This window comes from Streptomyces sp. NPDC014676 (assembly GCF_043084105.1).
In the GTDB taxonomy this organism is placed as follows: Bacteria; Actinomycetota; Actinomycetes; order Streptomycetales; family Streptomycetaceae; genus Streptomyces.
Window position 1 is genome coordinate 1 of record NZ_JBIBZI010000017.1, and the last position, 55,879, is coordinate 55,879.

At 72.3% G+C, this 55,879-nt stretch carries 51 protein-coding genes and 2 pseudogenes (1 of these 53 cut by a window edge); 23 read left to right on the forward strand and 30 right to left on the reverse strand.

Annotated elements, in window-relative coordinates; translation table 11 throughout:
• The 6 genes and pseudogenes from ACF1DX_RS33220 to ACF1DX_RS33245 all read right to left on the reverse strand — a co-directional run.
• Positions 1-224, reverse strand: a pseudogene (locus ACF1DX_RS33220) (ABC transporter permease); the annotation flags it as partial.
• A gap of 100 nt (positions 225-324) precedes the next feature.
• A complete protein-coding gene (locus ACF1DX_RS33225; protein ID WP_391795017.1) occupies positions 325-1,197 on the reverse strand; it encodes a glycosyltransferase family 2 protein in 873 nt (290 codons plus the stop codon).
• Positions 1,198-1,205: 8 nt separating this feature from the next.
• Positions 1,206-1,985 carry a CDP-alcohol phosphatidyltransferase family protein gene (locus ACF1DX_RS33230; RefSeq protein ID WP_391794878.1) on the reverse strand — a complete coding sequence of 260 codons (780 nt, stop codon included), beginning with the start codon at positions 1,983-1,985 and terminating at the stop codon, positions 1,206-1,208.
• Positions 1,963-3,024 carry an iron-containing alcohol dehydrogenase family protein gene (locus ACF1DX_RS33235; RefSeq protein WP_391794879.1) on the reverse strand — a complete coding sequence of 354 codons (1,062 nt, stop codon included), beginning with the start codon at positions 3,022-3,024 and terminating at the stop codon, positions 1,963-1,965. The genes ACF1DX_RS33230 and ACF1DX_RS33235 overlap by 23 nt, the downstream gene beginning before the upstream one ends.
• Complete coding sequence (locus tag ACF1DX_RS33240) at positions 3,012-3,764, reverse strand: sugar phosphate nucleotidyltransferase (protein WP_391794880.1); 753 nt, start codon at positions 3,762-3,764, stop codon at positions 3,012-3,014. Before ACF1DX_RS33240 ends, ACF1DX_RS33235 begins: the two co-directional genes overlap by 13 nt.
• Positions 3,761-5,545 carry a DUF5941 domain-containing protein gene (locus ACF1DX_RS33245; protein WP_391794881.1) on the reverse strand — a complete coding sequence of 595 codons (1,785 nt, stop codon included), beginning with the start codon at positions 5,543-5,545 and terminating at the stop codon, positions 3,761-3,763. Before ACF1DX_RS33245 ends, ACF1DX_RS33240 begins: the two co-directional genes overlap by 4 nt.
• 285 nt (positions 5,546-5,830) lie before the next feature.
• On the opposite strand from ACF1DX_RS33245, the gene galE reads away from it, so the two are divergent.
• From galE to idi, 3 genes are all read left to right on the forward strand, one after another.
• The gene (gene galE / locus ACF1DX_RS33250) at positions 5,831-6,802 is read left to right on the forward strand and encodes a UDP-glucose 4-epimerase GalE (protein WP_391794882.1); all 972 of its coding nucleotides are present in this window, start codon (positions 5,831-5,833) and stop codon (positions 6,800-6,802) included.
• A 147-nt stretch (positions 6,803-6,949) separates the two neighbouring features.
• Positions 6,950-7,888 carry a cation diffusion facilitator family transporter gene (locus ACF1DX_RS33255; RefSeq protein ID WP_391794883.1) on the forward strand — a complete coding sequence of 313 codons (939 nt, stop codon included), beginning with the start codon at positions 6,950-6,952 and terminating at the stop codon, positions 7,886-7,888.
• Between the two features lie 157 nt (positions 7,889-8,045).
• Positions 8,046-8,639, forward strand: coding sequence for an isopentenyl-diphosphate Delta-isomerase (gene idi, locus ACF1DX_RS33260; RefSeq protein WP_391794884.1), 594 nt, complete (start codon positions 8,046-8,048; stop codon positions 8,637-8,639).
• A 10-nt stretch (positions 8,640-8,649) separates the two neighbouring features.
• Here the strand turns inward: idi and ACF1DX_RS33265 are convergent, their stop codons facing one another.
• Both ACF1DX_RS33265 and ACF1DX_RS33270 read right to left on the reverse strand, forming a co-directional pair.
• Positions 8,650-9,111 carry an ATP-binding protein gene (locus tag ACF1DX_RS33265; RefSeq protein WP_391794885.1) on the reverse strand — a complete coding sequence of 154 codons (462 nt, stop codon included), beginning with the start codon at positions 9,109-9,111 and terminating at the stop codon, positions 8,650-8,652.
• A gap of 137 nt (positions 9,112-9,248) precedes the next feature.
• Positions 9,249-9,911, reverse strand: a complete 663-nt coding sequence (locus ACF1DX_RS33270) for an HdeD family acid-resistance protein (protein WP_391794886.1) — start codon at positions 9,909-9,911, stop codon at positions 9,249-9,251.
• 102 nt (positions 9,912-10,013) lie between these two features.
• Here ACF1DX_RS33270 and ACF1DX_RS33275 point away from each other — a divergent pair, with 102 nt between their 5' ends.
• Positions 10,014-10,769 (forward strand): enoyl-CoA hydratase/isomerase family protein, encoded by a 756-nt coding sequence (locus tag ACF1DX_RS33275; RefSeq protein WP_391794887.1) that lies wholly within the window; start codon positions 10,014-10,016, stop codon positions 10,767-10,769.
• Here the strand turns inward: ACF1DX_RS33275 and ACF1DX_RS33280 are convergent.
• Together ACF1DX_RS33280 and ACF1DX_RS33285 are read right to left on the reverse strand one after the other, a co-directional pair.
• On the reverse strand, positions 10,756-11,391 hold the full coding sequence (locus ACF1DX_RS33280) for a DJ-1/PfpI family protein (RefSeq protein ID WP_391794888.1): 636 nt from the start codon (positions 11,389-11,391) through the stop codon (positions 10,756-10,758). The two genes, ACF1DX_RS33275 and ACF1DX_RS33280, sit on opposite strands and share 14 nt — an antisense overlap.
• A gap of 10 nt (positions 11,392-11,401) precedes the next feature.
• Positions 11,402-12,376 carry a GlxA family transcriptional regulator gene (locus tag ACF1DX_RS33285; protein WP_391794889.1) on the reverse strand — a complete coding sequence of 325 codons (975 nt, stop codon included), beginning with the start codon at positions 12,374-12,376 and terminating at the stop codon, positions 11,402-11,404.
• A gap of 155 nt (positions 12,377-12,531) precedes the next feature.
• Here ACF1DX_RS33285 and ACF1DX_RS33290 point away from each other — a divergent pair, with 155 nt between their 5' ends.
• Both ACF1DX_RS33290 and ACF1DX_RS33295 read left to right on the forward strand, forming a co-directional pair.
• Complete coding sequence (locus tag ACF1DX_RS33290) at positions 12,532-12,663, forward strand: LPFR motif small protein (RefSeq protein WP_267883264.1); 132 nt, start codon at positions 12,532-12,534, stop codon at positions 12,661-12,663.
• A gap of 105 nt (positions 12,664-12,768) precedes the next feature.
• The gene (locus tag ACF1DX_RS33295; RefSeq protein WP_391794890.1) at positions 12,769-15,105 is read left to right on the forward strand and encodes a Tex family protein; all 2,337 of its coding nucleotides are present in this window, start codon (positions 12,769-12,771) and stop codon (positions 15,103-15,105) included.
• 177 nt (positions 15,106-15,282) lie between these two features.
• On the opposite strand, the gene ACF1DX_RS33300 is transcribed toward ACF1DX_RS33295, so the two are convergent.
• From ACF1DX_RS33300 to ACF1DX_RS33325, 6 genes are all read right to left on the reverse strand, one after another.
• The gene (locus ACF1DX_RS33300) at positions 15,283-16,929 is read right to left on the reverse strand and encodes an ABC-F family ATP-binding cassette domain-containing protein (RefSeq protein ID WP_391794891.1); all 1,647 of its coding nucleotides are present in this window, start codon (positions 16,927-16,929) and stop codon (positions 15,283-15,285) included.
• A gap of 48 nt (positions 16,930-16,977) precedes the next feature.
• Positions 16,978-18,000 carry an oxidoreductase gene (locus tag ACF1DX_RS33305; protein WP_391794892.1) on the reverse strand — a complete coding sequence of 341 codons (1,023 nt, stop codon included), beginning with the start codon at positions 17,998-18,000 and terminating at the stop codon, positions 16,978-16,980.
• Between the two features lie 260 nt (positions 18,001-18,260).
• Entirely contained in the window at positions 18,261-19,982 is a 1,722-nt protein-coding gene (locus tag ACF1DX_RS33310) for a BCCT family transporter (RefSeq protein WP_391794893.1), read from the reverse strand.
• Between the two features lie 84 nt (positions 19,983-20,066).
• On the reverse strand, positions 20,067-22,034 hold the full coding sequence (locus ACF1DX_RS33315) for a Xaa-Pro dipeptidyl-peptidase (RefSeq protein WP_391794894.1): 1,968 nt from the start codon (positions 22,032-22,034) through the stop codon (positions 20,067-20,069).
• Positions 22,035-22,162: 128 nt separating this feature from the next.
• Complete coding sequence (locus ACF1DX_RS33320) at positions 22,163-22,642, reverse strand: macro domain-containing protein (protein ID WP_391794895.1); 480 nt, start codon at positions 22,640-22,642, stop codon at positions 22,163-22,165.
• Positions 22,643-22,684: 42 nt separating this feature from the next.
• Positions 22,685-24,151 carry an amino acid permease gene (locus tag ACF1DX_RS33325; RefSeq protein WP_391794896.1) on the reverse strand — a complete coding sequence of 489 codons (1,467 nt, stop codon included), beginning with the start codon at positions 24,149-24,151 and terminating at the stop codon, positions 22,685-22,687.
• Positions 24,152-24,371: 220 nt separating this feature from the next.
• On the opposite strand from ACF1DX_RS33325, the gene ACF1DX_RS33330 reads away from it, so the two are divergent.
• Entirely contained in the window at positions 24,372-25,067 is a 696-nt protein-coding gene (locus ACF1DX_RS33330) for a MerR family transcriptional regulator (RefSeq protein WP_391794897.1), read from the forward strand.
• Between the two features lie 30 nt (positions 25,068-25,097).
• Here the strand turns inward: ACF1DX_RS33330 and ACF1DX_RS33335 are convergent, their stop codons facing one another.
• From ACF1DX_RS33335 to ACF1DX_RS33350, 4 genes are all read right to left on the reverse strand, one after another.
• Positions 25,098-27,275, reverse strand: coding sequence for a 3-hydroxyacyl-CoA dehydrogenase NAD-binding domain-containing protein (locus ACF1DX_RS33335; protein ID WP_391794898.1), 2,178 nt, complete (start codon positions 27,273-27,275; stop codon positions 25,098-25,100).
• Between the two features lie 40 nt (positions 27,276-27,315).
• Entirely contained in the window at positions 27,316-28,530 is a 1,215-nt protein-coding gene (locus tag ACF1DX_RS33340) for an acetyl-CoA C-acetyltransferase (protein WP_391794899.1), read from the reverse strand.
• 11 nt (positions 28,531-28,541) lie between these two features.
• Positions 28,542-29,708: a CaiB/BaiF CoA transferase family protein gene (locus ACF1DX_RS33345; protein WP_391794900.1), complete on the reverse strand. Its 1,167-nt coding sequence runs from the start codon at positions 29,706-29,708 to the stop codon at positions 28,542-28,544.
• Positions 29,709-30,060: 352 nt separating this feature from the next.
• Positions 30,061-30,228, reverse strand: a complete 168-nt coding sequence (locus ACF1DX_RS33350; protein ID WP_391794901.1) for a hypothetical protein — start codon at positions 30,226-30,228, stop codon at positions 30,061-30,063.
• A gap of 91 nt (positions 30,229-30,319) precedes the next feature.
• Between ACF1DX_RS33350 and ACF1DX_RS33355 the strand changes: the two genes are divergently transcribed.
• Positions 30,320-31,498 carry a saccharopine dehydrogenase family protein gene (locus ACF1DX_RS33355; RefSeq protein WP_391794902.1) on the forward strand — a complete coding sequence of 393 codons (1,179 nt, stop codon included), beginning with the start codon at positions 30,320-30,322 and terminating at the stop codon, positions 31,496-31,498.
• Positions 31,499-31,513: 15 nt separating this feature from the next.
• Here the strand turns inward: ACF1DX_RS33355 and mmpA are convergent, their stop codons facing one another.
• Positions 31,514-31,660, reverse strand: coding sequence for a morphogenic membrane protein MmpA (gene mmpA, locus ACF1DX_RS33360; protein ID WP_199822024.1), 147 nt, complete (start codon positions 31,658-31,660; stop codon positions 31,514-31,516).
• A 199-nt stretch (positions 31,661-31,859) separates the two neighbouring features.
• On the opposite strand from mmpA, the gene ACF1DX_RS33365 reads away from it, so the two are divergent.
• The gene (locus tag ACF1DX_RS33365) at positions 31,860-32,051 is read left to right on the forward strand and encodes a hypothetical protein (RefSeq protein ID WP_391794903.1); all 192 of its coding nucleotides are present in this window, start codon (positions 31,860-31,862) and stop codon (positions 32,049-32,051) included.
• Here ACF1DX_RS33365 and ACF1DX_RS33370 read toward each other — a convergent pair.
• Together ACF1DX_RS33370 and ACF1DX_RS33375 are read right to left on the reverse strand one after the other, a co-directional pair.
• On the reverse strand, positions 31,997-32,740 hold the full coding sequence (locus tag ACF1DX_RS33370; protein WP_391794904.1) for an endonuclease V: 744 nt from the start codon (positions 32,738-32,740) through the stop codon (positions 31,997-31,999). The genes ACF1DX_RS33365 and ACF1DX_RS33370 overlap by 55 nt on opposite strands.
• A 68-nt stretch (positions 32,741-32,808) precedes the next feature.
• Positions 32,809-33,132 carry a hypothetical protein gene (locus ACF1DX_RS33375; RefSeq protein WP_030855865.1) on the reverse strand — a complete coding sequence of 108 codons (324 nt, stop codon included), beginning with the start codon at positions 33,130-33,132 and terminating at the stop codon, positions 32,809-32,811.
• 256 nt (positions 33,133-33,388) lie between these two features.
• Here ACF1DX_RS33375 and ACF1DX_RS33380 point away from each other — a divergent pair, with 256 nt between their 5' ends.
• On the forward strand, positions 33,389-33,802 hold the full coding sequence (locus ACF1DX_RS33380) for an SsgA family sporulation/cell division regulator (RefSeq protein WP_391794905.1): 414 nt from the start codon (positions 33,389-33,391) through the stop codon (positions 33,800-33,802).
• Positions 33,803-34,122: 320 nt separating this feature from the next.
• On the opposite strand, the gene ACF1DX_RS33385 is transcribed toward ACF1DX_RS33380, so the two are convergent.
• Positions 34,123-34,764, reverse strand: a complete 642-nt coding sequence (locus ACF1DX_RS33385; protein ID WP_391794906.1) for a GPP34 family phosphoprotein — start codon at positions 34,762-34,764, stop codon at positions 34,123-34,125.
• Between the two features lie 314 nt (positions 34,765-35,078).
• Here ACF1DX_RS33385 and ACF1DX_RS33390 point away from each other — a divergent pair, with 314 nt between their 5' ends.
• The 4 genes and pseudogenes from ACF1DX_RS33390 to ACF1DX_RS33405 all read left to right on the forward strand — a co-directional run bounded on the left by ACF1DX_RS33390 (position 35,079) and on the right by ACF1DX_RS33405 (position 41,118).
• The gene (locus ACF1DX_RS33390; RefSeq protein WP_391794907.1) at positions 35,079-36,704 is read left to right on the forward strand and encodes an ABC-F family ATP-binding cassette domain-containing protein; all 1,626 of its coding nucleotides are present in this window, start codon (positions 35,079-35,081) and stop codon (positions 36,702-36,704) included.
• A 10-nt stretch (positions 36,705-36,714) separates the two neighbouring features.
• The gene (locus ACF1DX_RS33395) at positions 36,715-38,976 is read left to right on the forward strand and encodes an ATP-binding cassette domain-containing protein (RefSeq protein WP_391794908.1); all 2,262 of its coding nucleotides are present in this window, start codon (positions 36,715-36,717) and stop codon (positions 38,974-38,976) included.
• Between the two features lie 155 nt (positions 38,977-39,131).
• Positions 39,132-39,940: pseudogene (gene ddaH / locus ACF1DX_RS33400) on the forward strand (dimethylargininase).
• A gap of 200 nt (positions 39,941-40,140) precedes the next feature.
• Positions 40,141-41,118: an acyl-ACP desaturase gene (locus ACF1DX_RS33405; RefSeq protein ID WP_391794909.1), complete on the forward strand. Its 978-nt coding sequence runs from the start codon at positions 40,141-40,143 to the stop codon at positions 41,116-41,118.
• A 53-nt stretch (positions 41,119-41,171) separates the two neighbouring features.
• Here ACF1DX_RS33405 and ACF1DX_RS33410 read toward each other — a convergent pair whose 3' ends face one another.
• From ACF1DX_RS33410 to ACF1DX_RS33425, 4 genes are all read right to left on the reverse strand, one after another.
• On the reverse strand, positions 41,172-41,417 hold the full coding sequence (locus tag ACF1DX_RS33410) for a WhiB family transcriptional regulator (RefSeq protein WP_391794910.1): 246 nt from the start codon (positions 41,415-41,417) through the stop codon (positions 41,172-41,174).
• A 129-nt stretch (positions 41,418-41,546) separates the two neighbouring features.
• Positions 41,547-42,341, reverse strand: a complete 795-nt coding sequence (locus ACF1DX_RS33415) for a VOC family protein (protein ID WP_391794911.1) — start codon at positions 42,339-42,341, stop codon at positions 41,547-41,549.
• 289 nt (positions 42,342-42,630) lie between these two features.
• A complete protein-coding gene (locus tag ACF1DX_RS33420) occupies positions 42,631-43,662 on the reverse strand; it encodes a LacI family DNA-binding transcriptional regulator (RefSeq protein WP_391794912.1) in 1,032 nt (343 codons plus the stop codon).
• Between the two features lie 86 nt (positions 43,663-43,748).
• On the reverse strand, positions 43,749-44,741 hold the full coding sequence (locus tag ACF1DX_RS33425; RefSeq protein WP_391794913.1) for a multicopper oxidase domain-containing protein: 993 nt from the start codon (positions 44,739-44,741) through the stop codon (positions 43,749-43,751).
• Positions 44,742-44,963: 222 nt separating this feature from the next.
• Here ACF1DX_RS33425 and ACF1DX_RS33430 point away from each other — a divergent pair, with 222 nt between their 5' ends.
• Positions 44,964-47,453, forward strand: a complete 2,490-nt coding sequence (locus ACF1DX_RS33430) for a ThuA domain-containing protein (protein WP_391794914.1) — start codon at positions 44,964-44,966, stop codon at positions 47,451-47,453.
• A 23-nt stretch (positions 47,454-47,476) separates the two neighbouring features.
• Complete coding sequence (locus ACF1DX_RS33435; protein ID WP_391795018.1) at positions 47,477-49,669, forward strand: OmpL47-type beta-barrel domain-containing protein; 2,193 nt, start codon at positions 47,477-47,479, stop codon at positions 49,667-49,669.
• Between the two features lie 70 nt (positions 49,670-49,739).
• Here the strand turns inward: ACF1DX_RS33435 and ACF1DX_RS33440 are convergent, their stop codons facing one another.
• Positions 49,740-50,930, reverse strand: coding sequence for a zinc-dependent alcohol dehydrogenase (locus ACF1DX_RS33440; protein ID WP_391794915.1), 1,191 nt, complete (start codon positions 50,928-50,930; stop codon positions 49,740-49,742).
• A 29-nt stretch (positions 50,931-50,959) separates the two neighbouring features.
• Between ACF1DX_RS33440 and ACF1DX_RS33445 the strand changes: the two genes are divergently transcribed.
• Positions 50,960-51,133: a hypothetical protein gene (locus ACF1DX_RS33445; RefSeq protein WP_391794916.1), complete on the forward strand. Its 174-nt coding sequence runs from the start codon at positions 50,960-50,962 to the stop codon at positions 51,131-51,133.
• A gap of 3 nt (positions 51,134-51,136) precedes the next feature.
• On the opposite strand, the gene ACF1DX_RS33450 is transcribed toward ACF1DX_RS33445, so the two are convergent.
• Positions 51,137-51,601, reverse strand: coding sequence for a MarR family winged helix-turn-helix transcriptional regulator (locus ACF1DX_RS33450; RefSeq protein ID WP_030855894.1), 465 nt, complete (start codon positions 51,599-51,601; stop codon positions 51,137-51,139).
• A gap of 142 nt (positions 51,602-51,743) precedes the next feature.
• Here ACF1DX_RS33450 and ACF1DX_RS33455 point away from each other — a divergent pair, with 142 nt between their 5' ends.
• The 6 genes in view from ACF1DX_RS33455 to pcaD are tightly spaced (at most 6 nt apart) and all read left to right on the forward strand, a layout consistent with a single transcriptional unit that may run on beyond the window.
• Positions 51,744-52,499: a CoA transferase subunit A gene (locus ACF1DX_RS33455; protein WP_391794917.1), complete on the forward strand. Its 756-nt coding sequence runs from the start codon at positions 51,744-51,746 to the stop codon at positions 52,497-52,499.
• A complete protein-coding gene (locus ACF1DX_RS33460; protein WP_391794918.1) occupies positions 52,499-53,143 on the forward strand; it encodes a CoA transferase subunit B in 645 nt (214 codons plus the stop codon). The genes ACF1DX_RS33455 and ACF1DX_RS33460 overlap by 1 nt, the downstream gene beginning before the upstream one ends.
• Positions 53,140-53,919 carry a protocatechuate 3,4-dioxygenase subunit beta gene (pcaH, locus tag ACF1DX_RS33465; protein WP_391794919.1) on the forward strand — a complete coding sequence of 260 codons (780 nt, stop codon included), beginning with the start codon at positions 53,140-53,142 and terminating at the stop codon, positions 53,917-53,919. Before ACF1DX_RS33460 ends, pcaH begins: the two co-directional genes overlap by 4 nt.
• Positions 53,920-53,925: 6 nt before the next feature.
• Complete coding sequence (pcaG, locus tag ACF1DX_RS33470; RefSeq protein WP_391794920.1) at positions 53,926-54,531, forward strand: protocatechuate 3,4-dioxygenase subunit alpha; 606 nt, start codon at positions 53,926-53,928, stop codon at positions 54,529-54,531.
• Complete coding sequence (gene pcaB / locus ACF1DX_RS33475) at positions 54,528-55,859, forward strand: 3-carboxy-cis,cis-muconate cycloisomerase (RefSeq protein ID WP_391794921.1); 1,332 nt, start codon at positions 54,528-54,530, stop codon at positions 55,857-55,859. Before pcaG ends, pcaB begins: the two co-directional genes overlap by 4 nt.
• Positions 55,856-55,879 carry the 5' portion of a 3-oxoadipate enol-lactonase gene (gene pcaD, locus ACF1DX_RS33480; RefSeq protein WP_391794922.1) on the forward strand. Its footprint extends 1,092 nt past the window's final position, so 24 of the gene's 1,116 nt are visible here — the first part of the coding sequence; it begins with the start codon at positions 55,856-55,858; its stop codon lies beyond the right edge, outside the window. Before pcaB ends, pcaD begins: the two co-directional genes overlap by 4 nt.

Sequence of the window (55,879 nt, forward strand, 5' to 3'; positions counted from 1 at the left end):
TGGCCGAGCTTGGCCTGGCTGTACTGGGCGGTCAGCTTCGCCCGGGAGAAGGCGAGGATGAAGTGCCGCCGGTCCCAGAGCTGACGGACGTACTCGCGCAGGGACGGCCGGGCGCCGCTGACGGACAGCCCGTACTTGGCGGCGAGCCGGTCCGCCGTCAGGCCTTCGTCGGGCGGCACGGGCGCGGTGACCGCGACCCTGCCGTCGTGCGTGGTCTCACTCACTGGTGGAAAACTTTCGTCCTCGAGATGCGCGGCCCGCGGGCGGGCCTGGCATGAGCCGGAGAGCCTGGGTACGGCCCCGATGTTCCCGGATACGAGCTTGTCAGATGACGGGGGGCCGGCCCAGTCGGGTCAGCCGCCACACCGTACGCCACTTCATGGGCCGGCGGGGTCCGCAGGGGGTGGCCCAGCCCTCCCGGAAACCGCCGAACCACGCCTTCAGCGCGGGGCGCGAGGGCCGGCGCAGCAGGGTGAGGAGCATCCAGACGCCCAGGTAGACCGGGACCAGGGGCGCGGGAAGGTTGCGGCGGGCCAGCCAGACCCGGTTGCGGGCGACCATGCGGTGGTAGACCGCGTGCCGCGAGGGGGCGGTGGCCGGGTGGTACAGCACCATGTCGGACCGGTAGTCGATCATCCAGCCGGCGTCGAGGGCCCGCCAGGCCAGGTCGGTCTCCTCATGGGCGTAGAAGAACTCGTCCGGCAGCCCGCCGACCTCGGCGAGGACCTTGGTGCGTACGGCGTTGGCGCCGCCGAGGAAGGTGGTGACGCGGGAGGAGCGCATCGGGTCGGAGGCGCGCAGCCGGGGCACGTGGCGGCGCTGGGTGACCCCGGTCTCCGGGTCGGCGATGCGGAAGCTGATGATGCCGAGCGCCGGATCGGCCGCGAAGGCCTCGCGGCACAGCTCGGCGGTGTCGTGGCCGGCGAGCAGGCCGTCGTCGTCGAGGAAGAGCAGGATGTCGACGTCGGTGCCGCCGGGACCGAAGGCCTCGATGCCGACGTTGCGGCCGCCGGGGATGCCGAGGTTCTCCGGGAGTTCGACGGTGCGCACGCCCTCGGGGACCTCGGGGACGGGCGAACCGTTGCCGACGACGACCACCTGGACCGGGTCGCCGTCCTGCTTGGCGACCGAGTCCAGCAGGGCGCGCAGCTCGTCGGGGCGGTTGCCCATGGTGATGATCACCGCGCCGACCTTCATGCCGGCGCTCACTTCAGCCTGCTGGAGGCGAGGACGGACACCAGGTGCAGCAGGGTCTGCAGCAGGGCGATGCCGGCCAGGACGGCGGTGCCCAGGCGGGTGAAGAACAGGTCGCCCTGGACCGCGTCCGCGATCGCGAGGACCAGGATCAGCAGGGACGCCTCGATGCCGAGGATGAGGCGGTGGAACTTGAACGCGGCGGCGGCCCGGCGGGCCAGCGCCATGCCGGAGGAGCGCATCTCGGCGGCGGCCTCCTTCACCGGCGGCAGCCCGTTCTGGTGGCGGGCGACGCCGACGAGGTCGGTCTCGGCCTTGATCAGGATCGCGCCGAGGGCGGCCAGGGTGCCGAGGAAGGCCCAGAGCCAGTCGATCCGTCCGCCGCCGAACGGGTCGGCGGCGCGCAGGCCGAGGCCGACCAGGACGGCCGCGTCGGTGAGGTAGGCGCCGACCCGGTCGAGGTAGACGCCGCCGAGCGAGTACTGCTTCCGCCAGCGCGCTATCTCGCCGTCGACGCAGTCCAGCAGCAGGTAGAGCTGGACGGCGACCACGCCGAGGACGGCCCCCGTGATCCCCGGCACCAGCAGCGCCGGGGCCGCGAGGACACCGCAGACGGTCATCAGGTACGTGAGCTGGTTGGGCGTGACCCTGGTGTTCACCAGGTAGCGGTCCACCCGCAGGGACACCTCGCGCATGTAGAGGCGCCCCATCCAGTGCTCACCGCTGCGCCGGTCCTTGACCCCCGGGGGGTGGACGACCGGACGGAGTTCAGCTACCGATGGCCTTGACATAGTCGGCGTAGACGTCCTTGATCTGTTCGGTCTTCAGGTCGAGATGTTCGAGGATGGTGAAGCGGCCGGGGCGGGTCTCCGGGGCGAACTCGACGACCCGGACGAATTCGTCCACGGTGAATCCGATCTCCTCCGGCAGCACCGGAAGCCCGTGCCGGCGGAGCACCTCGGCCATGGCGGCCGATTCCTCGTGGGCACCGCGCAGGTACATCGCGAAGGCGGCGCCCAGTCCGCACTGCTCGCCGTGGGCGGCGGCCCGCTTGGGGTGGAGCAGGTCGAAGGCGTGGTTGATCTCGTGGCAGGCGCCGGAGGAGGGGCGGGAGTCGCCCGACACGGACATGGCGATGCCGGTGAGGACCAGTGCCTCGGCCAGCACCTGGAGGAAGCCGTCGTCGCCGACTCCGCCCGGGTGCCGCAGCACCGCCTCGCCGGCCTGCCGGGCCATGGCGGCGGCCAGGCCGTCGATCTTCTCCCCGTTGACGCGGTGGGCGAGTTCCCAGTCGGCGACCGCGGAGATGTTGGAGACGGCGTCGCCGATGCCGGACCGTACGAAGCGGACCGGGGCCTCACGGATGACGTTGAGGTCGATGACGACCGCGATCGGGTTCGGTACGCCGTAGGAGCCGCGGCCCGCGTCGTTGTCGAGGGTGGCGACCGGCGAGCAGAGGCCGTCGTGCGCGAGGTTGGTGGCGACGGCGACCAGGGGCAGGCCGACGCGCGCCGCCGCGAACTTGGCGCAGTCGATGATCTTCCCGCCGCCGAGGCCGACGACCGCGTCGTAGCGGCCGCCCTTTATGCCGCTCGCCAGCCGGACCGCGTCGTCGATGGTGCCGCCGTCGACCTCGTACCAGTCGGCGCCGGGCAGCGAGGGCGCGATCCGCTCGCGCAGCCGGGCGCCCGAGCCGCCGCTGACGGCGATGGCGAGCCGGCCGGACTGCGAGATGCGCTCGTCGGCGAGGACGCAGGCCAGGTCGTCGAGGGCACCCGGGCGGATGTCCACGACGACCGGCGAGGGGATCAGCCGGGTCAGTACTGGCACGCGATCTCCCGTCCGCGGGCGAGGTCGTCGTGGTTGTCGATCTCCACCCACGCGACGTCGCCGATCGGCGCCACATCGATCCGGAAGCCGCGGTTCACCAGTTCCTGGTAGCCGTGCTCGTAGAACTGCTGCGGGTCGGTCTCCCAGACGGTCTTCAGCGCGTCGGCGAGCTCGCCGGCGGCGTCGCCCTCGATGAGGGTGACGCCGATGTACTCGCCGGTGGCCTCGGCGGGGTCCATCAGCTTGGTGATCCTCGTCATGCCCTGGGCGGGGTCGACGACGACCTTCATCTCCTCGTCGGCGAGCCGCTTGACCGTGTCGAGGGCGAGGATGATTTTCCTGCCCTCGCCGCGGGCGGCGAGCAGGGTCTTCTCCACGGAGACCGGGTGCACGGTGTCGCCGTTGGCGAGGATCACGCCGTCCTTGAGGGCGTCACGGCCGCACCACAGGGAGTAGGCGTTGTTCCACTCCTCGGCCTTGTCGTTGTCGATGAGGGTGAGCTCGAGGCCGTACTTCGCCTCCAGGGCGGCCTTGCGCTCGTAGACGGCCTCCTTGCGGTAACCGACGATGACCGCGACCTCGGTCAGGCCGATCTCGGCGAAGTTGCCGAGGGTGAGGTCCAGGACCGTCGGCTCGCCCTCTATACCCGCGGGCCCCACCGGCACCAGCGCCTTGGGAAGGCTGTCGGTGTAGGGGCGCAGACGCCGTCCGGCGCCGGCCGCCAGCACGAGGCCGATCATGCGGGTTCTCCTTCATCGTGTACGGCGGGCGCCCCGGAGGACGCCCAGAAGCGGATGCTCTCGACGAGCACCACCAGGGCCACGGCCACGGCGAGGACCGTGAGCGCGACCGTGAACTGTGAGGCGGTGAGCAGTGCCGCCAGGACGGCGACCACCAGGGTGCGGCCCTCGTGTCCCCCGATCGCCCGCACCAGCCAGCGCGGGGACGCGCCCGCGTTGCCGCGGATGCGGTAGACCGTGTCGTAGTGATGGTAGGCGACCGCGGCCACCAGGCCGTAGGCCGCGGGAAGGGCTCCGTTCACGTCCGCTTTCGCCGCCAGTGCGAGGACGGTGCCGTACTCGGCGGCGCGGAAGACAGGGGGGACGAGCCAGTCGAGGGCGCCCTTGAGGGGGCGGCCGACGGCGCCGGCGGAGAAGAGTACGTAGACGACGGCGCCGACGACGGTCTGCCAGCCGGCGCCCCAGAGGACGGCGGAGCCCGCCACCACGACAGCACCGATGGCCGCGGCGAGGACGTTGACACGGGCCCACGAGCGGCCCAGCAGCTCGACCAGCGGTCCGCTGTCCGCCAGGTCCGCCAGCGCCTGTGCCGCCCGGTCGGTCCGCTTCGCCTTGCGGGTCAGCGAGCGCAGGACCCGGCCGGCGGTGGTGTACGTCGCGGCGAAGGCGCAGCCGACGAGCAGGGCGTAGAAGGTGATCCGGGGGGTGGTGACGGCCGTGAGGACGGCGATCATCGCCCAGCGTTCGCCGATCGGCAGGACGATCATGCGGCGCAGCCAGACCGTCCAGCCGACGCTGTCGAGTCTGTCGGAGAGGGCGGCGGTGGGGCTCGTGTTGGCGGTGGCGTCGTGGTTGGCCTCGTTGAAGGAGAAGTCCACGACGTGCCGGCAGGTCTGCAGGACCATCGCGCCGAGGGCGAGGGCCCATACGTCGTCGCCGCCGCGGGCGGCCCCGAGGGCGAGGCCCGCGTAGTAGGCGTACTCCTTGGCGCGGTCGAAGGTGGCGTCGAGCCAGGCGCCGAGGGTGGAGTACTGCAGGGAGTAGCGGGCGAGCTGGCCGTCGGTGCAGTCCAGCACGAAGGAGGCGAGGAGCAGCACGCCGGCGGCGACGAAGCCGCCGCGGGTGCCGGTCGCGGCGCATCCGGCGGCTATGAGCGCGGTGATCAGGGACGCGGTGGTGACCTGGTTGGGGGTCAGTCCGCGGCGGGCGCACCAGCGGGCGATGTAGCGCGAGTACGGGCTGATGAAGTAGGTGGTGAAGAAGCCGTCGCGGGCCTTGACGGCCGACTTCAGGCGTACGGCCTCGTCGTCGACGGCGGCGACGGCCTGCCGGGCCTCGTTGCGGGTCTGGGGGTCGCCGGGGACGGTGGCGACGAGGCTGCCGAGCTCGGGACGGTGCACGTCGGCGCCCTCGGCGTCGAGGGCCGCGACGACGCGGTCGGCGAGGCTGTCGACCAGGGTGGTGCCGCCGGCCGGCTCCGCGGAGTCCTCGCGGGTCATCGCGCGGATCAGGGCCTGGCGGCCGGCCGGCTGGGCGGTGACGGCGCCGGGGATCGCGGAGAGCGGGAAGCGGGGGTCGGTGAGGCCGAGGCGCAGCGCGTGCGCGTGGCCCACGAAGCGGGCGTCGACCACGGCGACCCGCTGTCCCGCGGGCACCCCGGCGAGCAGGGCCGCGGCCTCGGTGATACCGGACGCGGTCCGCACGTCGAAGCCGAGGGAGCGCAGGTCGCCCTCGAGTGACGAACCGGGGACCGGCTGGCCGGTGAGGATGGCGGTCGACAACCGAATCTCACTCCCTGGGTGCCGACGCGTCGACGCCGGTCATGTACACGATGAGGCGCCCGTGCGGTACCTCCGGGCGGCATGTCGGCAGAGGTTATCGGATGCCCGGAAGCCCGTGTTCACCGCCTGTTCGACGGGCGGATCTGCAGGGTTCGTCCGCACCTCGGCCGCGATCATCATCGGTGATGCGGGGCCCGGCCCACAAACCGCCGTACCAGAACGGGCATTCGACCCGATTCAGCACATCGGGGACCGCCGGGTCCGTTCGGCATAGGGTGGACGACCATGACATGGCTGATCACCGGCGGAGCCGGTTACATCGGGGCACATGTGGCGCGGGCCATGACCGGTGCCGGGGAGCGGGTCGTGGCGCTGGACGACCTCTCGGCCGGGGTACCGGCGCGGCTCCCCGCCGACGTCCCGCTGGTCAGGGGATCGTCGCTGGACGGCGAGCTGCTGAAGCGGGTGTGCGCGGAACACGGGGTGACGGGAGTGGTCCACCTCGCCGCGCGCAAGCAGCCCGCCGAGTCCGTGGCGCACCCGACCACGTACTACCGGGAGAACCTGGGAGGCCTCGGGACGCTCCTGGACGCCGTCGCCGACGCCGGGATCGGGCGCTTCGTCTTCTCCTCGTCCGCGGCCGTGTACGGCGATCCCGGTGTGGACCTCATCACGGAGGACGCCCCCTGCGCCCCGGCGAACCCCTACGGCGAGACCAAGCTCGCCGGCGAGTGGCTGGTCCGGGCGGCGGGCCGGGCGCACGGCATCGACACGGTGTGCCTGCGCTACTTCAACGTGGCGGGGGCCGCGGTGCCGGAGCTGGCCGACACCGGTGTCTTCAACATCGTGCCGATGGTCTTCGACCGGCTCACCCGCGACGAGGCCCCGCGCATCTTCGGCGACGACTACCCGACGCCGGACGGCACGTGCGTCCGTGACTACATCCACGTGGCCGATCTGGCTCAGGCGCACCTGGCGGCGGCCCGGAGGCTGTCCGAGGGGGACCTCTCGGGGGACCTGACGGTGAACATCGGCCGCGGCGAGGGCGTCTCGGTGCGCGAGCTGATCACGGTCATCGGCGAGGTCACCGGCGACACCCGGGCCCCGCTCGTCGAGGGCCGCCGCCCCGGCGACGCGCCCCGCGCGGTGGCGTCGGCCGCCCGTGCGGCCGAGCGGCTCGGCTGGACCGCCCGGCACTCGGTGCGGGAGATGATCGAGTCGGCGTGGCGGGGATGGCTGCTGCACCGGGGCCGCTGAGCGGCGGGCGACCTCGGCCCGCCGCCTGACCTGCGGATCGTTTGTGCAGGTCAGAGCAGATGACAACGGTGTTCAGTGCCGCGTTGCGGATACCCCCTCCCCGTAGTTCACTGTGACCCGGACGGGGTCACGGGAAGGGGTCGTTTCATGGGGGCTGGGCACGACCACGGGCATGCGCACGGCGCGCCCGCCGGCGGTACCGCGAGTGCGGCGTACCGCGGCAGGCTGCGGGTGGCGCTGGCGATCACGCTCGGTGTCATGGTGGTCCAGGTCGTCGGCGGTGTGCTGGCCGACTCGCTCGCGCTGGTCACGGACGCGGCCCACATGGCGACGGACGGCCTGGGCCTGGGCATGGCGTTGCTCGCGATCCACTTCGCGAGCCACCCGCCGAGCGAGCACCGCACCTTCGGCCTCGCCCGCGCGGAGATCCTCGCCGCCCTGGCCAACTGTGTGCTGCTGCTCGGTGTCGGCGGCTACGTGCTGTACGAGGCGATCGAGCGGTTCGTCACCCCGGCCGACACCAGGGGCGGCCTGGCGCTGGTGTTCGGCGCGATCGGCCTGGTCGCGAACCTGGTGTCGCTGTCCCTGCTGATGCGCGGGCGGAAGGAGAGCCTGAACGTGCGCGGCGCCTTCCTGGAGGTGGCGGCGGACGCGCTCGGCTCGGTCGCGGTGATGCTGTCCGCGCTGGTGATCCTGACCACCGGCTGGACGGCCGCCGACCCGATCGCCTCGCTGCTGATCGCGCTGATGATCGTGCCCCGCGCCGTGAAGCTGCTGCGCGAGACCCTGGACGTCCTGCTGGAGGCGGCGCCCAAGGGCGTGGACATGGTTCAGGTGCGGGAGCACATCCTCGCCACCGACGGTGTGGAGGACGTGCACGACCTGCACGCCTGGACGATCACCTCGGGGATGCCGGTGCTCTCCGCGCACGTCGTCGTCAGCTCCGACGTCCTGAACAGCATCGGGCACGAGAAGATGCTGCACGAGCTGCAGAACTGCCTGGGCGTCCACTTCGACGTGGAGCACTGCACCTTCCAGCTGGAGCCCGGCGGGCACGCGGAGCACGAGGCGCGTCTGTGCCATTAGGGCCGGTCCGTGCGCGCCGCCGCGCGCCGACGCGCCGGAGTGCGCGGTCTTCCGCCCCCGTGCGGGCGCCCCGGGGACATGCGGGTGCGTCCGGGAGTGCCGGGAGTGCCGGATTCGTGCGGCAGACTGGGGCGCGAAGACCGAGTGAAGGATGGGTATGCCGATCACACCTGCCACCGCGACGAACAGCCCGTCGAACGGCGCCGCCGAGCCGATTTTGCTGGAACTGGTCGACGAGGACGGCGTGACGACCGGCACGGCGGAGAAGCTCGCCGCCCACCAGCCGCCGGGGCGGCTCCACCGGGCGTTCTCGGTGTTCCTGTTCGACGAGCGCGGGCGGCTGCTGCTCCAGCAGCGGGCGCTGGGCAAGTACCACTCCCCCGGTGTGTGGTCCAACACCTGCTGCGGTCACCCCTACCCCGGTGAGGCGCCGTTCGCGGCGGCGGCCCGGCGGACCTTCGAGGAGCTGGGCGTCTCGCCGTCGCTGCTCGCCGAGGCCGGCACGGTCCGCTACAACCACCCGGACCCGGCCTCGGGCCTGGTGGAGCAGGAGTACAACCACCTCTTCGTCGGCATGGTGCAGTCGCCGCCGCGGCCGGACCCGCGGGAGGTGGCGACCACCGCGTTCGTGACCCCGGCGGAGCTGGCGGAGCGGCACGCGGAGGACACCTTCTCGGCCTGGTTCCCGACCGTCCTGGACGCGGCCCGCCCGGCGGTCCGCGAACTGACGGGGCCGTCGGCGGGCTGGTGAACCGGGAGATCTAAGAGATCCCCGCGGGCTTGAGCGGCAGGGCGGCCCAGATCACCTTGCCGCCGGTGGCGGTGTGCTCGACGTCGCACATCCCCCCCGCCTCGCGGGTGATCTCCCGCACCAGGAGCAGGCCGCGGCCGCCGGTGCGGCCGTGGTCGGTCTCCAGGGCGGTGGGCCGGTAGGGGTGGTTGTCCTCCACGGACACCCGGACCCACTCGGCGCCGACGGCGACCTCGACGGCGAGCGTCGGGGACAGCAGCGCCGCGTGCCGTACGGCGTTGGTGACCAGCTCGGAGACGATCAGCAGCAGTCCCTGCACGATGTCGTCCGCGGCCGGGACTCCCTGGCGCAGCAGCAGGTCCCGCACGGCGTGACGGGCCTGCGGGACCGAGGCGTCGACGGCCGGGGCGGTGAATCGCCAGACACCTTCGTACGGCAGCGGATCGCCGCTCTCACGCTCGATTGTCACCACACGTCGAGTGTTGGGCCCCTCGGCCCCGCTCCCCGCCCCTGAACAGAAGTCAGCGGATATCGAGCGTTTCCGACCGTCCGCGTATGCCCCGGTCGCTCGCGGGACCGTTCCGGTCCGTCCTGTGCCGGGTCGGCGAACTATTCGGGTTGTACGGGTTTGGCGGCCCGGTGATCACCGCCGTGCGGCTCCTCCCCCGGTGCCCGCGTCGTGGCCTCCTTCTCGCCGGCCAGCCGGTCGGAGACCATGCCGACGATCCGGCGTCCGCCGTAGCCGGTGGCGATCAGGCCGAGCCCGTCGAAGAGCAGGGAGAGGGAGAAGAACGTACCGATGACGTACTGGCTGCTGCTGGGCCAGGTGGCCAGCACCAGGATGCCCAGGAGCAGCCCGAAGGCGCCCTGCACCAGCGTCCAGCCGAACTGCGGCCCGCGCACCACCAGGCTGCCGACGAGGCGGAACACCCCGCCGGTGAGGAACAGCAGCGCGGCGAACATGGTGAGCGCCTCGGCCGCGGCCTCCGGTGTCCTCAGGACGACCGCGCCGGCCGCGATGTTCAGGGCCGCGACGACCACGCCGAGCCAGAAGAAGTTGGTGTGCCGCGCCTGGACGGCGTGCAGCAGTCCGACCAGGCCGCCGATCAGCAGCAGCCAGCCGAACAGCACCATCGAGGTCAGGGTGGCGAGGCCGGTGTAGATCAGGCCGACCAGGCCCGCGACGACCAGGATCACGCCGAGCACGGCGAGCCAGCCGAAACCGCGGCTCAGTTTCGCGGCCTCGCCCTGGGGCGTGGTGGACTTGGCCATGACTGCCTCCTCGCTCCCGTTCCCTCTCGTCCCGGTCTCCGCCGTCCGCCGGGCGGAGCCCTGTCGGCCGGGGCTCCGACCGGGGCGGATAGCATCCGGCGCATGGAGCCCCAGCTGCTGCACGGCGTCACCGGGCACGTCGCCACGGTCGTCGTCCGCCATCCGGAGAAGCGCAACGCCATGACGGCCGCGATGTGGGGTTCCCTGCCGCCGCTGCTGGAAACGCTGGCGGCCGATCCGGACGTACGGGTGCTGGTGCTCACCGGTGAGGGCGGGACGTTCTGCGCCGGCGCCGACATCTCCACGCTCCGGGGGTCGCCGCTCGAGGCGCAGCGGCTGGCCGTGGCGGCGGAGGAGGCGCTCGCCGCCTTTCCCAAGCCGACCCTGGCGGCGGTCCGCGGGCACTGCGTGGGCGGCGGGGCACAGCTCGCGGCCGCCTGTGATCTGCGGTTCGCCGAGGAGGGGGCGCGGTTCGGGGTGACCCCGGCGAAGCTCGGCATCGTCTACCCGGCCTCCGCGACCCGGCGGCTGGTCTCCCTGGTCGGCCCGGCCACCGCCAAGTACCTGCTGTTCTCGGGTGAGTTGATCGACGCCGGGCGGGCGCTGCGCACCGGCCTGGTGGACGAGGTGCTGCCCGGGGGCGAACTGGACGGGCGGGTCGCGGAGTTCACCCGGATCCTGGCGTCCCGGTCGCGGCTGACGCAGGCGGCGGCGAAGGAGTTCGCGGACGGCCGCACCGACCGGGACGCGTACTGGAGCGAGCGGGCCGCGGAGAGCGGCGACGCCGCGGAGGGCGTCGCCGCGTTCCTGGAGCGCCGGCCGCCCGGCTTCACCTGGAGCGTCTCTACGTCAGGATGAAGCGGCTCTTCGACCGGAACTCCTCGACGAGGTGCGCGGGCGCCTTCTGCGGGGAGCCGGCGTCGTAGGGCGGCTGCGGGTCGTACTCGGTGAGCAGCTGGACGGCCCGGGCGTGTTCGTCGCCGGCGATCCGGCCGAGCAGGGTGAGCCCCATGTCGATGCCGGAGGAGACACCCGCCGCGGTGACGTACTTGCCGTCGGTCACCACCCGTTCCCCGGTCGGCTCGGCGCCGTACCGCTTCAGGTGGTCGAGCGCGAGCCAGTGGGAGGTGGCCCGGCGCCCCTGGAGGAGTCCGGCCGCGGCCAGCAGCAGGGATCCGGTGCACACGGACGTCGTCCAGGTGCTGGTCGCGTCGGCGGCGCGCAGCCAGTCCAGCAGCGTGCCGTTCTCCATCTGGGGCGTCTGGCCGGGGCCGCCGGGGACGACCACGATGTCCGGACGCGGTACCTCGTCCAGGGTCTTGTCGGCGGTGATCGCCAGCGCGCCGGTGTCGGTGCGCACGGGTCCGGTCCGCTCGGCGACGAACACGGTCCGCGCGTCCGGGAGACGGCCGAGGGTCTCGTAGGGGCCCACCGCGTCGAGGGCGGTGAAGCGGTCGAAGAGGACGATGGCGATCTGCATCGGTGGCCTTTCAGGTGTGGGCGGGTGCGGGGTCGGGCGCGGGCCGGAAGCGGCGGCGGTACTCCGCCGGTGAGGTTCCGAGGGTCCGGACGAAGGCGCGGCGCATCGCCTCGGGGGTGCCGTAGCCGCTGGCGCGGGAGATCTCCTCGACGCCGTCGGCGCTGTCCTCCAGCAGGCGGCGGGCGTGTTCGAGACGTACCCGGTCGACGTAGCGGCCCGGTGTCATACCGGTCTCGGTGTGGAAGGCGCGGGCGAAGTGCCGCGGGGAGAGGGCCGCGCGGGCCGCGAGGGCCTCGACGCTCAGATCGGCGCCGGGGTGCTCGGTGATCCACTGCTGCACATCGCGCAGCGGTGCGCGCCGCGCGGTCTGGGCGGCGAGCTGGGCGCTGAACTGGGCCTGGTTCCCGGGCCTGCGCAGGAACACCACCAGGTGCCGGGCCACGGTGAGCGCGGCCTGGCGGCCGAGGTCCTCCTCGACCAGGGCGAGCGCGAGGTCGATGCCCGAGGTGACGCCGGCGGAGGTGGCGACCCGGCCGTCCCGGACGTAGATGGGGTCCGGGTCGACCTCGACGGCCGGGTGGTTGCGGGCCAGCGTGTCGCAGTAGGCCCAGTGCGTGGTGGCGCGACGGCCGTCCAGCAGCCCGGCCCCGGCGAGCAGGGCCGCCCCCGTGCAGACGGAGACCAGCCGCTCGGCACGCGGCCCGTGCCGGCGCAGCCAGTCGGTCAGCCGCGGGTCGGGCCGGCGGGTGCCCCGGCCGCCGGGCACGAGCAGCGTGTGCGGCTCCGGCGCGTCGGCCAGCGCCCCGTCCGGTACGACGGTCAGCCCGCTGGTCGTGCGTACGGGAGCGCCGTCCAGCGAGGCGGTGCTCAGCCGGTACGTCCCCGGGGTGTGCTGCTCGGCGCCCGCGAAGACCTCCACGGGGCCGGTGACATCGAGGCTCTGCACGCCGTCGAAGAGAACGACGAGAACGGTTCGCTGCGCCATGCCGTCGATTCTTGGCGGTACCCGGCATGGCCGCAACGACGGGTTCCCCACCTTTCCTGCCATGCCCGGACCGGGGCGGTGTGCATGTGGAAGCGTTGACGAGGTACACGCAGTCAGACCCGGCCGACGGGGCCGGGAGACGAAAGGAGAGACACGTGCTGCGTGCCATCGCGGATGTCCTGCGCCAGATCGGCGGAGCCATCGCCACCGTAGTGACCCTGCCGTTCCGGGCGCTCGCCAGGCTGTTCGGCGGGGCCTCGTCCACCGCCCGGGGCCGCCGCGCCTGACGCCGCCCGTGCGGTCCCCGGGCGAGTCGCCGCCCTGATCCCCGATTGTCGGCACCACCTGCCACAATTGCCGCGCAACCTCAGTGGAGAAGGCGGTACGGGAACGTGACGACACCCCTGACAGGGTCCATCGAAGGCAGGATCGCCGAGGAGCTCGGCGTACGGGAGCGGCAGGTCAAGGCCGCGGTGGAGCTGCTCGACGGCGGTTCGACCGTGCCCTTCATCGCCCGCTACCGCAAGGAAGCGACCGAGATGCTCGACGACGCGCAGCTGCGCACGCTCGAGGAGCGGCTGCGCTATCTGCGGGAGCTGGAGGAGCGCCGGACGGCGATCCTGGAGTCGGTGCGCGAGCAGGGCAAGCTCACGGACGAACTCGAGGCGCGGATCCGGGGCGCGGAGACCAAGGCGCGCCTGGAGGACATCTACCTGCCGTACAAGCCCAAGCGGCGCACCAAGGCGCAGATCGCGCGTGAGGCGGGGCTCGAGCCGCTGGCGGAGGGGCTGCTCGCCGATCCGGGCGTCGAGCCCCTCGCCGCGGCCGCCGCGTTCGTGGACGCCGGCAAGGGCGTCGCCGACCCGCAGGCCGCCCTGGACGGCGCGCGGGCGATCCTCACCGAGCGGTTCTCCGAGGACGCCGACCTGATCGGCGAGCTGCGCGAGCGCATGTGGGTGCGCGGGCGGCTGGTCGCGAAGGTGCGCGACGGCAAGGAGGAGGCGGGGGCGAAGTTCTCCGACTACTTCGACTTCGCCGAGCCGTTCACCGACCTGCCCTCGCACCGGATCCTGGCGATGCTGCGCGGCGAGAAGGAGGAGGTCCTCGACCTCGTCCTGGAGCCGGAGGAGCCGGTGGACGGCCCGTCGTCGTACGAGGGGATCGTCGCCGGCCGGTTCGGGATCTCCCAGCAGGGGCGTCCGGCCGACAAGTGGCTGGGCGACACGGTCCGCTGGGCCTGGCGTACGCGCATCCTGGTGCACCTCGGCATCGATCTGCGGCTGCGGCTGCGGACGGCGGCCGAGGACGAGGCGGTGCGGGTCTTCGCGGCCAACCTGCGCGACCTGCTGCTCGCCGCCCCCGCCGGCACGCGCGCGACGCTGGGCCTCGACCCCGGTTTCCGTACGGGTGTGAAGGTCGCCGTGGTGGACGCGACCGGCAAGGTCGTCGCCACGGACGTCATCCATCCGCATGTTCCGGCCAACCGGTGGGACGAGGCGATCGCGAAGCTGGCGCGGCTGGCGAAGGAGCACGCGGTCGAGCTGATCGCGATCGGCAACGGCACGGCGTCCCGTGAGACCGACAAGCTCGCCGGTGAACTCATCACCAGGCACCCCGAGCTGAAGCTGACCAAGGTGATGGTGTCCGAGGCGGGCGCCTCCGTGTACTCGGCCTCCGCCTTCGCCTCCCAGGAACTGCCCGACATGGACGTGTCGCTGCGCGGCGCGGTGTCGATCGCGCGCCGGCTCCAGGACCCGCTGGCCGAACTGGTGAAGATCGACCCGAAGTCGATCGGCGTCGGCCAGTACCAGCACGACCTGTCCGAGGTGAAGCTGTCGCGTTCGCTGGACGCGGTGGTGGAGGACTGTGTGAACGGCGTGGGTGTGGACGTCAACACCGCGTCGGCGCCGCTGCTGGCACGGGTCTCCGGCATCACGTCCGGGCTCGCCGAGAACATCGTGGCGCACCGGGACGGCAACGGTCCGTTCCGGTCGCGGAGCGAGCTGAAGAAGGTGGCGCGGCTCGGCCCGAAGGCGTACGAGCAGTGTGCGGGCTTCCTGCGGATCCGCGGCGGTGACGATCCGCTGGACGCGTCCAGTGTGCACCCGGAGGCGTATCCGGTGGTGCGGCGGATGGTGAAGTCCTCCGGGGCGGAGGTCGCCGCGCTGATCGGGAACACGGCGGTGCTGCGGTCGCTGCGGGCCGAGGACTTCGTGGACGAGAAGTTCGGTCTGCCGACCGTGGGCGACATCCTGAAGGAGCTGGAGAAGCCGGGGCGGGACCCTCGGCCGGCGTTCAGGACGGCTGCCTTCAAGGAGGGGGTGGAGAAGATCTCCGACCTGGCCTCCGGGATGGTGCTGGAGGGTGTCGTGACGAACGTGGCCGCGTTCGGGGCGTTCGTGGACGTCGGTGTGCACCAGGACGGACTGGTGCACGTGTCGGCCATGTCGAAGACGTTCGTGAAGGATCCCCGGGACGTGGTGAAGCCGGGGGACATCGTCAAGGTGAAGGTGCTTGATGTCGATCTTCCGCGGAAGAGGATCGCGCTGACGCTGCGGCTGGACGACGAGGCCGCGCCTCAGGGGGAGCAGCGGGGGCAGCGCGGGGAGCGGCAGGGGGGCCGGCCGCCGAAGCAGCGGCGTTCCTCCGGAGGGAAGGGGCAGGCTGCTGCGCCCTCTCCGGCCGGCGGGGCGATGGCTGACGCGTTGCGGCGGGCCGGGTTGGCGTAGGCGCACGCCCGCTGGGGCTGGACGGGTGTGGGTTTCGCCGGCCGGCGCTTGCCGGGTGCCTCCCCCAGAGGGAGGTACCCCCAGCGCCCACCCGTGCCGCCCTGGGGGTACCTCCCAGGCCCTTAAGGCACTGGGGGAGGCACGACTGCCCGCGGAGTGGCGCAGAGCTGCCCGCAGCTACGCGGGGGTCTCCGTCACCTTGCCGTCCGTTACCTCCAGGCGTCTGGTCACCCTCACCGCGTCGAGCATGCGGCGGTCGTGGGTGATCAGGAGGAGGGTGCCCTGGTAGGTGTTCAGGGCTGATTCGAGTTGTTCGATGGCCGGCAGGTCCAGGTGGTTGGTCGGCTCGTCGAGGATCAGGAGGTTGACGCCCCTGCCCTGGAGGAGGGCCAGGGCGGCCCTCGTCCGTTCGCCCGGCGAGAGGGTGGCCGCCGGGCGCATGACGTGGTCCGCCTTGAGGCCGAACTTGGCCAGGAGCGTACGGATGTCGGCCGGGTCCAGGTCGGGGACCGCCGGGCGGAACGCGTCGAGCAGGGCTTCGGGGCCGTGGAACAGCGCGCGGGCCTGGTCGACCTCGCCGAGGAGTACGCCCGAGCCCAGGGCGGCGTGCCCGGCGTCGAGCGGGACGCGGCCCAGGAGGGCGCCGAGCAGGGTGGACTTGCCGGCGCCGTTGGCGCCCGTGACGGCCACCCGGTCCGCCCAGTCGATCTGCAGGGACACCGGACCGAGGGTGAAGTCGCCGCGCCGGACCTCGGCGTCCCGGAGAGTGGCGACGACCGCGCCCGAGCGGGGGGCCGACGCGATCTCCATGCGCAGCTCCCACTCCTTGCGCGGCTCCTCGACCACCTCCAGGCGTTCGATCATGCGCTGCGTCTGACGCGCCTTCGCGGCCTGCTTCTCGCTGGCCTCGCTGCGGAACTTGCGGCCGATCTTGTCGTTGTCGTTGCCGGCCTTGCGGCGCGCGTTCTTCACGCCCTTGTCCATCCAGGCGCGCTGCGTCTGGGCCCGGTCCTGGAGCGCGGCCTTCTTGTCGGCGTACTCCTCGTACTCGTCGCGGGCGTGCCGGCGGGCCACGTCCCGCTCCTCCAGATAGGCCTCGTAGCCACCGCCGTAGAGGTTGATCCGCCGTTGGGCCAGGTCGAGTTCGAGGACCTTGGTGACCGTGCGGGTGAGGAACTCGCGGTCGTGGCTGACGACGACCGTGCCGGCGCGCAGGCCGGTCACGAAGCGTTCGAGGCGTTCCAGGCCGTCCAGGTCGAGGTCGTTGGTCGGCTCGTCGAGGAGGAAGACGTCATAGCGGGAGAGGAGGAGGGAGGCGAGCCCGGCACGGGCCGCCTGGCCACCGGAGAGCGAGGTCATCGGCTGGTCCAGGCCGACGGCCAGGCCGAGGGAGTCGGCGACCTCCTCGGCGCGCTCGTCGAGGTCGGCTCCGCCCAGGGACAGCCAGCGCTCCAGGCTGGTGGCGTACGCGTCGTCCGCGCCCGGCGCGCCGTCGACCAGGGCCTGGGTCGCCTCGTCCATGGTCCGCTGGGCCTCGGCGACACCGGTACGGCGGGCCAGGAACGCCCGTACGCTCTCGCCGGGCCGGCGCTCCGGTTCCTGCGGGAGGTGCCCGACGGTCGCGGTGGGCGGGGAGAGGCGCAGCTCGCCCTGTTCCGGTGCGGTGAGGCCGGCGAGCAGGCGCAGCAGCGTGGACTTGCCCGCGCCGTTGGCACCGACCAGACCGATCACGTCGCCGGGCGCGACGACGAGGTCGAGGCCGGTGAACAGGGAGCGGTCGCCGTGCCCGGCGGCGAGGTTCTTGGCGACGAGGGTGGCAGTCATCAGACCGCCGATCCTAATGGCCGCGCGCGCCCGGTCGCGCCCCGGTTCTCACCGCGCCACCCGCGTCACCCGTACCGTCCCACCGGTGCGCGCGACCAGGTACGCCTCGCCCCTCACCGCCCTGCCGTCCAGCGGGACGCGGTGGCGGCCGGGTTCGAGCACGCCGTCGAAGAGGTCCCGGGTGTGGGTGCGGGAGAGGCGGTCGATCCGGTACGCGGTGAGCCGGACCCGGCAGGACGAGGTGACCTCCAGCTCCGCGGTGTCGCCGGCGGCGGTGAGTTCCGTCAGGCGGCGCCGTCCTTGCGGGCCGCTTTCCAGGGCCTGTTCGGTCTGGGCGACGAGGAGCGGGACGACGGGGGCGAAGCCGTCGACGCAGGGCACGTCGACGCCGGCGTCGGCGAAGGCGCGGCGGACGGCGTCGCGTTCACCGTCGCTCACCGACCGGCCGAAGACCACGGCGCCGTAGCCGCGCAGTTCGTCGGCGGGGACGCCGTCGGCGTCGGGGGCGATGTCGGCGCCGATGCCGATGGTGCGCAGGGCCGCGGCGAGCCGGGCGAGCAGGGCGACGCGGGCGCCGATCAGCAGGACCCGGCGGCGGGCGCCGGGGACGGCGCCGTCGAGGAGGGAGGCGAGGGCCGTACGGTATGCGGTGCCCTGGAAGCGGAACGGGCCCAGGCCGTGGTAGCCGTTGAGCTCCAGGTCGGCGTGCTCGTCGGTCTGCCAGGCGAAGTCGCGCCAGATGACGTCCTCGCCGTCCCGTTCGATGACCGCGGTCACCGCGCCGCAGGCGAGGTCCTCGCACTCGGGGCAGCCGTAGACGATGTACCGGCCGGCGGGCAGCGGGGCCTCGGTCTCCAGCAGCAGGCTCCGGACCTGGGCGGCGAAGAGGGAGAGCGGGACGTCGGAGGCGAGCGGCGAGACGGCGTCCAGGTCGGAGAGACGGAAGAGCAGCGGACATCCGTCGACGACGAAGTCGACGAAGTCCCGGTGGACTTGGTGGTCACCGTCGGCGAGGAGTCCACCGGCTCTCGTCGCCGGTGCCAGGCCGAAGGTCGCGTACTCGGCAGACATGCGGTGAGTATTCCCATCCGGAGGGTGACCTGAGCACGGCATGAGCTGTTCCGCTTCGTGCCGCCCGTTCGACCGGGGCGGAGAGGGCGAGGGGCCCATTGGCGCCCGCCCGTGCCGCCCCCTGGACCCGGCCGGGCGGTGACCGGCCCACTGGCGTTCGCAGGGTGCCGCCCGTGCCGCCCGTGCCGCCCCGGTCGAGCGGGCGGCACGGGCGGGCGCGGATCGGCGTGGGGCCGGTCGCGCGGGGCCGGAGGGCCGGGTCAGTGCTTGCCGATGGGGTCGCCCTCCACGTCCGGGCCGCGGCCCGGGCCCACGCGGAGCTCGAATTCGCCGTCGTATTTCCTGTGGCCCTCGATGACCGCGAGTTCCACCGCCTCGGAGCCCATCTCGCCCCGCACGATGAGCGGGTCGCGGCGCAGGTCGCGCATGAGTGCCACGCACATGAGGAGCATCACGACGACGAACGGGGCCGCCGCGAGGATCGTGAGGTTCTGCAGGCCGGTCAGCGCGTCGCCCTGGCCGCTGCCGACCAGCAGCATGATCGCCGCCACCGCGCCGGTGACCACGCCCCAGAAGACCACCGCCCAGCGGCTGGGTTCGAGCGCGCCCCTCTGCGAGAGGGTGCCCATCACGATGGAGGCCGCGTCGGCCCCCGAGACGAAGAAGATGCCGACGAGGATCATCACCAGCAGGCTGGTGACGGTGGCGACGGGGTACTCCTGGAGCACGGCGAAGAGCCGGCCCTCGGGGGTCGTCTCGTCGCCGAGCCGGTTCTGCTCCTGGAGCCTCATCGCCGAGCCGCCGAAGACCGCGAACCAGACCAGGCTGACCGTGCTGGGGACCAGGATGACTCCGCCGATGAACTGGCGGATGGTCCGGCCCCGGCTGATGCGGGCGATGAACATGCCGACGAAGGGCGTCCAGGAGATCCACCAGGCCCAGTAGAAGACGGTCCAGCTGCCCAGCCAGTCGGCGACGCCCTCGCCCCCGCTGATCTCGGTGCGGCCGGCCAGCTCGGGCAGGTCGCCGAGGTAGGCGAAGACCGAGGTCGGCAGCAGGTCCAGGACGAGGATGGTCGGGCCCGCGGCGAACACGAACACGGCGAGGATCAGCGCCAGCACCATGTTGGTGTTGGACAGCCACTGGATGCCCTTCTCCACACCGGAGACCGCGGAGGCCACGAACGCCACGGTCAGCACCGCGATGATGCCGACCAGCAGTCCGGTGCTGACCTTGTCCATCCAGTCGAGCTGCTCCACCCCGGAGCCGATCTGCAGCGCGCCGAGGCCGAGCGAGGCCGCGGAGCCGAAGACCGTCGCGATGATGGCGAGCACGTCGATGACCCGGCCGCCGACGCCGTCCGCGTGCCTCTCCCCGATGAGCGGGGTGAACACGGCGCTGATGGTCTGACGGCGGCGCCTGCGGAAGGTGCTGTAGGCGATGGCGAGGCCGACGACCGCGTAGATCGCCCACGGGTGGAGCGTCCAGTGGAAGAGGGTGGTCGCCATGGCGATCTCCATGCGATCGCCCGAGTCGGCCGGGCTGGTGCCCGGCGGGGGCGTCGTGTAGTGCGCCAGCGGTTCGCTCACGCCCCAGAACATCAGGCCGATGCCCATGCCGGCGCTGAACATCATGGCGACCCACGACACCGTGCGGAACTCCGGTTCCTCGCCCTCGGCACCGAGGTGGATCCGGCCGTAGCGGCCGGCCGCCAGCCAGAGGGCGAAGACGACGAAGCCGGAGGCGGCCAGCATGAACGCCCAGCCGCCGTTGTGCATCAGCCCGCCGAGCAGGGTGGTGGAGGCGTCCTCGAGCGAGTCCGTCCCGATGGCGCCCCACAGCACGAACGCGAGGGTGAGTACGGCCGTGACGCCGAACACCACCCGGTCGGTCCGCGGGCGCCCCCGGCCCGGCAGGCCCGCTTCCGAACCCGGCAGCGGGCCCGCCGTGTCGTCCTTGTCGCTGTGCTGGTTCTGCGTCACAGGCGGCACCTTTCCTCAGAGCCGTGGGGCGGAGAACGCTCCTCCCGCTACGCCCCTACCACCTTTGGCGCAAAACTCACCTACTCAGCGCGATGTGCCGGCCTCCCCGGGGACGCGGTGGGCGGTGACGTCCGGTCGGTCCACGCCGTCCAGGACGGTGTCCGGGGCCGTGGTGTGCGAGCCCGCCGTGGCGCGGGCGAAGGCGGCCGTTCCGCCGACGAACGGCACCCGTGCGGAGGTACGGGCCAGGTCGAGGGTGAGCGTCGGGGTGTCGGCCGGGGGGTCGATCAGGCCCCGGTCGGTGCCGGCGACGATCAGTGCCAGGCGGTGGCCCTCGGGGACGACGTGGTCGGTGGCCGCGAGGTCGAGGGTGATGGTGTACCGCTTGCCGGGGGTGAGCGGCTCGCCCTCGCCGTCGTCGGCGTGGTGGCCGAGGTCGGCCCAGCCACGGCTGACGATCGTGTGCTCGACGTCGGTGGTCGTGGCGCGGGTCTCCTGGAAGCAGGAGCTGTCGCCCGCGGTGCTCGCGCCCCAGCAGGTGCGCTCGGGGAGGGTGGTGACGCCTTCCCCGTCGGCGGCGTAGTCACGGATGGTGTCGGGGCCGAGGTCCACGAGTACGGCGGAGAGGTGGGCCGTGGGTGTGCTGGGGGTGGCGGTGACGGTGACCCGGGAGGCGCCGGACAGGCGCAGGTCGCGGGTGAGCGGGCCGGTGACGAAGCCGGCCTTGTCCGGGGTCGGGGTGTCGACGCGGGCGGCCCAGTCGGTCTCGCTCAGCCGCGGGTCGTCGGTGAAGGCCTCGGTCCCCCTGCCCTTGCTCAGGCCGAGGGTGCCGACGCCGGCCTCGGTGCCCCGTGCGGGGCGCAGGGTCGTGGTGTGCGTGCCGCGCGGCGGCCAGCTCTTCGAGGTCACCCACTGGTCGGGGCTGCGTTCGATGTCGGCCACGGGCTCGCGGTCGATGCCGTTGTCGTAGCCGAGGAGTTCGTGGTCGAACCAGCGGTGCAGGGTGTCGACCCACTCGGCGCGGCGGAAGTCGAAGGGGTCGACGTGGCCGGTCCGGGAGAGCCAGATCTTGCGTTCGACGCCGTTCTTCGCGAGGGCGTCCCACCAGGGGCCGACGTGCTGCATCCGTACGTTGAGGTCCTGCATGCCGTGCACCAGGAAGACGCTGGCCTTCACCTTCTTCGCGGCGCGCGTGTAGTCGCGTTCGGTCCACAGGGGTGTCAGGTCGCCGGTGCGCGGGGCGCCCTCGACGAGTTCGCGCTGGACCTCGTCGCACCGGTCGCGGGCCTCGGGTGTCTCGACGTACTGGGACAGCCAGTCGGGGCCGGAGCCGTAGAGCGGGGCGCCCTGGGTGAAGTAGTAGTCGTACCAGGAGGAGATCGCGGCGATCGGGACGATGGTCTCCAGGCCCTCGACGCCGGTGGCGGCGACGCCGTTGGCGATGGTGCCGTCCCAGCTCTTGCCGATCATGCCGGTGCGGCCGTCGGTCCAGTCGACCCGGGCCCGTTCGGTGCCGGTGCGGGTGGTGTACGCCCTGCCGCGGCCGTTGAGCCAGTCGACGACCGCCTTCGCGGACTGGATGTCGGAGCGGCCCCCGACGTCCACACAGCCGTCGGACCGGTTGGTTCCGGCCAGGTCGACGCCGACGACGGCGTAGCCGCGCGGCACGAAGTAGTTGTCGTAGAACAGCGGCATCCGGACGACGTCGCCGTTCGCGTCGTAGGTCTTCTTCTGGCTCTCGTTGCCGCGCCCGCAGCAGGAGTAGTACGGGCTGGCGTCCATGATGACGGGGACCTTCCGGCCCCGCTGCGCGGGTTCGCGGGGCCGGACGATGTCGACGGCGACCCGGTCGGTGCGTCCGTCCCGGTCCTCGTCGAGTCCGGTGTCCACCCAGACGGCCTCGCGGACGGCGTCGTCGTAGGAGTGGACGGGCAGGCTCTCGCGCGGTGGCGCGGCGTGTGCGGCCGTGGGGGTGAGCAGTGCGGCCGTCAGGGCGGCGGTGGCCGCCGTCGCGAGCGGTCTCCAGGTCGTGAAGCGCGTGCGTTTCGGCATGCGCGGGACGGTACAGGGGTGAACTCGGGTGCAGAAGAGGGCGGTTGGCGCCTCATGACGTCACCGGTGGCCGAAATCACGCCTGGTGGGACGCGCCGGTTCACGCGCGGGAGCGGTGACGGGTCCGCTCAGTCGCCGTGGTCGTACACCGTCACCGGTATCCCTCGTCGTACCAGCCGCTCGGTGATCAGCGGCTCGACGCGGGACCACGTGCCGCCGGCCAGGCCGCAGCCGATGCGGGGCATGTGCACGGAGGCGTTCAGCTCCGTCGCCCTGTCGGCGAGGCGGCCGAGGGCGGTGTCGATCGCCTCGTAGCGGACGGGGACGCCCTTGCTGCCCGTCCGTGTGCCCCGCTGGCCGATCATGTTGGCCACCCAGACGTACCGCTCGACCTGGACCAGCCGGACCGCGCCCAGACCGAAGTCGTTCGCGGCGCGGTCGCGGTGCCAGGCGCGGTAGGCGGCCTCCGGTTCGGGCCAGCGGCGCGACACGGCCAGGACGAAGCCCTTCCCCCACCCGCCGATGTCGTTGCAGACGTGGGCGATGACCTTGACGCCCTTCACCGACGGAACGGTGGCGTCACCCCGGACGTACGTGATCTCCGACATGACGCCACCGTAGGCGTTGCCACTGACAGTGGCTCCGACGTGCTACTTCACCGGCCGCGAGAGCTCCTGGCCGGTGTTCCGCGCCACCCGGCGGCGGACGCCGTACCAGCCGCCGACCAGCATCGCGGCGATCACGGGTACGAGCAGCAGGGTCTTGCGGCCGACCTCCGGGTCGTTCCACATCAGGCCGAGGACGGAGACCAGGAAGGCGATGGTCGCGATCTCGGTGACCGGGCTGCCGGGGAGCCGGAAGGACGGGCGGGCGAGAAGCCCGGCGCGGGCGCGGCGGACGAAGACCAGGTGGCAGATCATGATGATCACCCAGGTGCTGATGATGCCGAGGGAGGCGACGTTCAGCACGATCTCGAAGGCCTGGGCCGGCATGAGGAAGTTCAGGCCGACGCCGAGGACGCACACGCCGCAGGTCAGCAGGATGCCGCCGTAGGGCACCTGGCTGCGGTTCATGCGGGCGGTGAACTTCGGGGCGGAGCCCGCCATGGCCATGGAGCGCAGGATGCGGCCGGTGGAGTACAGGCCGGAGTTCAGGGACGACATCGCGGCCGTGAGGACGACGAGGTTCATCACGTCGCCGGCGGCCGGGACGCCGATCTTCGACAGGACCGTGACGAAGGGGCTCTCGCCGGCCGAGTACATCGAGCCGGGGAGCAGGAGGGCGAGCAGGACGACGGAGCCGACGTAGAAGAGGCCGACGCGCCACATGATGGAGTTCACCGCGCGGGGGACGACCTTCTCCGGTTCGGCGGTCTCGCCCGCGGCGACGCCGACCAGTTCCAGCGCCGCGTACGCGAAGATCACGCCCTGCATGACGAGGACGACGGGCAGCACGCCGTGCGGAAGGATGCCGCCGTTGTCGGTGATCATGCTCAGTCCGGGGGTGCCGCCGCCCACCTCGTGTTGGGTGGCGAGCAGGAAGACGCCGACGAACATGAAGGCGACGAGGGTGGCGACCTTGACGATCGCGAACCAGAACTCCATCTCGCCGAAGATCTTCACCGAGATCAGGTTCACCGCGAGGACCACGGCGAGGGCGATCAGCGCGAGCACCCACTGCGGGATGTCGGTGAACGCGCTCCAGTAGTGCGTGTAGAGGGCGATCGCGGTGATGTCGGCGATGCCGGTGGTCGACCAGTTCAGGAAGTACATCCAGCCGGCGACGTACGCGCCCTTCTCGCCGAGGAACTCGCGCGCGTACGACACGAAGGATCCGGACGACGGCCGGTACAGGACCAGCTCGCCCAGGGCGCGGACGACGAAGAAGGCGAAGACGCCGCAGACCAGGTAGGCGATCGCGAGCGCCGGGCCCGCGTCGTGCAGGCGTCCTCCGGCGCCCAGGAAGAGCCCGGTGCCGATCGCGCCGCCGATGGCGATCATGTTGACGTGGCGGGCCTTGAGGTCCTTGCTGTAACCGGCGTCGCCCGCGTCCGCGGGCGTCGGGGCCGCGGCGGTGCGCTCTGCGGCCGTTGCCGTGGTGACGGCGTCCTTGCTCACGAAGTGGTTCCACTCTCTGGTGCGCTCGGGCGGGTCGCGCCCGGGTGTCCGGATTGCCTCGGCCGGCGCGCTCGGATCAAGGCACAGACCGAGGGGGCACCTTTCCCGAAGTGCGGTGCCTCATGCGATGGCGCACGTCACACCGCGGAACATCTCACACGCCCGCACGGGGTGACGGCCGAGGTGTCACAGCGGTGGTGGGACAGCGATACTGCTGCGCATGACGACCGAGACCGAGCAGCCGCTCACGATCGACGAACTGGCGGCGCGGGCCGGTGTCACCGTGCGCACGGTCCGCTTCTACGGCACCAAGGGGCTGCTGCCGCCGCCGGTGATCGGTCCCCGGCGGGTCGGTCACTACGGGCGGGAGCACCTGGCCCGGCTGGAGCTCATCGAGGAGTTGCAGCACCTGGGCATGACGCTGGCGGCGATCGAGCGGTACCTGGGGCAGTTGCCGCCGGATCTGAGCGCCCGGGACCTGGCGGTCCAGCGGGCGGTGGTGGCCTCCTGGGCGCCCGAGGCGGTGGAGACGGTGCCGCGCGGGGAGCTGGAGCGCCGGGCGGGGCGGGCGCTGGACGAGGAGGAGCTCGGTCGGCTGGCGGCGATGGGCGTCGTCGAGCGGGACGGCGAGGTGCTGCGGGTCGACCCCGGGCTGCTGCGGCTCGGGGTGGAGCTGCTGGACGTACCGCTGTCCCACGAGACGGTCCTCGCCGCGCGCACCGCGCTCACCGAGCACTCCCGCGCGGCCGCCCGCGAGCTGTCGCGGCTGCTGCGCGACGCGGTCGCGGAGCGGGACGCGCGGGACGTGCGGTCCCTGTCCGCCCGGATGCGTCCGCTGGTGGTGCAGGCGCTGCTGACCACGTTCCAGCGGTCGCTGCGGGAGGAGCTGCGGGAGTGGCTCGACGAAGAGGGGTGACGGGACGGGCCCGTCACCCCTTGCGGCGGGTCAGCGGGCGTCCGTGAAGACCTCCCCCCGCTCCGCCTTCGCCACCAGCAGCGCCGGCGGGGTGAAGCGCTCGCCGTAGCGCTCGGCGAGCTCACGCGCGCGGGCCGTGAATCCGGGCAGGCCGCCCTCGTAGCCGTTGATGTACTGGAGGACGCCGCCGGTCCAGCCGGGGAAGCCGATGCCGAGGACGGAGCCGATGTTGGCGTCCGCGACGGAGGTGAGCACGCCCTCCTCGAGGAGCCGGACGGTGTCCAGCGCCTCGGCGAACAGCATGCGCTCCTGCATGTCCCGGAAGGGGATCCGGTGGCCCGGCACGGTGAAGTGCTCGCGCAGTCCGGGCCACAGGCTGCCGCGCTTGCCGTCCTCGCCGTACTCGTAGAAGCCGGCGCCGCCGCTGCGGCCGGGGCGCTCGAACTCGTCGACCATGCGGTCGATGACGGCCTCGGCGGGGTGCGCGGTCCAGGTGCCGCCGGCCTCCTCGACGGCCCGCTTCGTCTCTTTCCGGATCTTGCGCGGGAGGGTGAGGGTCAGCTCGTCCACCAGGGAGAGCACCTTGGCCGGGTAGCCCGCCTGGGCGGCGGCCTGTTCGACCGACGCGGGCTCGATGCCCTCGCCGACCATGGCGACGCCCTCGTTGATGAAGTGCCCGATGACGCGCGAGGTGAAGAAGCCGCGCGAGTCGTTGACGACGATCGGGGTCTTGTTGATCTGGCGGACCAGGTCGAAGGCGCGGGCCAGCGCCTCGTCGCCGGTGCGCTCGCCCTTGATGATCTCGACCAGCGGCATCTTGTCGACGGGTGAGAAGAAGTGCAGCCCGATGAAGTCGGCCTGGCGCTCGACGCCCTCGGCGAGGGCGGTGATGGGCAGGGTGGAGGTGTTGGAGCACAGCAGCGCGTCGGGGGCGACGACGTCCTGGATCTCCTGGAACACCTTGTGCTTGAGGGCGGTGTCCTCGAAGACGGCCTCGATGACCGCGTCGCAGCCGGCGAGGTCGGCGGCCTCGGCGGTGGGCGTGATCCGCGCGAGCAGCGCGTCGGCCTTCTCCTGGCTGGTACGGCCCTTGGCGACGGCCTTGGCGCACAGCTTCCCGGAGTGGCCCTTGCCCTTGACGGCGGCCTCCAGGGAGACATCCTTCAGGACGACCTCGATGCCCGCGCGGGCGCACGAGTAGGCGATGCCCGCGCCCATCATCCCGGCGCCGAGGACGGCCACCTTGGTCACCTTGCGCGGTTCGACGCCCTTCGGCCGGTTGGCGCCGGAGTTGACGGCCTGGAGGTCGAAGAAGAACGCCTGGATCATGTTCTTCGAGGTCTGTCCGGCGGCCAGCTCGACGAAGTAGCGGGCCTCGATGACCTGGGCGGTCTCGAAGTCGACCTGGGAGCCCTCGACGGCGGCGGCCATGATGGCGCGCGGGGCCGGGTAGGGGGCGCCGCCCGTCTGCTTGCGCAGGTTGGCCGGGAAGGCGGGCAGGTTGGCGGCGAACTTCGGGTGGGCGGGAGTGCCGCCGGGGATGCGGTAGCCGGGCTTGTCCCAGGGCTGGGCGGACTCGGGGTGGGCGTCGATGTAGGCGCGGGCCCGGGCGAGCATGTCCTCGCGCGTGTCGGCGATCTCGTCGACCAGGCCGTTCTCCAGGGCGCGGCGCGGGCTGTACTGGGTGCCCTGGAGGAGCACCTTCAGCAGCGCGTCGGTGATGCCGAGCATGCGCACGGTGCGGACGACGCCGCCGCCCCCGGGGAGCAGGCCGAGGGTGACCTCGGGGCAGCCGATCTTGGAGCCGGGGGCGTCGAGGGCGATCCGGTGGTGGCAGGCGAGGGCGAGTTCGTAGCCGCCGCCGAGGGCGGCGCCGTTGACCGCCGCGACGACGGGCTTGCCGAGGGTCTCGATGCGGCGCAGGTGCCGCTTGATGGCCATGCCGCCGTCGAAGAGGTCCTGCGCCGTCTCGGGGGTGACCCGGATGAGGTCGCGCAGGTCGCCGCCGGCGAAGAAGGTCTTCTTGGCAGAGGTGATGATGACGCCGCGGAGGGAGTCCTTCTCGGCCTCCAGGCGGTCGGTGATCACGGCGAGGGAGTCGCGGAACGCCTGGTTCATGGTGTTCGCGGACTGGTTCGGGTCGTCGATGACGAGGGTGACGACGCCGGTGCGGTCCTGTTCCCAGCGGATGGTGGTGCTCTCGGTCATGAGGAGGTCTCCGTGAGTGAGGTGGCGGGCCGCTGGGGTGTCAGAGGCGTTCGACGACGGTGGCGATGCCCATGCCGCCGCCCACGCACAGGGTGGCGAGGCCGTAGCGCTTGTCCTGGCGCTCGAGCTCGTCGACGAGGGTGCCGAGGATCATCGCGCCGGTGGCGCCGAGGGGGTGGCCCAGGGCGATGGCGCCGCCGTTGACGTTGACCTTGTCCAGCGACAGGCCCATGTCCCGCGCGAAGCGCAGGACGACCGCCGCGAACGCCTCGTTGATCTCGACCAGGTCGATGTCGTCGATGGTCAGGCCGGCCTTGGCGAGGGCCTTGCGGGTGGCGGGGGCGGGGCCGGTGAGCATGATGGTGGGCTCGGAGCCGGAGACGGCGGCGGAGACGATCCGGGCGCGCGGGGTGAGTCCGTAGCGGTCGCCGACCGCCTTGGAGCCGATGGCGACGAGGGCGGCGCCGTCCACGATGCCGGAGGAGTTGCCCGCGTGGTGGACGTGGTCGATCTTCTCCACCCAGTGGTACTTCTGCAGCGCCACGGCGTCGAAACCTCCCAGCTCGCCGATGTCCGCGAAGGACGGCTTCAGCTTGGCCAGCGAGTCGGCGGTGGTGCCGGGGCGCAGGTGCTCGTCGTGGTCGAGGACGGTGAGGCCGCTGCGGTCCTTCACCGGGACGACGGACCGCTCGAAGCGGTTCTCCTTCCAGGCGGTGGCCGCGCGTTCCTGCGAGAGGGCGGCGTACTCGTCGACGTCGCGCCGGGAGAAGCCCTCGACGGTGGCGATCAGGTCGGCGCCGATGCCCTGCGGGACGAAGTCGACGGCGAAGTTGGTCATCGGGTCGTTGAACCAGGCGCCGCCGTCGGAGGCCATGGGGACGCGGGACATGGACTCGACGCCGCCCGCGAGGACGAGGTCCTCCCAGCCGGAGCGCACCTTGGCGGCGGCCAGGTTGACCGCTTCCAGACCCGAGGCACAGAAGCGGTTCTCCTGGACGCCCGCGACCGTGTCCGGCAGTCCGGCCGCGATCGCGGCGATGCGGGCGATGTCGGAACCCTGGTCGCCGACCGGGCCGACCACGCCGAGCACGATGTCGTCCACGGCGGCCGGGTCCAGGTCCGGGAAGCGGTCCCGGATCTCGTGGATGAGGCCCACGACCAGGTCGATGGGCTTGGTCCCGTGCAGGGCGCCGTTCGCCTTGCCGCGCCCGCGCGGGGTGCGGATCGCGTCGTACACGTACGCTTCGGTGCTCACGAGGAGGCCTTTCACTGAGGGTGGGAGGGCTTGGACGTGGGTGCGGGAGCCGTTGCCGCCGGCCCGGGCAGGTCCCAGTCGCGGGCCACGTCGTCGGTGCCGGCGCCCGGCAGGGCGGGTCCGGTGCGGATGCCGGCGGGGGTCGCGGAGAAGCGCGGGGCGGGTGCGGGCTGGGTGATGCCGCCGTGGTCGGTGAAGGTGCCGCGGGCGGCGAGATGCGGGTGGTGCGGGGCCTCGCGGAGGGAGAGCACGGGCGCCACGCACGCGTCGGTGCCCTCGAAGACGGCCGTCCACGCGTCGCGGGTGCGTTCCTTGAAGCGGGCGGCGACCCGTTCGCGCAGCGCGGGCCGGCGGGAGACGTCCGTGTGGGCCGCGTCCTGGTCCTCGACGCCGAGCAGGCGCAGGAACTCGGTGCGGAACCGCGGTTCCAGCGCACCGACCGCCATGTGCCCGCCGTCGGCGGTCTCGTAGGTGCCGTAGTAGGGGCATCCCCCGTCGAGGAGGTTGGTGCCGCGCCGGTCCTGCCAGACCCCCGCGGCGAGCATGCCGTGGATCATCGTGGAGAGGTGCGCGGTCCCGTCCACGATCGCGGCGTCGACGACCTGCCCGGTGCCGGTCGCCCGCGCGTGGTGCAGGGCGGCGAGGACGCCGACGACGAGGTAGAGGGAGCCGCCCGCGTAGTCGCCGAGCAGGTTGGCGGGGACGGCCGGGGGCCTGTCCGGGTCGCCGATCATGCCGAGGGTGCCGGTGAGGGCGATGTATGCGATGTCGTGTCCCGCGCGGTCGGCGAGCGGGCCCTGCTGGCCCCAGCCGGTCATCCGGCCGTAGACCAGGCGCGGGTTGCGGGCGTGGCAGTCCCCGGGGCCGACGCCGAGGCGTTCGGCCACGCCGGGGCGGTAGCCCTCGATGAGGACGTCGGCGCGTTCGGCGAGGTCCAGGACGCGGGCGGGGCCGTCGGGGTCCTTCAGGTCGACGATCACGGAACGCTTGTTGCGGTTGGTGACGTCCCGGGCCGGGTCGATCCCCAGCCCGGGGCCGCCCGGGCGGTCCACGCGCACGACATCGGCGCCCAGGTCGGCCAGGAGCATGGCGGCGAACGGGCCCGGCCCGATGCCGGCCAGTTCGACCACGCGCACGCCGGTGAGCGGACCCTGTCCCGGCGTCTTCGCCTCCGTCATCGAGCCCCCAACGGCTGTGACACACATGATGTAACACCAGCGATGTTAAGAACACGTTCCACTCGGCACAAGACCGGGCGAGCAAGCGCTTAGCCACTTTACGGGGCGGTGTCCGGTCGCGCCCGGTCACGCACCGCTTCGACGTGCGTCGGGCTCCGCCGCCGGCCGCTCAGGGGCGGTGGTGCGGCAGCTCTCCTCTCCACCCGGTCGCACAGCAGCCGGCCGCCGGCGCGCCCTCGGGCTCCAGGAGGACGCCCACCCAGCCGGGTCCTCCCCGGTCCGTACCCGGCGGGCTCGGCGCCGGGGCAGGCGGGCGCGTGGGCGTGCGCCGTCCCGCCCTTGAGCCTCACCGTCACCCCCAGGGGTGGCCGCCGTCGCCGGCACCGAGGAAGACGGACACCTTCCTGCCGGCCTGGGCGACGATCCCGCCCCAGGGGTGTTCCTCGGCGGCCCCCGGCAGCCCCAGGGCGCGGTCGCGCGCTTTTTCCCACTTCTTCAGGACGTTCGGGGGCACGGCCATCGCTTTCCTCCGGGCTCGTCGTCACAGCTCCGCACCCCTCACGCTAGCCTCGGCCACCGACAGCGGCGCGGCTGCACGACCAAGGGGTGTCATGAGCAGGCTGAACAGGACGGACCGTCCCTACGACATCGTGCTCTTCGGAGCGACCGGCTTCGTCGGGACACTGACCGCGGAATACCTCGCCGCCCATGCCCCGGCCGGACTGCGCTGGGCGATCGCCGGACGCAGCACGGAGAAGCTCGAGCGGCTGCGGGAGCGGCTGCCCGGCGGCGCGGAGGCCGGACTGCTGCGGGCCGACGCGTCCGACCCGGCCTCCCTGCGCGCCCTCGCCGAACAGGCGCGCGTGGTCGCCACGACCGTGGGCCCCTATGTGGAGTACGGCGAGGAACTCGTCGCCGCCTGTGCGGACACGGGGGCGGACTACGTCGACCTCACGGGTGAACCGGAGTTCGTGGACCTCGTGTACGTCCGCCATGACGCACGCGCGCGGGAGACCGGGGCGCGGCTGGTGCACGCCTGCGGTTTCGACTCGGTGCCGCACGACCTGGGCGCGTACTTCACCGTGCGGCAGCTTCCGGAGGGGGTGCCGCTGACCGTGGACGGTTTCGTCACCGTGGACGCGGCCTTCTCGGGCGGGACCTTCACCTCGGCGCTGAACCAGTTCGCCCGGCACCGCCGGCTCCGCGCGGCGGCCCGCGACCGCAGGCACCACGAGCCGCGGCTGATGGACCGCCGGGCCTCGGCGCCCCTGGGCGCGCCGCGCTACGCGCCGGAGGTCGGCGCCTGGGCCCTGCCCCTGCCGACCGTCGACGGGCAGATCGTGCGCCGTTCGGCCAAGGCGCTCGACCGGTACGGCCCCGACTTCCGCTACCGGCACTACGCGGCCGTGCGGCGGCTCCCGGTCGCGGTGGGCGGGGTGGCCGCCGTGGGCGCGCTGGTGACGGCGGCCCAGTTCCCGGCGCTGCGGCGCCGGCTCTCCGACCGGCTCGGGCCCGGCGACGGGCCGGGCCCCGAGAAGCGCGCCCGGAGCTGGTTCACCGTCCGCTTCGTCGGCGAGGGCGGCGGGCGCCGGGTGTACACGGAGGTCGCGGGCGGCGACCCCGGCTACGACGAGACGGCGAAGATGCTGGCCGAGGGGGCGCTCTGCCTGGCCTTCGACGACCTCCCGCCGACGGCCGGCCAGGTCACGACGGCGGTGGCGATGGGCGACGCGCTGATCGGCCGCCTCCGCGCGGCGGGCATCCGCTTCCGCGTCGCCGCGACACGCTGAGGAGCCGGAGGCCGGCTAGAGCGGCCACCGGACCAGCGTGTAGATCATCCCGGCGATCCAGCCCAGCCCGGCGAGCACGGCAAGGGCGAGCCCGACGGTGACGGCCCGCTCGACGGGCCGTCCGCCGGCGGCAACGGGCTTGGGTGCGCGGTGCGTTGTCATGCGTGCCAGCCTGCCGGGACGGTCGGGCGCCGGCATCCGTACAGGTACTCAGGAGCGGTACTCAGAACGACGGGCGAACGCCGCGCGGGTGAACCGCCCGTTTGAGACTTCCGCGCCCCGCACCCCGCGGAACACGAGGATGTCGCGGCCGGACGAACGCCCGGCCTTCACAGCACGGTTCAATGAAACACTTGAAGGCATGCGATTTCTCCTCGAAGTGGCCATGGACGGCGACGCGCTGACGAAGGACCCGGCGGGCGAGCTGGGACGGATCCTGCGGTACTGGGGCGGGAATCTGCGGCACTACGCGATGGAGGCCGGGGACGGGGCGGCGGTCTACGACTCGGAGTACCGCGAGGTGGGGCGGTGGAAGGTCGAGGACGTGTCCTGAGCGGGGGCGGCCCCGGCGAGGGCCCGGCGGCACAGGGCGTCGGCTCTGCGGGTGGTTTCCGGCAGGCGGTAGGCGGGGGCCAGGGCGAGGGTGTGGGCGCAGGCGTTGTCCAGGCTCACGCGGTGGCCGACCGAGACGAAGACCGGCTTGACGGCGTCCCTGGTGCGCAGGGCGCGGCCGACCTCTTCGTGGCCGGCGAGCAGCGGTGAGGTGCTGCCGCGCGGGGTGTCCGGTTCCGCGTGGGTGAAGGTGAAGGGGTTCTTGGCGACGCCGATCGTCGGCAGGCCGGTGAGGACGCCGAGGTGGCTGGCGAGGCCGAAGCGGCGGGGGTGGGCGAGGCCGTAGCCGTCGCAGACCACGAGGCCGGGCGGGCACGGCAGGGCTTCGAGGGCGGCCAGCACGGTGGGGATCTCGCGGAAGGCGAGCAGGCCGGGGACGTACGGGAAGGAGATCCGGCCGACGGCCGTGGACTCGGCGACGACGTCGAGGGTCGCGGCGTCCAGGACGACGGCCGCGGCGGCGACGACGTCCCGCTCGTCGTCGTACGCCACGTCGACCCCGGTGACGTGGCCCGTCCCGGGCGGCGGGCCCGGTTCGTCGAGCACCACCCGCGCGCGGAGGGCGTCCTGGACCGCGCGGGCCTCTTCCTCGGTCACGGGCCAGTCGGCCGGTGTGCGTACGGTCGTCATGGTGCCCCTGAGCCTACGGGGCGCGCGTGCTCCGCGCGGAGGGTGCTCCCCCTCCGCGCGGAGGCGGCTCACTTGCCGAGCGCCCGCTGGAGCTGACTCTTGTTCATGCTCGAACGGCCTTCCACGCCCTTCTTCCTGGCCTCCTCGTACAACTGGTCGCGGGTGGGCCCCTGGGAGCCCTTGCCGGACCGCTGGCCGCCCCGCTTGCCGGACGACATGTCCTGCGTGGAGGTACGGCCGGCCGTCTTCGACTCACCGGACCGGGCGCGCTCCTTGTTCACCGTCCGGGCGGCGATCTCCTTGGCGCGCCCGGTGCTCTCGCCCCGGTCCTCGGCACTGTCCTTGATGTGCTCGTACTGACGTTCCCGTTTGGGGCTGGAACCGCGTGGCATGTCCGCTCACTTCCTCTCGGGTACGGCGTACGGGTACCCACGTCGGCGGCGATCAGGGCATGCCGCGCGTCGGTGCTCCAGGCGGCGGGAGTGTCCCGGAGGACGTCCGGGAGAGCCGTGTCACTCGGGTGCATGAAGGCGGTGACAGAGGTCACTCGCTTCTCGTGTGCACGGATTGGCCGATTCCGTCGTCTCATCCAGTAGCCGTCCCGATCCGCCCCGGAAGCCTGTCCAGCCGTCACGAGGGAGCAAGGCGTTGTCCACCGTCATCGAGCAGACCGTCGAGGCCCGTCTCGTCGCCGCCGCGCCGCGGATGCCGAGCATTCCCGCCACCCTGCACTACGACCGCGACGACCCGTTCGCCGTCCACATGACCTTCCCCGCGCCCGCCACCCTGGAGGGCGTCGAGGTCTGCTGGACCTTCGCCCGCGATCTGCTCGCCGCGGGGATGCAGGAGCCCGAGGGCGACGGCGACGTACGGGTCCGGCCGTACGGCTACGACCGCACCGTGCTGGAGTTCCACGCCCCCGAGGGGACCGCCGTCGTGCATGTCCGCTCGGGCGAGCTGCGCCGGTTCCTGGAAGCCACCGGCGAGCTGGTGCCGACCGGTCTGGAGCACCTCCGGCTCGACCTGGACCACGATCTCGCGGAGCTGATGCGCGACGTGTGAGGGGCCGGGCCGACGCCCGCCGCCCGTCGGGGTGCCGAGCGTGCCGTACGCGCGGGCGGCGCCCGGCGCACCGGCTCCGTCGGCGGCTTTCTCCACAGTCTCCGGGCCGACGGCCCCGGGGGGCGAGGATTCCGCCGCGTCGGTACTCGGGCCGGGCCGGCGGTGACACGCTCCGGGCCGCCGCGTCCGCTCCCCCGGCATCGCGCGGTCCCGGAGCGCGGGGTCCGGCGAAGGTGAAGGCAAAAGCGTAGGCGCGGACGCGGGCGTCGCCCGACCGGCGGAGCGTCCGCCGTGCTCTCCCGTGGCCCGCGGGCCCCGGGTCACCGCCCCCGCGCGAGCGTGGGCAGCGGCGCGGTGCCGGCCAGTCCCGCGCACAGCTCGCGCAGGACGGCACCGAGGGCGGGCGTCGCCGCGGCGCGGTGCGCCAGTGCCTCGGCGCGCCGGCCGTGGGAGGAGCCCTCCGGGTCCGGCAGCAGGCCCGACGCCCGTGCGAGGACGAGGGCCGTCGCCGTCTGCTCGGGGACGTCCTCGGACGGTGCCGGTCCGTCGAGGAGCTGCCGCGCCTGCCGCCGCAGGGCCCGTACCCGGCCCGCGTCGGCCAGGACGTGCTCCACCGACGGGAACACCCCGAGGACCCGGTGCTTCTCGGCGCGCAGCACCCCCTGGGCCACCAGTTGCTCCCGGACCGCGTCCAGGGTGTACCGCGCGCGCAGCGTCACCCAGACCCGCCAGCGGTGCGGGAAGGACTCACTGACCAGTTCCAGAAGGCCGTCCAGCACCGGGTCACCGGTCCGGGAGTCGAGGTCACGGGGTGCGGCGATTCCGTCGTCGTCGATCAGCAGGCCCCGCCGGGCCAGCTCGGCGAGGGCTCCGGCCCGCACCACGGGGGCCTGCCGGGACGGGTCGGCGTCCCAGACCAGCAGGGACAGGCGGGCCGGCAGCGAGAGCGGGCCGTTGGGCACGGGGCCTCCTCGGGGGCGGTGACGTCGTGCTCCGAAAAGCCGTTGACAGCCGTTCCGGGCACTCCTACGGTGTACAGCGGTCCTGTTGCCGTCGAATGGAGAAGGACGTTGCTCGTCTGAGGTTCTGAGACACCGCGTCACACCACATGTGTGTGTACGTCGCGTGCGACCTCGGCGTTCGAGCCGTCCTTGCGGTCCTTGCGGAACAGGGCTCTTCTCATGCCCAGACCTTCCCTCCCGGCTGCCGGTCCTCGTCCCGCGGTGTCTCGATACGCGTTTGCCCCTGATCGCCCCGAGCAACCGCGGAGGCCCGCATGTCACCATCCCTCACCTGTACGTCCCTCGCCTTCACCTGGCCCGACGGCACCGCCGTCTTCGAGGACCTCGACGTCGCCTTCGGCCCCGGCCGCACCGGGCTCGTCGGCGTCAACGGGTCGGGCAAGTCGACCCTGCTGAAGCTGATCGCCGGCGAGCTCACCCCGGCCGACGGCGCCGTCCGCGTCGCCGGCGAAGTGGGTTACCTGCCGCAGAACGTGACGCTCGACACCGCGCTGAGGGTCGACGAGGCCCTCGGCATCGCCGCCCGGCGGACCGCGCTGCACGCCATCGAGGCGGGCGACGTGGCCGAGGAGCACTTCGAGACCGTCGGCGACGACTGGGACGTCGAGGAGCGCGCCCTGGCCACGCTCGGCGAACTCGGCCTCGGTCACATCGGGCTCGACCGCACCGTCGGCGAGGTGTCGGGCGGCGAGTCGGTGCTGCTGCGGCTGGCGGCGCTACTGCTGCGGCGCCCGGACGTGCTGCTGCTCGACGAGCCCACCAACAACCTCGACCTGTACGCCCGCAGACGGCTGTACGCGGCCGTGGAGAACTGGCCGGGCGTCATGGTCGTGGTCAGCCACGACCGTGAACTGCTGGACCTCGTCGACCAGATCGCGGATCTGCGCTCGGGTGAGGTGACCTGGTACGGCGGCAACTTCTCGGCGTACGAGGAGGCCCTGGCCGTCGAGCAGGAGGCCGCCGAGCGGATGGTGCGCGTCGCCGAGGCGGACCTCCGCAAGCAGAAGCGCGAACTGGTCGACGCCCAGGTCAAACTGGCCCGCCGCAAGCGGTACGGGCAGAAGATGTGGGACAGCAAGCGTGAGCCGAAGATCGTCATGGGGGCGCGCAAGCGCGCGGCGCAGGAGTCCGCGGGCAAGCACCGCATCCTGCACGAGGGGCGGCTCGCCGAGGCCAGGGAACGGCTCGACGACGCGGTGGAGGCCGTACGGGACGACGACGAGATCCGCGTCGACCTGCCGTACACGGCCGTGCCACCGGGCCGGGGCGTCCTCACGCTCATGGACCTGGAACTGGCGTACGGCGCCCGGGTGGAGGGCGGCTTCGATCTGCGCGGGCCGGAGCGGGTGGCGCTGATCGGGCGCAACGGCGCGGGCAAGACGACGCTGCTGCGCACGATCGCCGGTGAGCTGGAGCCGGTCTCCGGCGAGGTGAGGACCCATGTGCCCCTGCGGTTCCTGCCGCAGCGCCTCGACGTCCTCGACCCGGAGCTGACCGTCGCCGAGAACGTGGCCCGGTTCGCCCCGGGCGCCACCAACAACCGGGTCCGGGCCCGGCTCGCCCGGTTCCTGTTCCGGGGCGCCCGCGCCGACCAGAGGGCAAAGACGCTCTCCGGCGGCGAGCGTTTCCGGGCGGCGCTGGCCGCGCTGATGCTGGCGGAGCCCGCGCCGCAGCTGCTGATGCTGGACGAGCCGACCAACAACCTCGACATGGCGAGCGTCCGGCAGCTCACCACGGCACTGGAGTCGTACGAGGGAACGCTGATCGTGGCCAGTCACGATCTGCCGTTCCTGGAGTCGATCGGCATCACCCGGTGGCTGCTGATGGAGGAGGGGGAGCTGAAGGAAATCACGACAGAAGCTGTCGGGTATCCCGCCTAGCGTCGGCGGTATGAGCCACTCCAGCGAGTACATCACCCTCACCGGAGCCGGGGAGAACAACCTCAAGGACGTCACGCTCCGCATCCCGAAGGGCCGGCTGACCGTGTTCACCGGCGTCTCGGGGTCGGGGAAGTCGTCGGTCGTCTTCGACACGATCGCGGTCGAGTCGCAGCGGCAACTGAACGAGACGTTCACCTGGTTCGTCCGCAACCGGCTGCCGAAGTACGAACGGCCGCACGCGGAGGCCATGGAGGACCTGACGCCCGCGATCGTCGTCGACCAGCGGCCCGTCGGCGGCCACTCCCGGTCCACGGTGGGCACGATGACGGACGTCTACTCGGTGCTGCGGGTGCTGTTCTCCCGGCACGGCACACCGAGCGCCGGTCCGGCGACGGCGTACTCGTTCAACGACCCGTCGGGCATGTGCCCCGAGTGCGACGGCCTGGGCCGGACCGTACGCCCCGACTGGGACCGCGTCCTGGACGCGGACCGCTCCCTCGCCGAGGGCGCGGTCCGCTTCCCGCCGTTCGCCGCGGGGACCTGGCAGGGGCAGACGTACACCAACAGCGACGACCTGGACCCGGACAAGCCGGTGCGGGAGTTCACCGCCGCCGAACGGGAGTTCCTGATGCGGGGGCGCCCGGGCAGCAAGGTCACCGTGAACAGCACGGGCGGCGCGTGGACCACCGAGTACGAAGGGCTCGCCGACCGCTTCGAACGGCTCTATCTGAAGCGGGACCTGGCGGGGATGAGCCAGAAGACCCAGGACATGGTGCGGGAGTTCCTGGCCGAGGGCGTCTGCCCCGCCTGCCGGGGGGCCAGACTGAACGAGGCGGCGCTGGCGTCGAGGATCGACGGCCGGTCCATCGCCGACTGCGCCGCGATGCAGGTCACCGATCTCATCGCGGTGCTGCGCGGGATCGACGACCCGGTGGCCGGGCCGATCGCCGGGGCCGCCGTCGCCGCGCTGGAGCGGATCGAGACGATCGGCCTCGGCTACCTGAGCCTCGACCGGGAGACGTCCACCCTCTCCGGCGGCGAGGGGCAGCGGCTGAAGACGGTCCGGCACCTCGGGTCCAGCCTGACCGGGATGACGTACATCTTCGACGAGCCCAGCGTCGGACTGCACCCGCGCGACGTCCACCGGCTCGGGGAACTGCTGCTCCGGCTGCGCGACAAGGGCAACACCGTGCTGGTCGTGGAGCACGACCCGGACGTCATCACCCTGGCCGACCACGTCGTCGACATGGGGCCGGGGGCGGGTTCCGAGGGCGGCAGGGTGGTGTTCGAGGGCACGCCGCGGGAGCTGGCCGCCTCGGGCACCCTGACGGGGCGGTACCTGGGACGGCGTACCGCGGTCAAGGAGGCGGTGCGCAGGCCGACGGGCGAGCTGTGGGTGAAGGGGGCCGACCGGCACAATCTGCGCGAGGTCACCGTGCGGTTCCCGGTCGGTGTGCTCACCGCGGTGACCGGGGTGGCGGGTTCGGGCAAGAGCACGCTGGTCGCCGAGTTCACCGACGCCCACGACGCCGTGGTGGTCGACCAGTCCTCGATCGGCATCTCCGCGCGGTCCACCCCCGCGACGTATCTGGGGATCATGGATCCGGTGCGGAAGATCTTCGCGCGGGAGACCGGCGCCGCACCCGGGCTGTTCAGCTTCAACTCCGACGGCGCCTGCGGGACCTGCGGGGGCCGCGGGATCATGTACACCGACCTGGCCTTCATGGATCCGGTGACGACGACGTGCCCCACCTGCGAGGGGCGGCGGTTCAAGGACGAGGTGCTGCGGCTGACCGTCGACGGCCGCTCCGTCGCCGATGTGCTGGCGATGACGGCCGAGCAGGCGCTCGGCTTCTTCCACGACACCGGCGTACGGCGCCGGCTGCGCGCGCTGCGGGACGTCGGCCTCACCTACCTCACGCTGGGCCAGCCGCTGTCCACCCTCTCCGGTGGTGAACGGCAGCGGATCAAGCTGGCCACCCGGCTGCACCGCGAGGGGGTGGTGTACGTGCTGGACGAGCCGACGACCGGACTGCACATGGCGGACGTGGACGGCCTCGTCGGCCTCCTGGACCGGCTGGTGGACGCGGGCAACACCGTCGTCGTCGTGGAGCACAACCTCGATGTCGTCGCCCGCGCCGACTGGGTGATCGACCTCGGCCCGGGCGGCGGACGGGACGGCGGCCGGGTGGTGTTCGAGGGCACACCGGCCGAGTTGCTCGTCGCCGAGGGGTCCTTCACGGGGGAGCATCTGCGGCGGGCCGGCCGGTGAGGCCGGTTCCCGGTGGGTCGTTTCCCGGCCGCCGGGGTGGCCCGGCCGGGATTCCCGCCGCATGATGGCTGCGCCGGCATCCGAGGGAACCGGGCCGGCCCACGGACGCCCTCGGTGCGGCCGGAACCTGTCCCGTCCCCCACGGAGTCGCGCTCGTGCCCAGCAAGAAGGCCCTCGTCCGCCGCCCGGCTCCCCGTCCGACCGAGGGGCGGGTGACGCACATCGAGCGGGACGCCGTCGACGTCGACCGCGCGGTGGAGCAGTGGGAGGCGTACACGGAGACGCTGCGCGCCCACGGCTGGGAGACGATCGAGGTGGACCCGGCCGACGACTGCCCGGACTCCGTGTTCGTGGAGGACACGGTGGTGATGTACCGGAACGTGGCGCTGATCGCCCGCTCCGGAGCCGAGTCCCGCCGCGCGGAGACCCCCGGCGTCGAGGAGGCCGTGGCGTCGCTGGGCTGCTCGGTGAACTGGGTCTGGGAGCCTGGCACCCTGGACGGCGGCGACGTGCTGAAGGTCGGCGACACGGTGTACGTGGGCCGCGGCTGGGGGTACCTCCCACGCCTTTAAGGCAGTGGGGGAGGACCGACGCGGCCGGGGTGCGGCAGGTGCGGGCCGCGTTCGAACCGCTGGGGGCGCGGGTGGTCGCCGTGCCGGTCGCCAAAGTGCTGCACCTGAAGTCGGCGGTCACGGCGCTGCCGGACGGGACGGTCGTCGGGTACGTCCCGCACATGGACGCGCCGTCGCTGTTCCCGCGCTTCCTTCCGGTGCCGGAGCCGTCCGGGGCGCACGTGGTGCTGCTCGGCGGGGACAGGCTGCTGATGGCGGCGAGCGCGCCGAGGACCGCGGAGCTGTTCGCGGACCTCGGCTACGAGCCGGTCCCGGTGGACATCGGCGAGTTCGAGAAGCTCGAGGGCTGTGTGGCCTGCCTCTCGGTGCGGCTGCGGGAGCTGTACGCCTGACGGGTGACACCGTCGCCCGCGTACCTCGGCGGCCTGCGGCTCCGCGCCGTACGGCGCTCCGTGGGGACCCCGCTGATCAGGGTTCTTTACGGTGCCCTTAACCTACGGCTACGTAACCTACGGCTACGTAGCCTACGATTCCGTAGGTTCCCGGCACCGCTCGCCGGTATCTCATATGTCACCGTCCCCTGGAGTCACCTGTGTCGATCACTTCTCCCCACCTGGGCAGCCCTTCGGTCTGGACCGACGCCCGGCTGTTGTACGCGCTGGAGGAAGTGGTCGAGAAGGAGCTCAACCGGCATCTGAAGGTCACCAAGGACTGGATGCCGCACGAGTACGTGCCGTGGAGCGACGGCCGCAACTTCCCCGGCTTCTTCGAGGACGGCGAGGCCTGGGACAAGGAGCAGTCGAAGGTCACCGAGGTCGGCCGGATCGCGCTGGTGGTGAACCTGCTGACCGAGGACAACCTCCCCAGCTACCACCACGAGATCGCCACGCTGTTCGGCCGGGACGGCGCCTGGGGCACCTGGGTGCACCGCTGGACGGCCGAGGAGGGCCGGCACGGCATCGTGATGCGGGACTACCTGCTCGCCTCGCGGGCGGTGGACCCGGACAAGCTGGAGCAGTTCCGCATGGCCCACATGAGCGAGGGCTTCGAGTCGGACAACCGGCACTCGATGCTCCACTCGGTCGCCTACGTCGCCTTCCAGGAGCTGGCCACCCGCGTCTCGCACCGCAACACCGGCCACCAGTCCGGTGACCCGGTCTGCGACCGCATGCTGGCGCGCATCGCGACCGACGAGAACCTGCACATGGTGTTCTACCGCAACCTGCTCAAGGCGGCCTTCGAGATGGCGCCCGACCTGACGATGCAGGCGGTCCGCGACGTCGTCGTGAACTTCCGGATGCCCGGCCACGGCATCCCCGGCTTCGAGCGGGCCGCGGCGCAGATGGCGATCGGCGAGGTCTACAACCTGCGCATCCACCACGACGACGTGCTCCAGCCGGTGCTGCGCTACCTGAAGATCATGGAGGTCGACGGGCTGGGCCCCGAGGGCCTCAAGGCACAGGAGGAACTGGGCCTGTTCATGGGCGGCCTGGACGCGGAGGCGTCGAAGTTCGACGAGAAGCTGGCGGCCCGCAAGGCCCGGATGGCGGCCCGCGCGGAACGCCCCTGACGGTTGGGGCCCGGGGGCCCGGAGGCTGACGGCTGGGGCCCAAACCTTCGGGACTAACGGCCCGTACGGCGCAGTTCCAGGCGCTCCTTCTCGGACATGCCGCCCCACACGCCGAAGCGCATGTCGTTGGCCAGGGCGTACTCGAGGCACGTCGCGCGGATCGGGCAGAGGCCGCAGATCCGCTTGGCGTCGCGGACCGAACTGCCCGGCTCCGGGAAGAAGAAGTCTCCCCCGGTCTGCGCGCACAGCGCCTGCTCCTGCCAGGTGAGGTCGGGCGACGGGATCGTTTCGGTGTGCATGACCGGAAGCGTGCCGTGCGGCGAAAAACGTTCGATCAACGCGGGATCAACGGAGGGCCGAAGGGTCTTCCGTGACCGCATGATGATGACGCCGGGGCACCCGGCGCGCACGGCGGCGCGCCGGGTGGGTCAGGTCTCACGCGGATCGCCCCTGAGAACGGCGAACCGCGCGCCGTACGGGTCCTCCAGGCGGGCCAGCCGGCCGACGCCGGCGAGGGAGGTGGCGGGCAGCCGTACCCTGCCGCCCAGCTCGACGGCCCTGGCGACGACGGCGTCCGTGTCGTCCACCCCGAAGTAGGGCAGCCAGTGGGGCCGGCCGGGCTCCGCCCCGGCGAGGTCGTCGGCCGGCGGGACCAGTCCGCCGAACATGCTCTCCTCGCCCGTCCCGGCGGGGTTGACGGAGGTGTAGACGCCGTCGGGGAAGGTCACCGCCGAGGTCTCCCAGCCGAGGACGGAGTGGTAGAACGCGGCGGCGCGGGCGATGTCCGGGATGTGCAGCTCGACCCAGCACAGGGTGCCGACCTCGCCGGCCGCCTCGATGCCCTTGCGCAGCGCCGGTTCCCAGATGCCGAAGGGGACGCCGGCCTGGTCGGCGAGGATCGCCATGCGGCCCTGTTCCAGGACGTCCACCGGCGGGACGGGGGCGCTGCCGTGGGCGTGCAGGGCGGCCTGGGCGGTGGCGTCCGCGTCGGGGGTCCGGAAGTAGACGGTCCAGGCGGGCGGGCCCTGCTCGGGGGTGGTCCGCATGCCTCCCGCGACGATCCGCCCGGCCAGCTCGAAGAACCCGTAGCCGCCGGCGTCGGGTCCCGCCGAGCGGAACTCCCAGCCGAACAGGCCGCCGTAGAAGGCGGCGGTGCCCTCCGTGTCGGGGGTGCCGACGTCGGTCCAGTTCGGGGCGCCGTCGACGAAGTGGGTAGTGAGCATGGTGCCTCCTGTGAGACGTCCCGTCGCTTGCTCTGCCGAGTCTTCCACCGCCCGTCGGCACTCACCGCCGGAACACCCGGACGGGCGTGGGTTCTGCTCGCCCCCGCCGCCCCTTCCCTTCCCGTCCCCGGGGGCGCTGCCCCCGGACCCCCGCTCCTCAAACGCCGGAGGGGCTGATTTCAGCCCGTCTGGGGGTGCCCCCTCCGGGGGAGTCCGAGGACGAGGCCCGAAGGGCCGACAGGGGGGTGGTCTGGGGGCGCAGCCCCCGGGGACGGGAAGGGGCGGCGGGTCACGCGGACGCGCGGCGGACCAGTGTCGTCGGGAGGATCACGCCGTCGGAGCCGGCCTCCGACGGCGTGCCGGTGCCGTCGAGGACGCGCAGCAGGAGGCGGGTCATCAGGCGGCCCATCTCCTCTATGTCCTGACGGACCGTCGTCAAAGGGGGGTCCGTCTGTTCCGCGATCGGGAGCATGTCGTCGAAGCCGACCACCGCCACGTCGTCCGGCACCCGCCGCCCGTGCTCGCGCAGCACCCGCAGGGCGCCCGCCGCCATGAGGTCGTTGGCCGCGAACACCGCGTCCAGGTCCGGGCAGCGGTCGAGGAGTTGACGCATCGCCCGCTCGCCCCCGGCCGGGGTGAAGTCGCCCTCCGCGACCAGCCGGGGACCGGCGCCGGCCATGACGTCCCGGAAGCCGTCGAGGCGGTCCACCGCCGCGGTCTGGTCCAGGGCGCCGGTGATGTGGGCGATACGACCGCGGCCGAGGCCGAGCAGATGGCGTACGGCGTCGCGGGCGCCGCCCCGGTTGTCGCTGTCGACGTAGGAGACGCCGCCCTGGCCGCCGTTCCAGTCGGGCCGGCCGCCGTACACGGTCGGCAGACCGGCCCGCTGGATCAGCTGGGGCAGCGGGTCGTCGATGTGCAGGGAGAACACCAGGGCGCCGTCGACGTGCCCGCCGGCGAGGTAGCGGCCGACGCGGACGTGGTCGTCGCGGTCCTCGGTGAGCAGCAGGACGAGCTGGTTGTCATGGGCCGTCAGCTCCTTGCTGATGCCGCGCAACTGCCGGGCGAAGAAGGGGTCGGCGAAGACCCGGGTCTCCGGTTCGGCCACGATGACGGCGATGGCGTCGTGCCGCTTCGTCACCAGGCTGCGGGCGGCCTGGTTCGGCACGTACCCGAGTTCCTCCACCGCCCGCCTCACCCGTTCGGCCAGGCGCTCCCGCACCCCGTGGGAGCCGTTGACCACGCGGGAGACCGTGGCCCGGGAGACACCGGCCCGCGCGGCCACGGCCTCCAGCGTGGGGCGTGGCGCTGTGTCGGTCACTTCGGGGCTCCTCACCTGCGGCTGCGGGAAAGGATAGCCCCGGCCCGGCCACGGGCGAGAGCGCTCTCGGACTCACGTCCGGCGCGTCAGTGCTCGTGCGTCGGCTCCTCCTCGGCGGCGGCCCCATGAGCGTGCTCGTGCGCGTCCGGGTCGTATCCCGGGATGGTGCCGTCCGGCTTCTTCACCAGGAACAGGCCGACCATGCCCATGTCGGAGTGGCTCTGGACGTGGCAGTGGTACATCCAGGCGCCCGCTCCGACGCCCTCGCCCGCGATGATCTGGAAGCCGAAGGAGTCGGCCGGGCCGCAGATCTTGGTGTCGATGACCTGGCTGGGGTCGTCGGGGCCGGTGAGCATGCCGGTGCGGTTGTCGGCCCAGCGGTGACCGTGCATGTGGAAGGTGTGGTAGTACTCGCCGTGCGTGATCATGACGATCTCGACGCGGTCGCCCACCGTGGCCTCGAAGTTCGGACCGGTGTGGGCCGGCTTGTTGTTGATCGACATGTCGTTGAAGACGATGGTGTGGGTCGCGTCGGGCAGGACGTCGCCCTTGCGGCGCACGATCACCGGGCCGTACAGGCCGTTGCGGATGCCTCCGGTGCCGTGCACGGTGCCGACGACGTGGTCGTGGTAGTGCCAGTAGCCCGCGCTGCCCGTCCGCCAGGTGCCGTCGGAGCGGCGGCCGGGCTTGTGGGTGCGCCAGGTGTAGGTGCGGGTGCCGCCGGGTTCGACGTCGCTCTTGTTCTGCCGGGTGCCGTCGCTGGAGATCTCGTAGTCCAGGCCGTGGACGTGCAGGCTGACGGGCACATCCATGGTGTTCTCGAACTCGACGTGCAGCGTGTCGCCCTCGTTGAGCTCGATCAGCGGGCCGGGGACGGACGCCTTGCCCTTCTCGAAGCCGTAGCCCATCTGTCCGCCGGCCAGCCGCTCGGCGTACATCTTGACGCGCCGCACCTCGCCCCCGGCGGGCGCGGTTCTCGCCGGCGCGGCCGCACTCACGGCCTCGGGCGCGACGGACAACGATGTCGCGACGGCGGCGCCGCCCAGCAGTACCCGTCGGTTGAAACCGCGTCTGTCCATGCCGAACTCCCCACGTGGCTGTCATGAACCTGTGAAACCGTAGCGGCCGCCCCGCCGTTTATCCACACTCAGGACAAAGTTCGGCCCATCTCTGCGATAGGTATTGGCGTCTGGCGCAAAGAGGTCTAGCTTCCTTGACGCTGTTGCTGCGACCGAGGAGGGGTGGGTGGCCACGTGCGGTCCACATCGCATCAAGAACCCATGCGCTTACGAGGGTTGAGCATGTCAAGCGCCACGAGCGCACGAAGGACGAGAACGAGACGACGCGTCTGGGCGGCCACCGTGACCGCCGGAGTCGTCGCCGCCGGACTGCTGTCGGGTCCCGCCGCCAGCGCGCGTCCGGCCCCGGATCCGTCCCTGACAACGATGTCCATCAAGTCGCCCCCGGGCGGCGCGAACGTACGCGTGCTGCTGTTCCACGGCTCCGCGGCCGCCGGTGACGAGTCGCCGCTGGTGAACGCCGGGATCGCGGCGATCGAGAGGATCGGGCTGTCCGGCCCGGCGGACCAGCGGTTCAAGGTCACCGCCACCGACGACGCCTCGGTCTTCACCGACGCCAAGAAGCTGGGCCGGTTCAACGCCGTCGTGTTCCTGACCGGCGGCGGGGACGTCCTCGACCCGGACCAGGAGGCGGGCCTGGAGGCGTACATGGAGGCCGGCGGCGGTTTCGTCGGCTTGCACGACGCGGCCCGCGCGGAGCCGTACTCGGACTGGTTCACCGGTCTGATCGGCGCCCGCCCGGCGGCGTCCAGCCCCGACAAGGTGCAGCGGGCGACCGTCGAGGTCGGCGACCGGAACCATCCGGCGGCCAAGAGCCTGCCCACGCAGTGGAAGCGGCCCGACAAGTGGCTGAACTGGGTGAAGAACCCGTCCGGGGACGTGCACACGGTCGCCAGGGTCCGCGAGTCGACGTACGCGCCCGGCGCGAGCGCCAACGGCTGGGACCACCCGGTCAGCTGGTGCCGTGACTACGACGGCGGCCGGTCCTTCTACACCGGGATGGGCGGCACGGTGTCGTCGTACGACGAGACCGACTTCCGTGACCATCTGCGCGGCGCCCTGCTGTGGACCACCCGCCTGGTGCAGGCCGACTGCAAGGCGACGATCACCGGCAACTACAAGGCGGAGCGGCTGACCCAGCCCAACCAGCCGGGCCAAAACGACCAGATCGGTGAGCCGCACGGCCTGGTCACCGCCCCCGACGGCCGCGTCTTCTACATCGGGCGCGGAGGTGCCGACTCCTCCCGGCCCGTCGTCACCGACTGGAACGACCCGGACATCGGCAAGGGCACGGGCGAGATCCACGTCTACGACCCGAAGACCAAGAAGGTCACCCTCGCCGGGGCACTCACCGTCTTCGGCAACAAGGGCGGCGGCGACGAGCTGCGCAAGGTCGAGGAGGGTCTGCTCGGCATCGAGCTGGACCCGCGGTTCGAGGAGAACGGGTGGGTGTACCTGCACTACACCCCGCACTCCGAGATCAACCGGGACACGCACATGGCCGAGCGGCGGGTCTCCCGCTTCACCCTCGACCAGGCCACCGACAAGCTGGACATGGCCAGCGAGAAGGTGCTGCTGAAGTGGCCGGTGCAGATCCACAGCTGCTGCCACGCGGGCGGCGGGATGGCCTGGGACTCCAAGGGCAACCTGTACATCGCCACCGGTGACAACAATTCCAGTGGCTTCAGCGGCGGTTACTCGGGCAACAACCCGGAGCCCAACTTCAAGGGCGTGTCCTTCGCGGACGCGCGCCGCACCGCCGGCAACACCAACAACCTCAACGGCAAGATCCTGCGCATCCACCCGGAGCCGGACGGCACGTACACGCTGCCCGAGGGCAACCTGTTCACCGGGAAGGAGACCGCCGAGGGCGGTGGCAAGACGCGCGGCGAGATCTATGTGATGGGCGTCCGCAACCCGGCGCGCATCTCCGTCGACAAGGAGACCGACACCCTGTACGCGGGCTGGGTCGGCCCGGACGCCGGTTCCCCGTCGCCGACCTGGGGTCCGGCGAAGTACGACACGTTCGCCGTGATCACCGAGGCGTCCAACCGGGGCTGGCCGTACTGCATGGGCAACAAGCAGCCCTACCGGGACCGCAACCTGCCCGACCCGTCGAAGCCGCTGGGCTGGTACGACTGCGACGCCCCGAAGAACGAGTCGCCGAACAACGACGGCCTGGTCAACCTGCCGTCGGTGACCGGCAACAACATCTGGTACTCGCCGCAGGGCGGCGGCCCGGACTACCCGCGCGACGAGAACGGCGTCCCGTCGTACGAGCAGGACGAGGCCACGTACCGGCTGCCCTGGCTGAAGGGCGGCGGGCAGGCCGCGATGAACGGCCCGGTCTACCGCTACGACGCCGACAGCGCCAGTGAGGTCAAGTGGCCGGCGTACTGGGACGGCAAGTGGTTCGTCGGTGACTTCTACGACGCCGACCAGCCGCGCAACGCGGTGCTGATGGACCCGAAGACGCAAGGAGACGGCGGTCTTCCGGTGCACTCGGAGTCCCTGAAGAAGATCGTGCCGGTCGGCAATGACGGCATCAAGAACCTGATGGGCTGGAAGTTCGGCCCGGACGGCTCGCTGTACGTCCTCGACTACGGGCGCGGCTTCTTCACCTCCGACTCCAAGTCCGCGCTGTGGCGGGTCACCTACACGGGCGGCGGGCCGACCCCGGCCGCCGGTCAGCTGGCGAGGGGAACCGAGTGAAACCAGTGACACGGCAACGGAGAATGTGGGCCGGCCTGCTGGCCGCCCTGCTCATGGTGCTCGGCCTGCAGACGGCCTCCGCGGCCGGCGAGACCGGGTCCACCGACGCCGAAGCGGCGGAGCAGGTGCTCACCTGGACCGCCGGTGACGGCATCACCGCGTACACGTCCGCGCCGACGACCGCGGTGGCCGGTCCGGCGACCATCGTGTTCGAGAACAGCGCGGCGACCGGCAACACCACCGGGATGCCGCACACGCTGACGTTCGTGACCTCCGACCCGGAGTTCAACAACGACGTCCAGCTGAACATCATGGCCAATCCGAACGACGCCCAGGGCGGCAAGTACACCGCGGAGGTCACGCTCACTCCGGGCCGCTACTTCTACCACTGCACCATCCCCGGCCACGGCGAGATGCAGGGCATCCTGACGGTGACCGAGGGCGGCGGCGGTGAGGACACCACGGCGCCCGAGGCCACGGCGAAGGTGACCGGCTCGCAGAACGCCGACGGCGAGTACGTCGGTTCGGCGAGCGTGACCGTCGAGGCCACCGACGCGGACTCCGGCGTGGAGCGGATCGAGTACGCGATCGGTGCCGACGGCGCCTGGCAGCCGTACACCGCCCCGGTCGTCGTGGACCGGATCGGCACGCACACGGTGCGCTACCGCGCCCTGGACAAGGCGGGCAACGTGTCGGCCGAGCAGAGCGTCGGGTTCACCGTCGTCGCCCCGCAGACGGACGACACCACCCCGCCGGAGACCTCGGCGACGGTGGCCGGTGAGAAGAACGACAGCGGGGACTACATCGACATGGCGACGGTCACCGTCACCGCGTCGGACACCGGCACCGGCGTCAACACCATCGAGTACGCGATCGGCGCCGACGGCGCCTGGCGGGCGTACACCGGTCCGGTGATGGTGCACGAGGTCGGCACGCACACCGTGCGCTACCGCGCCACCGACAAGGCGGGCAACACCGCGGCGGAGAAGAACGTGGAGTTCACGGTCGTCGCCGCTCCCCCGCAGGACACCACCCCGCCGGCGACCGGTGTGACCGTGGCGGGCACCAAGAACTCCGACGGCGCCTACGTCGGTGACGCCACCGTGACCGTCAGCGCCGACGACGGGCACGGGGGTTCCGGTGTCGCCGGCATCGAGTACTCGCTCGACGGCGGGCCCTACCTGGCGTACACCGGGCCCGTGGTCGTGGACCGGGCGGGCCGGCACACGGTCGCGTACCGGGCGAGCGACAACGCCGGCAACACCTCCGAGCCGCTCACGGTGAGCTTCACGGTCGTGGCGGACGGCGGGGTGCCCGCGCCCAACTGCCCCGAGTACGACGAGCGGTTGACGGTGATCGTCGGCACGGTCGACTCGGGCGTGCCGAACCGGGTCACCAACAACCGGTGCCGGATCGGCGAGCTGATCGAGGACGAGAAGGAGTGGACCTCCCAGGCGCTGTTCCTGAAGCACGTGAAGAGCGTGCTGGACAGGCTCGAGAAGGAAGGGGTCGTCGACCAGCGGGAGTACCGGGCGATCAACAAGGCGGCCCGGCAGTCCGGCATCGGCAAGCCCGGCCAGAACGAGGGCTACCGAAAGATCCTGGACGGCAGCGCGGAGTCGTTCGCCCAGTGGGAGCAGGTGGGCGGTGGTTCGTTCGCGCTGAACCCGGACGGGTCGATCACCTCCGGCACCACCCGGGGCGGGCTCGGCATGCTGTGGTTCCCCGAGCGCACGTACGGCGACTTCTCGCTGAAGCTCCAGTGGCGTGACGACGCCCCGGGCACCGGCAACGCCAACTCCGGTGTGTTCGTGCGGTTCCCGCAGATCCACGACCACCCGGAGGAGCCCCGGCCGGAGTGGGCCGCCATCAAGTTCGGGCACGAGATCCAGGTGTTCGACTCGCCCACCGGCGACATGTACAAGACGGGCTCGGTCTACGGCTTCGACCGGGTCGGCCTGGCCGGCGCGGGCGTGACGCAGAAGGGCACCTGGAACGACTACGAGATCCGGGTGGTGGACCAGCACTACTCGGTCTACCGCAACGGTGTGCTGATCAACGAGTTCGACAACACCGGCGGCCGGGAGTTCACCCCGCCGCGCTCGGACGACCCGGGCACGGACGGGCGGCGGTTCGCCTCCGGTTACATCGGGCTGCAGGTGCACGGCACGACGGACGTCGTCTCCTACCGGGACGTCCGGATCAAGGAGCTGTAGTCCCCACGGTTCGTGACGGGCCGGGAAGCCGGGGGTTTCGGCTTCCCGGCCCGTCACGGCGGGCCGTGGGTCAGGGCCGCATCAGCACCTTGACCGCGCCGTCGCGCTTGTCCTGGAACATCGCGTAGGCGTCCGGGCCCTCGGCGAGCGGCACGCGGTGGGTGGCGAAGTCGTCGACACCCAGCGGGTCCTCGTCGGTGAGGTAGGGGATGATCTCGTCGCTCCAGCGGCGTACGTTCGCCTGGCCCATGCGCATCTGGATCTGCTTGTCGAACAGGGTGAGCATGGGCATCGGGTCGGCCATGCCGCCGTAGACGCCGCTGATCGAGATCGTGCCGCCGCGCCGCACCAGTTCGATCGCGGTGTGCAGGGCGGCGAGCCGGTCGACGCTGAAGCGTTCCGCCATGGGGCCGCTGAGTTTGCGGGGCAGCAGCGCCGAGGCGTTCTGCACCATGCGGGCCGCCGCGCTGCCGTGCGCCTCGGTGCCGACGGCGTCGATCACGGCGTCGGGTCCGCGACCGTCGGTCCGGTCGCGGATCGCGGTGACGAGTTCCTTCTCGTCGTCGAAGGAGCGCAGGTCGAAGGTCTCCACGCCCCGTTCCTTCGCCCGGTTCAGCCGCTCCGGGACCAGGTCCACGCCGAACACCTGCCCGGCGCCCTTGACCTGGGCGACCCGGCAGGCCATGTCGCCGATGGGGCCGAGTCCGAGCACGGCGACGCTGCCGCCCTGCGGGACACCGGCGTACTCGACCGCCTGCCAGGCGGTGGGCAGGACGTCGGAGAGGTAGACGAACCGGTCGTCGGACGGCCCCTCGGGGACCTTGATCGGACCGTACTGGGCCTGCGGGACCCGCAGGTACTCGGCCTGGGCGCCCGGTACCGCGCCGTACAGCCGGGTGTAGCCGAAGAGGGCCGCGCCCATGCCCTCGGCGTCGACCTGGGTGGTCTCGCACTGGGTGGGCAGTCCGGTGAGGCACATCCAGCAGTTGCCGCAGGCGATCTGGAACGGCACCACGACCCGGTCGCCGGCCTGGAGGTCGGGCACCGCCGCGCCGACCTCCTCGACGATGCCCATCGGCTCGTGTCCGAGGATGTCGCCCGGGGTCATGAACGGGGTGAGGACTTCGTACAGGTGCAGATCGGATCCGCACAGTCCGGTGGAGGTGACGCGGATGATCGCGTCCGTCGGCTCCTCGATCCGGGGATCGGGCACGTTCTCCACCCTCACGTCCCGCTTTCCCTGCCAGGTCAGTGCCCTCATCGCCGCCCGCTCCCTCCGTGGTGGCCGGTGTGTCGCTCGTGCGGTGGGCGTCCGGGTACCCGAGCGGCCGGGTGCCGAACCGCCGACCGCCGAGCCGGTCGGCGGAAGCCGCCGAGGACGGCACCTCGTTCCGCACCGGCTCCGGGGAGGCGATGGACTTCGCGCGCGGGCAGGTGCGGGTGGTGCACGCGAAGACGCCCTGAGCCTCAGCGCGGTGCGGCCGGGGCGGGGGCCGGGTCGCGCAGTCCCTCGGCCGCGTCGGCCACCCGCCGGATCAGGCCGATGAAGAGCGCCTGCTCGCCGGCGTCGAGCGGGGCCAGGAAGACCTGGTTCATCCGCGCGGTGCGCACCGTCAGCCTGCGGTGGGTGCGCACGCCGTCGTCGGTGAGGCGCAGCAGGAAGCGGCGGCCGTCCTGCGGATCGCGGACCTTGTCCAGCAGCCCGCGCCGGATGAGCCGGCCGATCACCTCGGCGATGGTGGACCGGTCGAGGCCGACCCGCTCCCCCACGGTGCGCTGGTCCAGGCCCGGCTCGGCGACGAGCGCGTTGAGGACCGCGAACTGCGGCGAGGTGATCTCCTCGGAGACCATCGTGTTCCACAGCAGGTGGTGCGCCTGCTGGAGCCGCCGGGCGAGGTGCCCGGGATGGGTGGTGAGGTCCACGGCGGCCATGTGCGCTCCCCCGGTCGTTTCATCGGTGCACTGATTTTCAGTGGGCAGCAGAAGAGTACTGGACAGGGAAGGCGCCTCGTGTAAATACTCAGTGCGCTGACTAAATGGTCGCGGGTCGCCCGGAAGGGACGGGGTTTCTCGGATGGACAAGGTGGTCGCCTCGGCTGCGGAGGCGGTGGCTGACGTGCCGGACGGCGCGTCACTGGCGGTGGGCGGCTTCGGCCTCAGCGGCGTGCCGAACGTACTGATCCAGGCGCTGTACGAGCGGGGGACCGACGGGCTGTCGGTCGTCTCGAACAACTGCGGGGCGATGGAGTCCGGGCTCGCGGTGCTGCTGGCGGCGGGCCGGATCGCCCGGGTGACCGGTTCCTACATCGGCGCGAACAAGGAGTTCGCCCGGCAGTACCTGGCCGGTGAGCTGGAGGTGGAGCTGATCCCCCAGGGCACGCTCGCCGAGAGGCTGCGCGCCGGGGGCGCCGGCATCCCGGCGTTCTACACCCCGGCCGGAGTGGGCACGCAGGTCGCCGAGGGCGGGCTGCCGTGGCGCTACGACGGCTCCGGCGGGGTGGCCCTCGCCTCGCCGCCCAAGGAAGTCCGGGAGTTCGACGGCGTCCAGTACGTGCTGGAGCGCGGCATCCGCACCGACTTCGCGCTGGTGCGGGCGGCGAGGGGCGACCGGCACGGCAACCTCGTGTTCAACAAGTCCGCCCGCAACTTCAACCCCCTGGCCGCGATGGCGGGCCGGGTGACGGTCGCGGAGGTGGAGGAGCTGGTCGAGCCCGGCGCCCTCGACCCGGACGCGGTGCACGTGCCGGGCGTCTTCGTGCAGCGGGTGGTCGCCCTCACGCCCGAGCAGGCGGCGGACAAGAGGATCGAGCGGCGGACGGTGAGCGGCTGATGGCCTGGACACGGGAAGAGATGGCCGCGCGGGCGGCCCGGGAACTGAGCGACGGCCAGTACGTCAACCTCGGCATCGGCCTGCCCACGCTGATCCCCAACCACCTCCCGGCCGGTGTCGAGGTGGTGCTGGAGAGCGAGAACGGCATCCTGGGCACTGGCCCCTATCCCACTGAGGACGCCGTCGATCCCGACCTGATCAACGCCGGGAAGGAGACCGTCACGGTCCTTCCGGGCGCCTCCTTCTTCGACTCGGCGCTGTCGTTCTCGATGATCCGCGGCGGGCACATCGACGTCGCCGTCCTCGGCGCCATGCAGGTGTCCGTCCGCGGTGACCTGGCCAACTGGGCGGTACCCGGCAAGCTCGTCACCGGTATCGGCGGCGCGATGGACCTGGTGCACGGCGCCCGCACGGTGATCGTGGTGATGACCCACACCGCGAAGGACGGCTCGCCGAAGATCGTGACGGAGTGCTCGCTGCCGCTGACCGGCAAGGAGTGCGTGGACCGGATCATCACCGACCTCGGCGTCCTCGACGTCACCGACGGCGGACTCGTCCTCGTCGAAACCGCTCCCGGCGTATCCGCCCGGGAGATCACCGCCAAGACCGGAGCCGAACTCACCCTCGGGGAGGGCCTGTCGTGACCGACGTACTCACTCAAGCCGACATCGACGCCGAGATAGCGGCCGAGCACGCCGCGTACGGGAAGCGGGTCGCCGACGGGGCCCCCGTCGAGCACCACCCGCGCCGCGACTACGCGCCGTACCGCTCCTCGGTGCTGCGCCACCCGAAGCAGCCCCTCATCGCCATCGACGTCGCCCAGGACCCCGAGCTGGTGGAGCTGTCCTCCCCCGCGTTCGGGGAGCGGGACATCACCGGGACCGACAACGACCTCACCCGGCAGCACACCGGCGAGCCCGTCGGTGAGCGCATCACCGTCTCCGGCCGGCTGCTGGACCGCGACGGGCGGCCGGTGCGCGGTCAGCTCGTGGAGATCTGGCAGGCCAACTCGGCCGGCCGGTACGCCCACCAGCGCGAGCAGCACGACGCCCCGCTGGACCCGAACTTCACCGGCGTGGGCCGCACCCTCAGCGACGACGAGGGCCGCTACCACTTCACCACCGTCCAGCCGGGCCCCTACCCGTGGCGCCAGCACCTCAACGCCTGGCGGCCCGCCCACATCCATTTCTCCGTCTTCGGCTCGGCGTTCACCCAGCGGCTGGTGACGCAGATGTACTTCCCCGGCGATCCGCTCTTCCCGTACGACCCGATCATCCAGTCGGTGACCGACGACGCCGCACGGCAGCGGCTGATCGCGACGTACGACCACGACCTGTCGGTGCCGGAGTTCTCGATGGGCTACCACTGGGACATCGTGCTCGACGGACCGCGGGCCACCTGGATGGAAGAGGGGCGCTGACCCGCCATGACGAAGATCGACACCACGCGTCCGGAGACCGTGCTGCCCACCCCGTCGCACACGGTGGGCCCCTTCTACGGCCACGCGCTGCCCTTCCCCGGCGGTGAGGACATCGCGCCGCTCGGCCACCCCGACACCGTCACCGTGCACGGGTACGTGTACGACGGCGAGGGCCGGCCGCTGCCGGACGCGCTGCTGGAGCTGTGGGGACCGGACCCCGACGGAAACGTGCCGACGGCGGACGGTTCGATGCGGCGGGACCCGGCGAGCGGCGGCTTCCTCGGCCGCAACGGCGTGGAGTTCACCGGCTTCGGCCGGATACAGACCGACGCGAACGGCCACTGGTACGCCCGTACGCTGCGCCCCGGAGCGCGCGGGGGGAACGCACCGTACCTCAGTGTGTGCGTGTTCGCGCGGGGTCTGCTGGTGCACCTGTTCACCCGGATCTACCTGCCGGGCGACGCGGCGGCGCTGGCGGCGGACCCGCTGCTGTCCCGGCTCGACACCGCGCGCCGCGACACTCTGGTCGCGGGCGAGGAGGGCGCCGGCACGTACCGTTTCGACATCCGCCTTCAGGGCGAGGGCGAGACGGTCTTCCTGGAGTTCCAGTGACATCAGCCGATTCCGACACCGGTCTGCTCGCCCCCGGGTGGGCCGGTTCCCCGGCCGCCGCCGAGACGGCGGACGTGGCGTTCCTGCGGGCGCTGCTCGACGCGGAGGCCGCGCTGAGCCGCGCCCAGGCCGCCCTGGGGCTCGCCCCCGCCCGGGCGGCGACGGCGGTGACGGAGGCGGCCGAGCCCGGCCGGTTCGACGTCGCGTCCCTCGCCGGGCGGGCGCGCGGCGGCGGGAATCCGGTGATCCCGCTGGTCGCGGAGCTGACCCGGGCGGTGGGCGAGGAGTACGGCCCGTACGTGCACCGGGGGGCGACCAGCCAGGACATCATGGACACGGCGATGATGCTGGTCGCCCACCGCGCCCTGGGCCCGGTCCTCACCGACCTCGACCGCTGCGGACGGGCCCTGGCCCGACTGGCCGCCGGGCACCGCGACACCCCGATGCCGGGCCGCACCCTCACCCAGCACGCCGTACCGACGACGTTCGGGCTGAAGGCGGCCGGGTGGCGGTCGCTGGTGCTGGACGCGCGGGACCGGGTGACGGCGGTACGCGGCTCGCTGCCCGCCCAGCTCGGCGGCGCGGCCGGGACGCTGGCGGCCTTCTCCGCGTACGGCGCCGAGGACCCGACCGCGCTGCCGGGTGCGTACGCCCGTGAACTGGGCCTCGCGGAACCGCCGTTGCCCTGGCACACGCTCCGCACGCCGGTCGCCGACCTCGCCGGCTGCCTCGCCTTCGCGGCCGGCGCCCTGGGCAAGCTCGCGGCAGATGTCCTCACCCTCTCCCGTACGGAGGTCGCGGAGGCCGGCGAGGGCAGCGGCGGCGGCTCGTCCGCCATGCCGCACAAGGCCAATCCGGTGCGCTCGACACTGATCGCGGCGGCGGCCCGGCGGGCGCCGCAGCTCGCGGCCACGCTGTACGGCTCCCTGGTCGCCGAGGACGAACGGCCGGCCGGGGCCTGGCACGCCGAGTGGGAACCGCTCAGGGACCTGCTCCGCCTGGTGGGCGGTGCCGCCCGCGACGCGGCCGAACTGGCCGAAGGCCTGCGGGTGCGTCCGGACACCATGCGCGAACACCTCGGACTCACCCACGGGTTGATCGTCTCCGAGCGGCTCTCCGCCGAGCTGGCGCCGGTCCTCGGCCGCGCCCGCGCGAAGGAGCTGCTGACGGAACTGGCCCGGCGGGCGTACGAGGAAGGCCGCGACCTCGGCGAACTGCTCGCCGCGGAATCCGAGTTGCAGGAGGTCGACCTCACCGGGGCGACCGACCCCGTCCGTTACACCGGCTCCGCCGGAGCCCTCACCGACCGTGCCCTGGAGCGACGTTGACCGACCGACTTCTCCACCAC

Bases quoted from the DNA above. Each gene is read 5' to 3' on its own strand.
- ACF1DX_RS33225 (WP_391795017.1), bottom strand. From the start codon at position 1,197: ATGAAGGTCGGCGCGGTGATCATCACCATGGGCAACCGCCCCGACGAG.
- ACF1DX_RS33230 (WP_391794878.1), bottom strand. From the start codon at position 1,985: ATGTCAAGGCCATCGGTAGCTGAACTCCGTCCGGTCGTCCACCCCCCG.
- ACF1DX_RS33240 (WP_391794880.1), bottom strand. From the start codon at position 3,764: ATGATCGGCCTCGTGCTGGCGGCCGGCGCCGGACGGCGTCTGCGCCCC.
- galE (WP_391794882.1), top strand. From the start codon at position 5,831: ATGACATGGCTGATCACCGGCGGAGCCGGTTACATCGGGGCACATGTG.
- ACF1DX_RS33255 (WP_391794883.1), top strand. From the start codon at position 6,950: ATGGGGGCTGGGCACGACCACGGGCATGCGCACGGCGCGCCCGCCGGC.
- idi (WP_391794884.1), top strand. From the start codon at position 8,046: ATGCCGATCACACCTGCCACCGCGACGAACAGCCCGTCGAACGGCGCC.
- ACF1DX_RS33270 (WP_391794886.1), bottom strand. From the start codon at position 9,911: ATGGCCAAGTCCACCACGCCCCAGGGCGAGGCCGCGAAACTGAGCCGC.
- ACF1DX_RS33275 (WP_391794887.1), top strand. From the start codon at position 10,014: ATGGAGCCCCAGCTGCTGCACGGCGTCACCGGGCACGTCGCCACGGTC.
- ACF1DX_RS33280 (WP_391794888.1), bottom strand. From the start codon at position 11,391: ATGCAGATCGCCATCGTCCTCTTCGACCGCTTCACCGCCCTCGACGCG.
- ACF1DX_RS33285 (WP_391794889.1), bottom strand. From the start codon at position 12,376: ATGGCGCAGCGAACCGTTCTCGTCGTTCTCTTCGACGGCGTGCAGAGC.
- ACF1DX_RS33300 (WP_391794891.1), bottom strand. From the start codon at position 16,929: ATGACTGCCACCCTCGTCGCCAAGAACCTCGCCGCCGGGCACGGCGAC.
- ACF1DX_RS33305 (WP_391794892.1), bottom strand. From the start codon at position 18,000: ATGTCTGCCGAGTACGCGACCTTCGGCCTGGCACCGGCGACGAGAGCC.
- ACF1DX_RS33315 (WP_391794894.1), bottom strand. From the start codon at position 22,034: ATGCCGAAACGCACGCGCTTCACGACCTGGAGACCGCTCGCGACGGCG.
- ACF1DX_RS33320 (WP_391794895.1), bottom strand. From the start codon at position 22,642: ATGTCGGAGATCACGTACGTCCGGGGTGACGCCACCGTTCCGTCGGTG.
- ACF1DX_RS33330 (WP_391794897.1), top strand. From the start codon at position 24,372: ATGACGACCGAGACCGAGCAGCCGCTCACGATCGACGAACTGGCGGCG.
- ACF1DX_RS33335 (WP_391794898.1), bottom strand. From the start codon at position 27,275: ATGACCGAGAGCACCACCATCCGCTGGGAACAGGACCGCACCGGCGTC.
- ACF1DX_RS33345 (WP_391794900.1), bottom strand. From the start codon at position 29,708: ATGACGGAGGCGAAGACGCCGGGACAGGGTCCGCTCACCGGCGTGCGC.
- ACF1DX_RS33350 (WP_391794901.1), bottom strand. From the start codon at position 30,228: ATGGCCGTGCCCCCGAACGTCCTGAAGAAGTGGGAAAAAGCGCGCGAC.
- ACF1DX_RS33355 (WP_391794902.1), top strand. From the start codon at position 30,320: ATGAGCAGGCTGAACAGGACGGACCGTCCCTACGACATCGTGCTCTTC.
- mmpA (WP_199822024.1), bottom strand. From the start codon at position 31,660: ATGACAACGCACCGCGCACCCAAGCCCGTTGCCGCCGGCGGACGGCCC.
- ACF1DX_RS33365 (WP_391794903.1), top strand. From the start codon at position 31,860: ATGCGATTTCTCCTCGAAGTGGCCATGGACGGCGACGCGCTGACGAAG.
- ACF1DX_RS33370 (WP_391794904.1), bottom strand. From the start codon at position 32,740: ATGACGACCGTACGCACACCGGCCGACTGGCCCGTGACCGAGGAAGAG.
- ACF1DX_RS33375 (WP_030855865.1), bottom strand. From the start codon at position 33,132: ATGCCACGCGGTTCCAGCCCCAAACGGGAACGTCAGTACGAGCACATC.
- ACF1DX_RS33390 (WP_391794907.1), top strand. From the start codon at position 35,079: ATGTCACCATCCCTCACCTGTACGTCCCTCGCCTTCACCTGGCCCGAC.
- ACF1DX_RS33395 (WP_391794908.1), top strand. From the start codon at position 36,715: ATGAGCCACTCCAGCGAGTACATCACCCTCACCGGAGCCGGGGAGAAC.
- ACF1DX_RS33410 (WP_391794910.1), bottom strand. From the start codon at position 41,417: ATGCACACCGAAACGATCCCGTCGCCCGACCTCACCTGGCAGGAGCAG.
- ACF1DX_RS33415 (WP_391794911.1), bottom strand. From the start codon at position 42,341: ATGCTCACTACCCACTTCGTCGACGGCGCCCCGAACTGGACCGACGTC.
- ACF1DX_RS33425 (WP_391794913.1), bottom strand. From the start codon at position 44,741: ATGGACAGACGCGGTTTCAACCGACGGGTACTGCTGGGCGGCGCCGCC.
- ACF1DX_RS33430 (WP_391794914.1), top strand. From the start codon at position 44,964: ATGTCAAGCGCCACGAGCGCACGAAGGACGAGAACGAGACGACGCGTC.
- ACF1DX_RS33435 (WP_391795018.1), top strand. From the start codon at position 47,477: ATGTGGGCCGGCCTGCTGGCCGCCCTGCTCATGGTGCTCGGCCTGCAG.
- ACF1DX_RS33440 (WP_391794915.1), bottom strand. From the start codon at position 50,930: ATGAGGGCACTGACCTGGCAGGGAAAGCGGGACGTGAGGGTGGAGAAC.
- ACF1DX_RS33450 (WP_030855894.1), bottom strand. From the start codon at position 51,601: ATGGCCGCCGTGGACCTCACCACCCATCCCGGGCACCTCGCCCGGCGG.
- ACF1DX_RS33455 (WP_391794917.1), top strand. From the start codon at position 51,744: ATGGACAAGGTGGTCGCCTCGGCTGCGGAGGCGGTGGCTGACGTGCCG.
- ACF1DX_RS33460 (WP_391794918.1), top strand. From the start codon at position 52,499: ATGGCCTGGACACGGGAAGAGATGGCCGCGCGGGCGGCCCGGGAACTG.
- pcaG (WP_391794920.1), top strand. From the start codon at position 53,926: ATGACGAAGATCGACACCACGCGTCCGGAGACCGTGCTGCCCACCCCG.